The sequence below is a fragment of the Azospirillum thermophilum genome, from assembly GCF_003130795.1.
Classification (GTDB): domain Bacteria; phylum Pseudomonadota; class Alphaproteobacteria; order Azospirillales; family Azospirillaceae; genus Azospirillum; species Azospirillum thermophilum.
This window is the reverse complement of record NZ_CP029357.1, coordinates 615344-672413: the sequence shown is the minus strand read 5'-3', so window position 1 is coordinate 672413 and position 57070 is coordinate 615344. Positions and strand designations below refer to the sequence as shown.

Sequence of the window (57070 nt, the reverse complement as noted above, 5' to 3'; positions counted from 1 at the left end):
GACGCCCTGTCCGCCGGGCCGGGGGGACAGGATGTCCCCGGGACCGGTCGCGTCGAGGAACGGCAGCCCGCGATGCGCCTTGAGGTCGAAGGCCAGGTCCCGCCGCGCGCCCGGCCCGTCGCCGAACCAGCTTCCCTGCAGCCCGGCCCGCAGGACGGTGGTCCTGGCCGTGCTCTGCCGCGTGGAATGCCCCGGATCCCTGACGTCGTCGACGCTGATCCGGGAATTCTGGTAGGTCAGATCCGTCTCGGCGAACAGGCTGAAGCGCCGGCTCCTGACCACCGGATAGGTCAGCCCGATGCCGGTGGTGAACAGCATCCCGTCGTAGCCGACATAGCGCAGGAAATCGCCGGGGATGGAGCGGCCGGCCCCGAAGCTGCCGCGCAGCCGCAGGCCGGACGTTCCGATCGCGCGGTGCTGCCGTCGATCAGGCCGAAGACCTGCTCCCTGTTCAGCGTGTTGTAGGCGGTGAGGCCGATCTCATCGCCCTGGGTGATCAGGGATCGGAAGCGGACGCCCGCCGTGGCCTCCATCGGGCCGGTGAACTTGGAGGCGCGGTTGTCCAGGCTGGCCTGGTACTCCCGCTCGTCGACCGTGACGGAGGCGACGAGCTGCGTGCCGCCGACCTCGTCGCAGTCCGGCCGCAGGAAGACCTCCACCGATACGCCGGGGATGTCCTCGGCCAGCAGGATCTGCCGTTCGAGCGCAGCGGTGGTCAGCGACCCTTCGCTCTTCAACTGGTTGAGGTAGCTCTCTACGAGCGGAAAGTCGCTCACTCCCTTCAGCCGGCACCGCTCCGCCACGGCGGCGGACCGGCGATCACTGGCCGCCTTGTTGCCGGGAGACGGCAGCACGACGACGTCCCGCACCGTCGCGTTCACGATCGTCAGATGCAGGTCGGTCGCCTTTTCGTCCCCCGACCCGTCGCTGACCTCCTGTTCCGGTATCACGACGAGATTGAAGTCGTGCCCCTGCTCCCTCATGACCTGCTTGAGGATGTCGGAGAGCCTGAAGAGCTCCGCGACCGTCATGCAGGTGGAGCGCGCCGGCCCGGTCGCCTTTCTGCTCCGGCCAGGCGATGGCGGGAAAAGCCCGGGCGGGGCCCCCCCGGCAGCCGTTTCCGTCGCCGGCCTGCCCGGCGCGCCAGCGGCGCTCCACCTCGTCCCGGATGGCGGCGGACGGCGACCATGCCGGCTTCGTGCCGGGGACCGCGGAAGCGCCCATGACACCGATCACCACCCGGGAGACGTGCAGCCACGTCTTTGCGGCGTCATCGCCTTCGGAGATGGGGGTCCCCCGTCCGTCGGCGTCCTGCTGCGGCTTGATCCGCTCCAGCGTTGGTTGCCTGGTACCGGGATCGGTGAAGAGCAGAGGGGCCGGTGAAGAGACGGCGCCACCTCCGCACCGGCGCTGCCGACAGCGAGCCGGAGAGGACTGCGCAAAGGAGAACCCCGCGCAATAGGCAGGAGGATGACATTCGCATGCAAACCGATCCCGGCAGCCCCTGTCGCCAAGGTCATACGTAAAAAGACGCATGAGACTCTCCATGCACTCCACAGGAGAGTCAACGAAAATGAAAGTCTTCATCGGCATTGGAATAGTCTTCAGTTTCAACTATTGCCATCTGACTCGAGGTGATGCGTTATAATTCCTTGCATAGCCTGCGGCGGTATCGCCGCTTCTTTCATTCTTCGGCGGTATATAGAATTCTATCATTGCGTAATATTGTGGGCACCGAGCCATCGTCCACCAGCTAGAAGGCAGCAAAAGCTCCCGTCGACAGTGAGGTGAAGCGATAAAATCTTCCTGGATTTAGTCGTGATTTGTATCCAAATTTCGCAAGAATGCGCTCATGTCCATCTTTCGGACGCCAAGTTGACTGAGAGAGTTCAAAATACATACATAGTTATTCATCCAAAATTTTCCATCACAGGTTTTTGGCGGATCGCAGAAAAAACACCTGTGCTTCTTACCGGGCTGAGTATCATTGTGTGAAAGTTTCCCGTGAAGAGGCAATATGTTTTAGACGATGATCATTATGTACAGAATTCTATTTGCGCCGCCGGACTTCTTCATCGGTGTCGTGTTCGTATGCTTACAAGATCCGCATGACCGTTGACTGCTCTTTCCGATTTGGATACGGGTCCTGTCCACCTCTTATCGCCGACTGGGCCGCAGACAGGAGCACGGGCATGCGCAAGGCAACTCTGGCGGTCGTCACCGGGGCTGCGTTCCTCGTCATTTCCACCGCCACGCCGAAGGGCACGCCGGGGGCCACGGCTGTTCCCGCCACCGTCCCTTCCGCGACGGCGGAGGCGGAGGCGGCCGGAAAGCCGGCACCCCAGGCGGAGAAGCCGGTGGAGGTCAACGGCTTCCGGTCGGTCCGTTTCGGCATGACGGAGGAGGAGGTCCGGAAGACCGCCGCCAAGGATCTCGGCATCAAGCCGGAGGCGCTGAAGGCCGAGGACAATCCGCTGGAGCGGACGCGTGTCCTGACGGCCCGCGTCGCCGACCTTCTCCCCAAGACCGGCAGCGCCAGGGTCGCCTATACGTTCGGCCATTCCAGCAGGAAGCTGATCCAGGTGACCATCAAGTGGTCCAAGGCCCTGGATGCCTCGATCACGTCGGAACACCTGCTCGGCAATGCCGGGCTGCTTCGCGACTATTTCCTGCAGCAGGGGTTCAAGCCCGAAAACGTCGTGGTGAACCGCCCTGCGAACGGTGGCATCGTCGTGTTCCGCGGCCTGGACCCGCAGAATCGCATGGTGCTGCTCACCCTGGCCGCCGAGCCCCAGGCCGGTGCCGAAAAGCGGGACCCCGTCTGGTCGGAGCTGCAGATCGCCTATGTGGCGGACCCGGTGAAACCCGATGTCTACCGCATCCCGCCCGGGCAATTCTGAACGGGCCGCTTCGGCATCGCCGCGGGCGCGGCGATCGCCGGCCGCCGGAACCACGGCCGGCCCGTCCGGTTCTGGTGGGGGAAGCGGGTGGGGACGCATGGCATGGCATTGGAACTCGACTGCCTGATCGTGGGAGGTGGCCCCGCCGGACTGACCGCGGCCATCTATCTTGCGCGCTATCGCCGGACCGCGCTGGTGGTCGACGAGGGCAAGAGCCGCTGCTCGTGGATTCCCTCCTCGCACAACCATGCCGGATTTCCCGAGGGGATCCACGGGACGGACCTGCTCGACCGGATGCGCGACCAGGCCCGGCTTTACGGCGCCCGCATCGAGACCGGCTCGATCGCCTCGGTCCGCGAGGCCGGCGACCGCGCCGGGTTCGTGGCGAAGACCGCCGACGGGCGGGTGATCGACACGACGGCGGTCATCCTGGCGACCGGCGTCATCGACGACCAGCCGCGGCTTCCCGACCTCTATGACGCGGTTCAGCGCGGCCTCATCCGGGTCTGCCCGATCTGCGACGCCTACGAGGTGATCGACCGCCGCATCGCGGTGATCGGCCATGGCGCCCACGCCTTCCGCGAGGCGCAGTTCCTGCGCACCTACAGCGCCGACGTCACGCTGCTGACGCTCGGGCGCCGCATGGAACTGACGGAGGAGGAGAAGGCCGCGCTGCGCGACGACGGCATCACGCTGGAGGAGGAACCGGTCGAGGCGGTGGTGACCGAAGGCGGCCGGATCACCAAGGTCATCCTGCGCAGCCGGCGGGAGCTTGCCTTCGACACGCTCTACTCGGCGCTGGGGACGCTTGCCCGCTCGACGCTCGCCGGGCAGGTGGGGGCGGCGATGGACGGGGGCGGCCGGCTGATCGTCGACGGCCACCAGCAGACGTCCGTTCCCGGCTTCTATGCGGCGGGCGACGTCGTTTCCACGCTGAACCAGATTTCGGTCGCCATGGGAGAGGCGGCGAAGGCCGCGACCGCCGTCCACAACGGGCTGCGGCGGCGCACCGGCTGAGACGGGCAGGCCGAAACCGGCACCCCGTCAGATCATGCCGATCAGCAGAAGCGTCAGCGGAACAATGACGCGCAGCAGCAGCGCGGTTTCCAGAGGTGAGGAGGTCACGGCAGCCCTCGAGCCAGGATCGGTGGAGATGGTCAACTAATATATCAGAATTGGGACAGATCGGGATCACGGCGGACAGGGCATTCTGTCGCAGCCCTGCGCCGTCTTTCTTGCCGCAGTCTGCCGGTCGGCGGCCAAGCATACAAGATACATTCGGTAGACTGTGGCCGGTATGGAAAAGAAAAATGGCGGATGTCCGCGCGACATCCATTTCGTAACGCTGCTGAAAACATGTGAGAGCGCTACGATCTCATCATCTTGTCTGCATCATATTCAGCAACAGCGCTATGACGCACTGCAACATGACGATGCAAGCCATGCAGACTCGGCAGATCGGGGAAAGGATGACTGCTGGCATCATTGTCATCGCCGATGACAAGCGCGTCGCAGAAGACGCCCCGCCCATCGCACGACATATGAGGAGTTGGAGACAATGAACACCCGTCATTCGGTTGCCCGCGCCCTGATCGCCGGTGGTTTCGCCCTGGTGTCCCTGCTGGCCGTCGCCGCCAGCGCCGCGGTGACCGCCACCACCCCGGCCGCCGCGGTGACCATGGGCGAGGTGCTGAGCCCGGAGCTGTTCCAGTTCAACTGAGCGGACGCCGGCAGCGGGCCGGCCGGCCGGCGCGAGCTGAGCGCATGAAAAAACCCCCCGGACGGTGCCCGGGGGGTCTTCAGTCGGTGGCAAGAGATGGCGGTCAGTCGGCGCCGGCGATACTGGCGGAAACCGGGCCGGTGGCCGTGCCGCGGCGCTGGCCCAGGACCAGGGCGATGATCGCGAAGGCGGTCAGGTCGAACACCGTCAGGCAGGCGAACAGCGGCTCGTAGCCGATGGTGGTGGCGAGCTGGCCGATGATCAGCGAGAAGATCATGCCGCCGAGATAGCCGGCCATGCCGCCGAAGCCGGTCGCCGTGGCGACGTCCTGCTTCTCGAAGGTGTCGGTCACCAGGGCGTAGAGCAGGCTCGACAGCATCTGGTGGGCGAAGGCGCCGAGGGAGAACAGGAAGATCGCGGCGATCGGGCTGACGGCGAAGCTGATGAGCGCCGGGCCGACCATGCACACCGCGCCGACGCCGACGCCGGCGATGCGGGAGTTGACCAGCGACATCCTGAAGCGCTTGACGAAGAACGGCGACATGTAGCCGGACAGGATGCAGCCGAGGTCGCCGAACAGGAAGGGCAGCCAGGCGAACAGGGCGAACTGCTTGATGTCCATGCCCCGCGTGCTGACCATGTAGAGCGGGATCCAGAAGCTGAAGGTCTGCCAGGCCGGCTCGGTCAGGAAGCGGGCGGCGGCGATGCTCCAGAACTTGCCCTTGCCCAGCACGCGCTTCACCGACGGCTTGGGAAGCTCGACATGCTCCTGGCCGTCCAGGATGTACTGGTGCTCTTCCTTGGACAGGCGCGGATGGTTCTCCGGGTTGCGGTAGAGGGCGAACCACAGCAGCGACATGCCGACGCCCAGCAGGCCGGTGACGACGAAGGCGACGCGCCAGTCATAGGTCACCGACAGCCAGATGACGAAGGGCGGGGCGACCATGGCGCCGATCGAGCTGCCGGTGTTGAACCAGCCCGTGGCGATCGAGCGCTCCTTGGCGGGGAACCACAGGGTCGAGGTCTTGACGCCCGACGGCATGGCCGCCGCCTCGCTGACGCCCAGCAGGCCGCGGAAGAAGGCCATCGACTGCCAGCCGCCGGCCAGCGCGTGCATCGACGCGGCAAGGCCCCAGACCATGGCGAACATGGCGTAGCCGAGCTTCAGGCCGATCAGGTCGGTGATGTAGCCGGCGACCGGCTGCATCAGGCTGTAGCAGAGCTGGAACGCGCTGACGACGAAGGAATACTGCTCGGTAGAGAAGTGCAGCTGTTCCTTGAGCTGCGGAGCCAGAATGCCCAGCGTGTTGCGATCGATGTAGTTGACCACGGTGCCAAGCATCATCAGGGCAAGAATCTGCCACCGCAAGCCACGGATCTTTTTCATTTCATCCTCACTTTCCTGTCCTCGACAGGATGCCGATGCTCGCTTGCCGGCCGTCTTCATAAGGGTCGGAGCGCTGCGACGGTGTCTTTGCGCCCTCGATGGGGCGCCACGCCTCGCTGGCGGAGTTATATTAATATACTAGTGTACATCACAAGCGCTGTTTCCGGGCCGGCGCGGCCTTCGGCCAAAATGTCGCAGGGCGAGTGTGGATAATTCGCAGACGCGGCAGCACCAAGCGTTAAGTCCCTGAACAACTTGATATTGCGCTGCCGCATGACTGCCCGAGGCCCCGTGCCGGACCGCCAGGACCCGGCCCGCCGCGAAGGAGGGTGCGGCGGGATGTGCGTCATTTTGGCCCCGGCTCCGTCCGCGTGCCGATCCGCCCTTGCGGCCCATTCTAATATATTAGTATTCTTCCCCTGTCGGCCGGACCTGCCTCGGGCCGGCGGTTCTCTCCCTTGTGTCTGAAGGACGCTCCGAAATGACCTCGCTGAACCGAGAGCTGCTGACGGGTGGCGCGCTTGACGCCGCGCATACGCCCGGCGCCCCTGTCCTGCCGGTGACCGTGCTGCAGATCGGCGACGGCAACTTCCTGCGCGGCTTCGTCGACTGGATGATCGACATCGCCAACGGCCAGGGCCTGACCCGGGCCGGCGTCGCCGTCGTGCAGCCGCTCGACCGCGGCATCGCCGACCTGCTGCGCCGCCAGGACCATCTCTATACCGTCCTGCTGCGCGGGATCGAGGACGGCCGCGAGGTCGAGGCCCGCCGGGTGGTGAGCTGCGTGTCCGACGCGCTCAACCCCTATGCCGACTGGGCGCGGGTGATGTCGTACGCCACCTCCCCGGTGCTGCGCTTCGTCGTGTCCAACACCACCGAGGCCGGCATCGCCGACGTCGAGGAGGCCTACACCCCGCAGTCCTGCCAGGAGAGCTTCCCGGCGAAGGTCGCCGCGCTGCTGCACGCCCGCTATACAGCTCTCGGCGGCACGCCGGAGAGCGGACTCGTCTTCCTGCCCTGCGAACTGATCGAGGCCAACGGCGCCAACCTGAAGCGCATCGTGCTGGCCCATGCCAGGCGCTGGGGTCTGGAAGCCGGCTTCATCGCCTGGGTCGAGCGGCACAACCACTTCCTGAACACGCTGGTCGACCGCATCGTCCCCGGCTATCCGCGCGACGAGGCGGCGGCGCTGTTCGGGCGCTGGGGCTATGAGGACCAGCTCACCGTGGCCGGCGAGCCCTTCCATGTCTGGGTGATCGAGGGGCCGGCCGCGCTGGCCGAGGAGCTGCCGCTGCACAAGGCGGGGCTGAACGTGGTGTGGACGGACGACCTGCAGCCCTACCGCACCCGCAAGGTCCGCATCCTGAACGGCGCCCACACGGCCAGCGCGCTCGCCGCCTATGTGGCGGGGATCGACACCGTGAAGGGCATGATGGACGACCCGACCGTCGCGGCCTACCTGAACCAGGTGATGTTCCGCGAGATCGTGCCCTTCGTCCCGCTGCCCGAGGCCGAGCGCCAGCAGTATGCCGCGACCATCATGGAGCGCTTCGGCAACCCCTACATCCGGCACGAGCTGATCTCGATCGCGCTCAACTCGGTGTCGAAATGGCAGGTGCGGGTGCTGCCGAGCCTGAAGGACTGGGTCGCCGCCCATGGCGAGGCGCCGGCCGGGCTCAGCTTCTCGCTGGCCGCGCTGCTGCGCTTCTACCGCGGGACGATGGCGGACGGCGGCTGCACCGGCACGCGCGACGCCGGCAGCTATCCCATCCGCGACGATGCCGAGGTGATCGCGGCGCTGAGCGCCGCCTGGGCGGCCCACTCCGGCGACGCGGCCGGGCTGGTCGGAGCCGTCCTGGCCGACCAGCGCCTGTGGAAGGAAGACCTGACCCGCGTCCCGGGCTTGGCTCGCAGCGTTGCGGAGAGCCTCACAGCCATCGATGGCAAGGGTATGATGGGCGCCATGGCGGATCTGGTCGCCCGGTGACGGAACCGGCTGCCGGGCGCAGGGGACCCGGCAGTCGTGCGCGTGGTCCGGCGGCCGGGAGGCATGGGGACGGTCTTCCGGTTGCCGGACCGCAGTGCGGTCGAGGATAAGGGACGATGGCAACAGCACCGGCGAAGAAGCGGGTTCGGCGCGGGACCCAGAGGATCACGATGAGCGACGTGGCGGACGCTGCCGGCGTGTCCGCCAGCACCGTCTCGCTCTATCTGCGCCGGCCGGAGGCGGTGTCGCCCGAACTGGCGGAGCGGGTGGCCCGCACCATCGAGCAGATGGGCTATGTGCCCAACCTCGTCGCCGGCAGCCTGGCGGCGGCGCGCAGCCGGACCATCGGGGTCATCCTGCCCTCGATCCTCAACTCCTTCTTCGCCGAGACCTACAACACGCTGCAGGGGCTGTTCCGCCACGCCCAGTACCAGACCCTGCTGGGCGTCAGCGAGTTCAGCGAGGAGGAGGAGGAGACGCTGATCCGTGCCTTCCTCGCCTGGTCGCCGGCGGCGATGGTGGTGACCGGCTTCCACCACACCGAGCGGACGCGGGCGATGCTGAGCTCCTGCGGCGTGCCGGTGGTGGAGATGTGGGACATGCCGTCCGAGGACAAGCCGGCGGTCGCCATGAGCGTCGGCTTCTCGCATTTCGAGGTCGGCCGGATGCAGACCAGCCACCTCTACGACCAGGGCAGCCGCAAGGTCGCCTATATCGGGGCGGCGCTGCGGCAGGACATGCGGGTGCGCAGCCGCACCGACGGCTATGAGGACGAGGTGCGGCGCCGCGGCCTGCACGAGCCGATCGCCTTCACGGTGCCCGATGCGGCCTCCACCGGGGTCGGGCGCTGGCTGATCGACGAGATCCTGGCCGTCCACCCGGACATCGACGGGGTGGTCTGCTCCAACGACGCGCTGGCGCTGGGCGTGCTGTTCGAGGCGACGCGCCGGTCCCTGCGGGTGCCGGAGGATCTCGCCGTGGTCGGGTTCGGCGACCTGCCGTTCAGCGACTCCTGCCCGCCGCCGCTGACGACGGTCCGCCCGCCGCAGCGCGAGATCGGCCGCCTGACCGCGACGCAGATCCTGGCGAGCCTGTCGGGCACCCGGATCCCGCCGATCCACTACAATCTCGGCTGCGAACTGGTGGTGCGCGGCAGCACCCGCCCGGTGTCCGCTCAGTGATTGCGCGGGCCGGCCGGCGGCGCGTCCGGCGCGGCCTGCGGCAGGAAGGACAGCGCGGTGCGCAGGATGGCCTGGATGTCCGGGCTGTCGGCGTTGGGCAGGGCCTGCCCGACATTGCCGATGATGGTGCGCACCGTGTCCGACGGGACGCCGGCGGCGACCGCCAGGGCGGCCAGCGCCGCGTTGACCGCCGTCAGGGCGACGATCTGGCCCTGGAGCGAGTCCCGCGTGTCCTCGACGGCGGCGGCCAGCGCCTCGTGGCTGCGCCGTCCGGTGTTGGCGATGTCCTTGATCGCATTGGACATGGTCATCACGGCGTCGCGGACGGACTCGAACTCTTCGCGGGAAACGGGACGGGACGTGGGGTCGCTCAAGGACCGGCTCCTGGGTTGGGATGGGCAGGGCCCCTACTCCTACAACAGATGTCCGCCGCTTTGGGTGCGGCTTTCTCAGCGGGGCCGCCGTCACCCTGCCGGACCTATCCCCGCACGGCACCCCGGTAGGCCGCCGACAGGGCGGCGAGGGCGTCGCGGCCGCGGCCGTCCCGCACCCGGGTGTGCAGCAGGACCGGCAGGCGCGGCAGATCGGGCAGGCCGAGCCTGGAGCCGACGTCGACGGCGCCGAAGGGCAGCATCCGCGGCGCCAGGGCGGCGACGCCGAGCCCGGCCATCACCGCCGCGACGACCGCCGCGACCCCGCCGCCGACGAAGATCTCCATCCAGGGCACGCCCGCCCTGTCGAGAAGCTGCCCGGCCATCATGCGCACCCCGCAGGGTTCGGCGAGCGTGGCGAGCGGCAGCGGTTCGCCCGCGCGGTGCTGCCAGCCCGGCGCCGCGAACCAGCCGAACTTCTCTTCGGTGATGACCTCGCCGTCGCAGCGCCCGAGATGCTGGCGGACGATCACCGTGTCGAGTTCGCGCCGGTCGAAGGCCGGCAGCAGGTCGCCGGAGGACGCGATCCGGATCTCGATCAGCAGCTGCGGGTCCTGGGCGTTCATCCGCGCCACCAGGGCCGGCAGCTCCGGCCCCGCGACATGGTCGCTGATCCCGATGGTCAGGCGCTGGCGCGCGCCCGCGACCGCCGCCAGCGCGCGATCGTGGGCCTCCAGCAACTCGCGGGCCTGATCGACGAAGGCGGCGCCCCGCGCCGAAAGCTGCACATGGCGGGGCGTGCGCTCCACCAGCCGGCAGCCGAGCCTGTCTTCGAGCCGCTTCAGCTTCAGGCTCACCGCGGCCTGGGTGGTCCGCATGGCCTCGGCCGCCCGCGTGAAGCTGCCGAGCTCGGCGATCCGCAGGAAGGCCTGGACGGCATCCAGGTCGAGGGGACGCTCAGCCATTTCCAATCATTATCACTGATATTGAAACCGATAGCGTTCAAAAATAGCCGGTCGCCGCCTATTGTCGAGTCTCACCAACAGGGAAGGGACCGACGATGCCGCTCCTTCACATCTCGCTGCGTGCCGGAAAGCCGGAGGCGTACCGGCAGGCCATCTTCGACGGCGTCTATCTTGCGCTGCGGGAAACCTTCGACGTCCCGGAGGACGACCAGTTCATGACGATCACGGAGCATGACCCGGCGAATTTCCGCTACGGCGCGTCCTATCTCGGCGTCGCCAGGAGCGACGACCTGGTGTTCATCCAGATCACGGCGAACGACACCCGCAGCGTCGAGCAGAAGAAGGCGCTGTTCCGGCGCATCGCCGACCGGCTCGGCGAGAGCCCCGGCATCCGGCGGGAGGACGTGTTCATCAACCTCGTCGAGGTCGCCAGGGAGAACTGGTCGCTCGGCCTCGGCGTCGCGCAGTACGCGTGAGGGGCGGCGGGCCACGGCGGCCGGCCGCCACCTCGCAAGGCCTTACAGCACCAGGGCGGCGGCGGCCCAGACGGCCAGGGCGCCGACCGTCCCCTGCACCAGGGTTCCCAGCGTCTGCAGCCGGTAGCCGTCGCGCGTGGTCATGTTCGAGAACTGGGTGACCACCCAGAAGAAGCTGTCGTTGGCGTGCGAGACCACCATCGCCCCGGCGCCGATCGCCACGGTCACCAGCGCCTTGGCGGTGTCGCTGTCGAGCCCCAGCGCCGGCAGCAGCGGCGCCGTCAGGCCGGCGGTGGTGATGATCGCGACGGTGCTGCTGCCCTGCGCCGTCTTGATGCCGGCCGCCACCAGGAACGGCAGCCAGATCCCGAGGTTGGCGCTCGCCAGGCTCTCGCCGATGATCTTGGCGATGCCGGAGTTCTGCAGCACCTTGCCGAACGCGCCGCCGGCGCCGGTGATCGTGATGATGATCGCCGCGTCGATCACGGCCTGTCCCACCCAGCCGGAGGTGGACAGCATCTCCCGCGTCAGCCGCTTCGGCAGCATCAGCGCCAGCCCGACGCCGATCAGAAGCGCCACGACGGGCTGCCCGAGGAAGGACAGGACGGGCACGAGGCCGCCGGTGCCGAAGGGCTTGGCCGGCAGCTCGGCGATGGAGCGGAGCACGATCAGCAGGATGGGGACCGCGATCGGCACCAGCGCCTTGCCGGCCGACGGCGCATCCGCATCGGCCTGCGGCGCGTCGCGGGCGGGATCCTCGTCGGGACGGTAGGGATCGATCGGCACGCGCGCCGCGAACAGGATGGCGAACAGCCAGCCGGCGGCGGTAGCGACGGCGCCGATCGCCATGCCCCACAGGATGACGAGCCCGAGGTCGGCGCCGAGGATGCCGGCCGCGGCCACCGGCCCCGGGGTCGGCGGCACCATGGTGTGGGTGGCGTAGAGCCCGAGCGACAGCGCGATGGCGGTGGCGGCGAGGCTGATGCCGGCCCTGCGCGCCACGGCCTTGTTCAGCGACGACAGGATGACGAAGCCCGAATCGCAGAACACCGGGATGGAGACCAAGTAGCCCATCACGGACATGGCCAGCGGCGCGTTCCTCTCCCCGGTGATGCGCAGGATGCCGGCGGCGAGCCGGAAGGCGCCCCCGGACTTCTCCAGGAAGATGCCGATGATGGTCCCGGCGATGATGACGATGCCGATCGACCCGATGGTGCCGCCGAACCCCTCGTTCACCGATTTCACCACGTCGGCCAGCGGCATGCCGGACAGGATGCCGAAGCCGAACGCGGTGATGAGGAGCGCCAGGAAGGGGTGCAGGTTCAGCCGCGCGGTGGCGAGCACGATGAAGGCGATGGACAGCAGCAGAAGAAGGACCAGCAGCATGGTGCGCCTCCCAGGCAGCAAGGATGTCCAGGCGTATCATGCCGGTCGGGGCCTTGTCCCGTCTCCGGTGGGGGGCGGCCCGATGGGGCTTGCCGCCCTCGGAGATCCTCCCTTGTCGGAGAGTCCCGCCATCACCGCCCCGCGGGGGAGGCCTGCCCGCCCTTCGCGGCGGCCGGCGGGTCCTGCTCGATGATCCATGCCTGCCGGTCGAGGTCGAGATCGGCGAAGTGCGCGGCATCGAACACCGGCGCCGTGATGCCGGCGGCGACCTGCCGGTCATAGTCCCGCAGGATGCGCATTCCGACCCGGAACAGCATCGCCAGCGCCGCGAGGTTGACCAGCGCCAGCAGCCCCATGGTGAGGTCGGCGAAGGCGAAGACGGTGCTGAGGTCCTGCTGCGACCCCCACATGACGAGGATCAGCGTCAGCACGCGGTAGACGGTGAACAGGGTCCGGTTCTCGTTGCTGAAGAAGTTCAGGCTGTTCTCGCCCAGGTAGTAGTTGTAGATGATCGACGTGAAGGCGAAGAGCATCAGCGCGACGCTGACGAACGACCGCCCCCATTCGCCCACCACGCCGGCCAGCGCCGCCTGGGTCAGCGCGACGCCCTTCAGGTCCGATCCCGGCTGGTAGACGTCCGACAGCAGGATGATGAAGGCCGTGCACGAGCAGATGACGAGGGTGTCGATGAAGACGCTGAGCGCCTGCACCACGCCCTGCGCGCCGGGATGCTTCACGTAGGCGACCGCGGCGACGTTGGGTGCGCTGCCCAGCCCCGCCTCGTTGGAGAACAGGCCCCGCCGGACCCCCAGCGTGATGGCGGCCCCCATGGTGCCGCCCACCGCCGGCTCCAGCCCGAAGGCGCTCTTGACGATGAGCGCCAGCACGCCGGGCACGGCGCCGGCGTTCATGACGATCACCACCAGCGTCATCGCGATGTAGCCCACCGCCATGACGGGCACCACGATGTCGGCGACCTCGGCGATGCGCCTGACGCCGCCGAAGACGATCAGACCGACGACGGCGACCAGGACGATGCCGGTGACGAGCGGCGGCACGCCGAAGGCGTCCGCGACGGACGTCGCGGTGGTGTAGGACTGCAGCGCGGTGAAGCTGAAACCGAAGGTGACCAGCAGCAGCACCGAGAACAGCACGGCCAGCCAGCGCATCTTCAGCCCGCGCTCGATGTAGTAGGCCGGTCCGCCCCGGTAGGTGCCGTCCGGCTCGGCGATCTTGAAGAGCTGCGCCAGGGCGCATTCGAAGAAGCTGGTGGCCATGCCGATCAGGCCGATGATCCACATCCAGAAGACCGCCCCCGGCCCGCCCAGCCCGATCGCCACCGCGACGCCCGCGATGTTGCCGGCGCCCACCCGCCCGGCGACGCTGAGCATCAGGGCCTGGAAGGAGCTGAGGTGTCCCGGCTGGCGCCGGAACGCCTCGACCAGCGTGCCGAACATCCGCCCGAAATAGCGGAACTGCACGAACCGCGACGCCACCGTGAAGGCCAGCCCGATCGCAACCAGCACGATGGTCAGGACATGGTTCCACAGCAGGTCGTTCAGGACACCAAGCATGACGGTCACCCCCGGATTTTCGGCCGCGTGCGGCCGGATTGTGCTCGATAACGCGCCAGGGGCCCCGATGTGCCGGCAGGCGGCCGGAGCAGGAGCCGCACCGATGCCTTGGACGGCAGCAGGGAGCGGTGCCATAGTCGGTGTCCGCCACCGGTGAAGGAGCATGGCCGTGACGCTGGAACTCTGGATCGTCTACGCCCTCGCGGCGATCGGGCTGTCGCTGACGCCGGGGCCGAACGGCCTCCTGTCGCTGACCCACGGGGTCCGCTTCGGCTTCGCGCGGACCGTCTTCACGATCCTCGGCGGCGTTCTCGGCTTCATGGTGCTGATCGCCGCCTCGCTGGCCGGCATGGGCGCCCTGCTGGCTGCCTCGGAGACCGCCTTCACCATCGCCAAGTGGATCGGCGCCGCCTATCTCGTCTATCTCGGCATCCGGCTGTGGCGGTCGCCGGCCGCGACGGTCGAGGCCGGCGAGGACGGCCCGGCGGTGCGCCGGGACGGGCCGGCGCGGCTGTTCGCGCAGGGCTTCCTGGTCGCCGTGTCGAACCCCAAGGCGCTGATCTTCTTCGCCGCCTTCCTGCCGCAGTTCATGGTGCCGGGCGCCTCCTTCTGGCTGCAGCTCGGCGTGCTCGGCGGCACCTTCGCGGTGACGGAGCTGTGCTACGAGCTGGTGCTGGCCGGCATGGCGCAGCGCATCGCCCCCTGGCTGACGCGCCATGGCCGCTGGTTCAACCGGGTCACAGGCGGCACCTTCGTCGGCATCGGCGGCCTGATGGCGACGGCGAGCCGGGGCTGACGTCCGCCCGGATATCCGATAGCCTCGGGGGCCAAGGCCTGATAAACGCAACGGGTCGTGCGACGACGGGAGAGATGGACCGGCCGCAGCGCGGCGGGAATGACGGGCAATAGGGCGGGGAGGGTACCATGAGGGGGCTGATGCGATCGCGGACGGCTGTGGGCCGCACCGCCGTCGGGCAGCCGGCCGCCGCCCCGGTGCAGGCCGTTCCGGTCGGGGCCGCCCCGCAATCCCGTCCGTCCTCCGGGCCGGCATCCGCGACAGGGGCGGCAGAGGTCCGGCTCCAGGTCCGCAACGTCTACAAGATCTTCGCGAAGAATCCCCGGCCGGCGCTCGACCTGCTGAGGCAGGGGGCCGACAAGGCGGAGGTGCTGGAGAGGCTGGGGGTCAATGTCGGGGTGGTGGACGCCAGCTTCGACGTCCGGTCCGGCGAGGTCTTCGTCATCATGGGGCTGTCCGGCTCCGGCAAATCCACCATGATCCGCCTGCTGAACCGGCTGATCGAGCCGACCGCCGGCGCGATCGCGCTCGACGGCCGCGACCTGGTGGCGATGTCGCAGGCCGAACTGATCGAGGCGCGCCGGCGCGACATGGGCATGGTCTTCCAGTCCTTCGCGCTGCTCCCCCACCTGACGGCGCTGGACAACGCCGCCTTCGGGCTGGAGGTCGCCGGGGTGCCCAGGGCGAAGCGGCGCGCGGAGGCGATGTGTGCGCTGGAGCAGGTCGGGCTCGGCGCCTATGCCCACCGCTATCCCGGCGAGATGTCCGGCGGCATGCAGCAGCGCGTCGGCCTCGCCCGCGCGCTGGCCAACAATCCGACGATCATGCTGATGGACGAGGCGTTCTCCGCCCTCGACCCGCTGATCCGCACCGAGATGCAGGACGAGCTGCTGCGGCTGCAGCGCGAGCACAAGCGGACCATCGTCTTCATCTCCCACGACCTGGACGAGGCGATGCGCATCGGCGACCGCATCGCCATCATGGAGGGCGGGCGGATCGTGCAGGTCGGCACGCCTTACGACATCCTGTGCAATCCGGCCGACGACTACGTGCGGTCCTTCTTCCGCAATGTCGACGTGTCGAAGGTGCTGCGCGCCGGCGACGTGGCGCGGTTCGAGGCGGCCAGCGCCGTCATCCACCTGCCGGGCGACCTGTTCCCCGCCCTGCAGCAGTTGCGCGCCGGCGACCATGCCTATGGGTTCGTCCGCGACCAGGACGGCCGCTTCCAGGGGGTGGTGTCGCGCGAGTCGCTGGAGCGTGCGCTGCGGGCGCCGCAACCCCGCTTCCATCAGGCCTTTCTGCCGGGGGTGGCGCCGGTGGGCAGCTCGGTGCCCGTCCACCGGCTGCTGCGCATGGTCGCCGCCGCCGAATGGCCGGTGCCGGTGGTGGACGAGGACGGGCTGTTCCTGGGGGCGATCTCCCGGGCCCTGCTGTTGCAGACCCTGGACCGGGAGGGGTGAGGATGGGCGAGGATATCCGGATCGGCCGCTGGGTCGAGCAGCTCGTCACCTACATGCTCGACCATTTCCAGCCGGCGCTCGATGCCGTCGCCGCGGCGATCGACGGGTTCGGCGGCGCCATCGACTTCGTCCTGGCCGGGGCGCCGGCCTGGGTGCTGATCGCCGTGCTGACCGGCGCCGCGCTGTGGCGCGTCGGGTTCGGCTTCGGCGCCTTCACGCTGGGCGCCTGCCTGCTGATCCTGTCCATGGGGCTGTGGGAGGCCACCGCCTCCACGCTGGGGCTGGTCCTGGCCTCGACCCTGCTGAGCCTGATCGTCGGGCTGCCGCTCGGCGTCTGGATGGCGCGCAGCCGGGTGGTCGAGGGGACGGTGAAGGCGACGCTGGACTTCATGCAGACCATGCCCGCCTTCGTCTACCTGATCCCGGCGGTGATGTTCTTCGGGCTGGGCCGGGTGCCGGGCATCCTCGCCACCGTGATCTTCGCCATGCCGCCGGCGGTGCGGCTGACGGCGCTGGGCATCCAGCAGGTGCCGGCCGAGATCGTCGAGGCCGGCCGCGCTTTCGGCTGCACCGACCGGCAGCTCCTGCTCAAGGTGCAGTTGCCCAACGCCCTGCCGTCCATCATGGCCGGGGTGAACCAGACCATGATGATGGCCCTGTCGATGATCGTCATCGCCTCGATGATCGGGGCGGGCGGCCTGGGCAACGTGGTGCTGCAGGGCATCCAGCGCCTGGACATCGCGCTGGGTTTCGAGAGCGGGCTGGCCGTCGTCCTGCTGGCGATCATCCTCGACCGCATCACCCAGAGCTTCGGCCGCGCCGCGGCGCAGGCGCGCCCCGGTCGCTTCGCCGTCCTGCGGCGCATCTTCCCGACGCCGGCCCGCTGATCGGCCGGCCCGCTGCCGGCAACGGGAGGTCCGGGGTGCGGCGCCGCTGCCGGCGCCGCCGGATCACTTGCTGCCGGTGCCGCCGGATCACTTGATGCCGAGCTTGCCCTTCACCGCCGCCAGCCCGTCCTGGCCGTCGATGGTGGTGACGCCGTCGAGCCAGGCGGTCAGCGTCGCCGGGTTGGCCTTCAGCCAGGCCCGCGCCGCCTCCTCCGGCTTCTTGTTGCCGTTCAGGATGCCGTCCATCACGGCGTTTTCCATGTCCACCGTGAAGGACAGGTTCTTCAGGAAGCGGCCAACGTTGGGGCAGTCCTGCATGTAGCCCTTGCGCACGTTGGTGCTGACGGTGGCGCCGCCGAAGTCGGGGCCGAAATACTCGTCGCCGCCGTCGAGATAGGTCATCTCGACATGGCGGTTCATCGGGTGCGGCGCCCAGCCCAGGAAGACGATCCACTTCTTCGACCGGGTGGCGCGCTTCACCTCGCTCAGCATGCCGGCCTCGCTCGACTCGACCATCCTGAAGTCCTTCAGGCCGAAGGCGTTCTCCTTGATCATCTTGTCGATCAGCAGGTTGCCGTCGTTGCCGGCCTCGATCCCGTAGATCTTGCCGTCCAGCCTGTCCTTGAACTTCGCGATGTCGGCGAAGCTCTTCAGGCCGCCCTCGGCGGCGTAGGTCGGGACGGCGAGGGTGTATTTGGCGCCTTCAAGGTTGACGCGCGCCACCTCGACCGAGCCGTCCTCCAGCACCGGCTTCAGGAAGGTCTCCATCGTCGGCATCCAGTTGCCGAGGAAGACGTCCAGCGACCGGGTCTTCAGCCCGAGATAGACGACCGGCACCGAGGAGATGTTGGTGGTCGGCTTGTAGCCCAGCGCCTCCAGCGTCACCGAGGACAGCGCCGTGGTGGCGGCGATGTCGGTCCAGCCGACGTCGCCGAAGCGCACCGTCTTGCAGGAGGCGGGATCGGCCGCCTGGGCCGCCGGAGCTGAAAGGGCGGCGGCCAGGGCAATGCCCGCCACGAGAACTGCGCTGCGCGTCACCATCACCATGACCATAACCTCCACCTTCCTTCGTCCCGTCCGTCGCCTGTGCGTCGGCCATGCCGGGAACCGCCCGGCCGGGACGTCTTATGTCACAGTGACCGCCGCCGCCTCAAATCTTCCCGCTGCGGCGGATCCCCACCCCCGGCGGACGCGGCGGGAGGACCGGGGGCGGCGGGACCGGGGCGGCGCGTCCCGCTCGACCTGCCGGCGGCGGTCATGTAAGAACGGTTCACATGAACTGGAGCAATCGCGGCGGCGGCTCTCGCGGCTATCATCACGGCAATCTCAAGGAGGCCCTGCTTCGCGCGGCGCTGGAGCTGATCGCCCAGAAGGGGCCGGCCGGCTTCACCTTCGCCGAGGCCGCGCGGTCGGCCGGGGTCAGCCCGGCGGCGCCCTACCGCCATTACCGCGACCGCGAGGAGCTGATGGCCGACGTGGCGCGCGCCGGCTTCGAGCGGTTCGAGGCGGCGCTGCTCGCCGCCTGGGACGAGGGGCGGCCGGACCCGATGACGGCGCTCGACCGCATGGGCAAGGCCTATCTGCGGTTCGCCCGGACCGAGCCGGCCTATTACCTGACGATGTTCGAGGCGGGCATCCCGCTCGACGACAACCCGTCGCTGACCCAGGCCGGCGACCGCGCCTTCGCCGTGGTGCGCGCCGCCGCCGAGCGGCTGGTCGCCGACCTGCCGGCCAGGGGCCGCCCCCCCGCCCTGATGGTCGCCCTGCACATCTGGACGCTGGCGCACGGCATCGCCTCGCTGTTCGCCCGCGGCGACGGCTCCTGCCGGAAGCTGCCGATGTCGGCGGAGGATCTGCTGGAGGCCGGGACGCTGGTCTATCTGCGCGGCCTCGGCATTCCGGCCGATCCCGCGGCGCGGTAACGCGGCGCCGGTGCTGTTCCGCGGCAGCGGTTGACAGGCTTTCCCCCGTCTCCTACTGCTGGGGGACAGCCCCTGGGCGCCGGCGTTCATGCGCCGTCGCGCGCAACGCCGGACGGCCCCCGATGCAGCAAGACCCCAGCGCCCGCTCCGCCCTTCTTCCGGTGCTCGTGGCGCGGCTGCGCGGCCCGGCGGGGACCGGCGAGGATCTGAAGGCCATCACCGCCGCCTGCGAGGAGGCGCGCGCCGCCGGCCTCGGCGACGACCCGGCCTTGGTGGAGGCGCTGGACGCCGCGACCGCCGGCCTCGATCCCATCCTGCGGGAATCGGCCGTGGCGCTGGTCACCGGCGACCTCGGCCGCTATGTCCGTATCCTCGACATGGTCGGCAACGTGATGGATCTGGCGCCGCTGGAGGGCATCAACCAGATCTTCTGGTCGATGCAGCGCCAGATCTTCCTGATGCGCATGACCCCGGCGACGGTGCCGGACTTCACCCCGGCCCGCCTCTTCCCCTTCTACGAGCGCTTCGTCGGCGAGGTGGCGCGGCGCCACGGCCTGCGCCCCGCCGCGAGGGCCGCGGGGGCACCCGCCACCGGGCGCGTCGTGATGGTGACCAACCAGCTCCTGTCGTCGCAGCACCAGCCGACGCGCGACCTGCTGCGTCAGGCCAGCCTGCTGCAGGGGGAGTGCGGGCGCGAGGTGGTGATCCTCAACACCAACATGATGCCCGACCGCTATTACAGCCCCTTCGTTCCGCCCTTCGCCGCCGCGGTGGAGGAGCAGCTGACCGGCGAGCAGCTCATCGGGTTCGAGGGGCGGACCTTCCGCCTGCTGTCCTCCATCGAACCCGGTCTCACGGCGGCCAAGCTGCAGGGTTTCCTGTCGGCGGTCGAGGCGGTGGATCCGGACGTGGTGGTGGCGCTCGGCGGTTCCGTCCTGGTGGCCGACCTGCTGGCGCCGGCCCGCCCGCTGGTGTCGGTCGCCACCACGACGGGGGCGACGCTCTCGCTGGCCGACATCGTGCTGGATTACGGCGGCACCGTTCCGCCGGCGACGGAGGGGCGTCTTGCCAAGTCCTGGCGTCCCTTCCGGCTGGGGCTGTCGCTGCGCCGCGACGGCATCGCCGCCTCGCGCGCCGGGTTCGGCATCGCGGACGACGCCTTCGCCTGCATCGTGGTGAGCAACCGGTTGGACAGCGAGGTTTCGCCGGACTTCCTCGCCCTGCTGGAACGGCTGCTGGACGCCGTGCCGCGGGCGGAGCTGCTGTTCGCCGGCGTGGCGGAGAGCCTGCCCGGCCGCCTCGCCCGCTCGCGCCATGCCGCCCGGCTGCGCTGGCTCGGCTATGTCGAGCGGATGGACGCGCTGATGGGGGTCTGCGACCTCTATCTGAACCCGCGCCGCACCGGCGGCGGGGCCAGCGCTGCCCAGGCCCTGGCGGCCGGCATCCCGGCCCTGTCGCTGCCTGGCGGCGACGTGGCGAGCGTGGTCGGCCCGGCCTTCCTGCCGGAGGATGCCGAGGCCCTGCTGCAGCGCGCCGTGGCGCTGGCGGGGGACGCGGCCCTGATGGCCGGGGCGCGCGCCGCCGCCGCCGCCCGCTTCGCCGAACTGGCCGCGGAAGGCGGCGACGCCAGCCGCCTCGCCGCCTACCTCGACGAGGCCATCGCGCTGTTCGACGCCCGGCGCTGAGCCGTGCAGCCGATCAGGCCCCGGCCGGAGCCGCTGCACTGCCGGCGGCCGGGGTGCTTGCCGCTGTCGCCAGCCGAGCCTTGACCTCTTTATGAAAGGTCTGTCTGACGAAGGGGCGTTCCGCGTCGTCGAGCGGGGAGCCGAGCGTCTGCGCGGCAAGCTTCAGCAGTTGCCGGTCGAATTCCGGAGGAACCCCGCGGTTGTTGTTGGCGGCCCAGTAAGTTTCGATGCTCGCAAGATCGAGGGCACTCAATCCGCCGACGAACTGCAACGTGACGTGCTGGAGTATGGAGGCAGTGGGAGTGGCCGCGGCTCCGCCCGGCGTCGGCGGCGGTCGCACGGTGTGAGGGGCTGGAGCGGTTGCCGACGCGGGCTGCGGCATCGACAGGAACCTGCCGATTGTCGTGGCATCCCATTCCGTCGTCGTATCGGCTTCCTGAAGCAGGAGCGGACCTTGGGAGCCGCGGCTGGGATGGATGCCGAGCAGATGGACGCGGACCCCGAACGTCTGGGCCACCTGGACGCCGATGCGGATGTCTTCATCCCCGGAGAGCAGCACGGCATCGGACATGGCCCCGTTGCGGGCCAATTCGATCATGTCCGTGACGATCATGGCGTCGACGCCCTTCTGCTCGCCCGCCCCGTTCACATAACCGAGGCGGAGCTTCATGTCGGGGCTGTTCGCGATGCGGGTATGCTCGGCCGTTGGACCGCGAAAGGTCGGCGCGCCATCGTACCAGTAGATCCGGAGCAGCGGCAGACCGCATGTCTGTCTGACCACGTCGACGAGTTCGGCCCGCACGGCAGCTTCGTCGAGCACAAGGTCCGTCCGTTTCTGCTTCTGTCCTGATATTGCGGCCGAGCCCTGGGCGAAAAGGTAGCCGGCGTCAACGAAAACCGCAGCACGATCCATCATCCGCCTCCGAAACGAAGAAGGGCTCCCGCAGGAGCCCTTGCAGACCGCATCCCTCAGTCGAAAATCCGGGAAATCGCGGGCAGAACAGACCATAGGCGATGCACGCCCTTGTCGCAAGTCCTCCCAGTTCTCTCCCTTTTCACGCGCAACGTGACGGGCGCACCCGCCTGGAGGCAGGCGGAAACGAAGAAGGGCTCCCGCAGGAGCCCTTGTAGACCGCCGCCCCGGGAAATAGGGCAGGGCAGCGGGTTCACCATATTTAAGCCCGGCAAGCAGGCTTGGCAAGACGGATCTCGTGACGGTCACGGTCGCCAGCTACGGTCTCCGAAGACGCAATTTTCGCCCGGTGTCCTCTTGAAGGGGGTGACAGCCTCCCTATGTGAATGTTATTAACATTCACGCGAGGCCCCTCATGTCCCACGCAGCACGGTTTGACGAGTTCCGGCGTGCCGGATGGTGCGACCGCCCGCCCCGCGCCTTCCGCGGCGGATGGGTCGTCCTGGCGATCCTCGGTTTCATCGCGTGGTGGCCCATCGGGCTCGCGATCCTCGGTTACTCACTATGGAGCAGGAAGATGGGATGCTGGATGGGCGGCGGCCGCTGGCGGCACAAGATGGCCCGCATGGAAGAGCGCATGGAGCAGTTCTGCCGCGCCCGCAACGGCCACGTCATGGGCGGCGGCATGGGCGGCGGCACCAGCGGCAACCGCGCCTTCGATGAGTATCGCGCCGAGACGCTGCGCCGCCTGGAAGAGGAGGAGCGCGAGTTCCACGACTTCCTCGACCGGCTGCGCTTCGCCAAGGACAAGGCCGAGTTCGACCAGTTCATGGCCGAGCGGCGCAGCCGTCCCACCCCGCCGCAGTCCCCGCCGGACCCGCAGCAGGATCGGCCCGTCTGAGCGGGAAACACCGTCAGTCAGCAGCGCGGCCGGAGGGCGTCCCCTCCGGCCGCGTCGCGTTCCGGTCAGCCGGCCACCGCGCTGGACGAGTTGCGCCACAGGTTGATGTCGCTGTCGACCGCGTGCTTGTCGATCTCCGCCAGCTCTTCCGGAGCGAAGGCGGTGTTCTCCAGCGCGTCGAGCGAGTTGTCGAGCTGCTCGACGGTGCGGGCGCCGATCAGGGCGGAGGTGACGCGCGGGTCGCGCAGCACCCAGGCGATCGCCATCTGCGCCAGCGTCTGGCCGCGCCGCTTGGCGATGGCGTCCAGCGCCCGCACCCGCTCCAGGTTTTCCGGCGACAGGAAGTGCGCCCGCAAGGTGCCGCCCTTGGCGGCGCGGGCGTCGGTCGGCTGCCCGCCGAGATACTTGGACGTCAGCATGCCCTGCGCCAGCGGCGAGAAGGCGATGCAGCCGATGCCCAGATCCTCCAGCGTGTCGAGCAGCCCGCCCTCGATCCAGCGGTTCAGCATGGAGTAGGAGGGCTGGTGGATCAGGCAGGGCGTGCCGAGATCCTTGAGGATCGCCGCCGCCCGCCGCGTCATCTCCGGCGAATAGGAGGAGATGCCGACATAGAGCGCCTTGCCCTGCCGCACCGCGCGGTCGAGCGCGCCCATCGTCTCCTCCAGCGGGGTGTGCGGATCGACGCGGTGGGAATAGAAGATGTCGACATACTCCAGCCCCATGCGCTTCAGGCTCTGGTCCAGGCTGGCCGTCAGATACTTGCGCGAGCCCCAGCTTCCGTACGGGCCGGGCCACATGTCGTAGCCGGCCTTGGTGGAGATGATCATCTCGTCGCGGTGGGCGCGGAAATCGGCGGCGAGGACGCGGCCGAAATTCTCCTCCGCGGAACCGGGCGGCGGACCGTAGTTGTTGGCGAGGTCGAAGTGGGTGACGCCGCGGTCGAAGGCGCGCCGCAGCACGGCGCGGCCCGTCTCGAACACGTCGGTGCCGCCGAAATTCTGCCAGAGCCCCAGCGAGATGGCCGGCAGGTCGAGCCCGCTGCGCCCGCTGCGCCGGTAGCTCATGCGGTCATAGCGGCCCGCGTCGGGGCGGTAGAGCGATTGCATCCCATTCTCCTGGTTGCTGTGAGGGCCCGGGGGCCCGGGGGGAGCGGCCGGTGCGTCCGGTTATCTGATATATCAGGAGTTTCCCCTCCTCCTAATGCTCATTCGACAGGCGGAGCATTCCGGTCGGAGATGGGGACCGGCCGCGGTGCGATCAGCCCTACCGGCCCCGGTCCGACAGTCCCATAATGGGACTGAGGGAGGAGCCAACCATGGAATCCGCAAAAAGCGCGGCGAAGCGCAGCATCCACCCCGGCGCCGGCCGGCGCCACACGCGCGTCCAGCCGAAGGGACGGCAGGTCGATCCGCCGGCGCTGGAGGAGGTGCAGGCCCTGCTGGGCGACCGGCCGCGGCGGCGCGACCTGCTGATCGAGCATCTGCACCTGCTGCAGGACCGCTACCATGCGTTGCATGCCCGGCACCTCGCGGCGCTGGCGCAGGAGATGCGGCTCGCCCTGGTCGAGGTCTATGAGGTCGCCTCCTTCTACGCCCATTTCGACATCGTGATGGAGGGGGAGGAGGCGCCGCCGCCGGTCACCGTCCGGGTCTGCGACAGCCTGTCCTGCTGTCTGGCCGGCGCCGAATCCCTGCTGGAGGATCTGAAGGCGCGGCTCGAACCGGGGGTGCGGGTGGTGCGGGCACCCTGCATGGGCGCCTGCCACAACGCCCCGGCGGTGGCGATCGGCCACGGCCTGCACGAGCGGGCGACGGCCGGAAGCGTCGTCCGGGCGGTGGCCCGCGGCGAGACGCGGCCGGAGCTTTCCGCCTATACCGATTTCGAGGCCTACCGCCTGTCGGACGGCTACCGGCTGCTGGTCAACTGCCTGCAGGGGCGGGTGCCGGTGGAGAGCATCCTGCAGCGGCTGGAGTCGGCGCATCTGCGCGGGCTGGGTGGGGCGGGGTTCCCGACCGGCCGCAAATGGCGCTTCGTCCGGCACGAGCCGGGGCCGCGCCTGATGGCGGTGAACGGCGACGAGGGGGAGCCCGGCACCTTCAAGGACCGCCATTATCTGGAGACCGATCCGCACCGCTTCCTGGAGGGCATGCTGATCGCCGCCTGGGTGATCGAGGCGACGGACGTCTACATCTACCTTCGCGACGAATATCCGGCGGCGCGCGAGATCCTGCGCCGCGAGATCGCCAAGCTGGAGGAGGCCGGCTTCACCGAACACACCCGCGTCCATCTCCGCCGCGGCGCCGGCGCCTATATCTGCGGCGAGGAGTCGGCGATGCTGGAGAGCATCGAGGGCAAGCGGGGCCTGCCGCGGCACAAGCCGCCCTTTCCCTCGGTCGTCGGGCTGTTCGGCCGCCCGACCCTGATCAACAATGTCGAGACGCTGTTCTGGATCCGCGACATCCTGGAGAAGGGGCCGGACTGGTGGGGCGGCTTCGGGCGCAACGGGCGCACGGGGCTGCGCAGCTTCTCGGTTTCCGGCCGGGTGAGGGAGCCGGGGGTGAAGCTGGCCCCGACCGGCATCACCATCCGCGAGCTGATCGACGAGTATTGCGGCGGCATGGCCGACGGCCACCGCTTCAAGGCCTATCTGCCGGGCGGCGCGTCCGGCGGCATCCTGCCGGCCAGTTTGGGCGACCTGCCGCTCGATTTCGGGACGCTGGAGGCGCACGGCTGCTTCATCGGCTCGGCCGCCGTCGTCGTGCTGTCCGACCGCGACGACATGCGGGCGGTGGTGCGCAACCTGCTGGCCTTCTTCGAGGACGAGAGCTGCGGCCAATGCACTCCCTGCCGGGTCGGCACCGAGAAGGCGCTGGCGCTGATCGACCGGCCGGAGTGGGACGAGCCGCTGCTGGCCGATCTGGCGCGGCTGATGGGCTCCGCCTCCATCTGCGGGCTGGGGCAGGCGGCGCTGAACCCGCTGAAGAGCGTGCTGACCCATTTCCGCGACGATCTGCGCGAGGTGCTGCGCGAGGAGACCGGGCGATGAACGACCGTATCGTGTTCGAGCTGGACGAGAAGCCGGTCGAGGCGCTGCCGGGCGAGAGCATCTGGCAGGTGGCGACACGGCTGGGGATGGAGATCCCGCACCTCTGCCACGCCGACCAGCCGGGCTACCGCGCCGACGGCAACTGCCGCGCCTGCATGGTGGAGATCGAGGGCGAGCGGGCGCTGGCCGCCTCCTGCATCCGCCATCCGACCCCCGGCATGCGGGTGCGCACCGCCAGCGAGTCCGCCAGATTCGCCCGCCGGATGGTGTTCGAGCTGCTGGCGGGCGACCAGCCGGCGCGCGGGCGGGCGCACGACCCGGACTCGCGCTTCTGGCGCTGGGCCGACAGGGTCGGGGTGTCGGACAGCCGGTTTCCCGAGCGGGAGCAGGCGCCCGGCCCCGATTTCAGCCATCCGGCGATGGCGGTGCAGCTCGATGCCTGCATCCAGTGCACCCTGTGCGTCCGCGCCTGCCGCGAGGTGCAGGTCAACGACGTGATCGGCATGGCCCGCCGCGGCCATGACGAGCGGATCGTCTTCGACTTCGCCGACCCCATGGGGGAAAGCAGCTGCGTCGCCTGCGGCGAATGCGTGCAGGCCTGCCCGACCGGCGCCCTGCTGCCGAAGAGCGCGATGGACCTTGCCGCCGGCCGGCTGGCGGCGGAGCCGGAGCGGCAGGTGGACAGCGTCTGCCCCTATTGCGGAGTCGGCTGCCAGCTCACCTACAACATCAGGGACGGCCGCCTGCTGTCGGTGACCGGGCGGGACGGCCCGGCCAACCGCAACCGCCTGTGCGTCAAGGGCCGCTTCGGCTTCGACTACATCCACCACCCGCACCGGCTGACCCGGCCGCTGGTCCGTCGCGAGGGGGTGTCCAAGCGGGAGGTCGACATCGACCCGGCCAACCCCCTGACCCACTTCCGTGAGGCGGGCTGGGAGGAGGCGCTGGCGCTGGCCGCGGGCGGGCTGAAGGCCATCCGCGACGGCCATGGCGGATCGGCACTCGCCGGCTTCGGCTCGGCCAAGGGATCCAACGAGGAGGCCTACCTGTTCCAGAAGCTGGTGCGCACCGGCTTCGGCACCAACAACGTCGATCACTGCACGCGGCTGTGCCATGCCTCCTCGGTCGCGGCGCTGATCGAGGGGATCGGCTCCGGCGCGGTGACGGCCCCCTTCATGGCGGCCAAGGACGCCGAGGTGATCGTCGTCATCGGCTCCAACCCCACCGAGAACCACCCGGTCGCCGCCACCTTCTTCAAGAACGCGGTCAGGCAGGGGGCCAAGCTGGTGGTCATGGACCCGCGCGGGCAGGCGCTGAAGCGGCACGCCACTTACATGCTGCAGTTCACCCCCGGCCGCGACGTGGCGCTGCTGAACGCCCTGCTGAACGTCATCATCACCGACCGGCTGTACGACGCCGGCTATGTCGCCGCCCACACCCGCGACTTCGAGGAACTGCGGGACCACATCGCCCCCTACACGCCGGAGGCGATGGAGCCGCTGTGCGGCATTCCGGCGGCGGTGCTGCGCGAGGTGGCGTGGCTCTACGCCAAGTCGCGCGCCTCGATCATCTTCTGGGGCATGGGCGTGTCGCAGCACACCCACGGCACCGACAACGTCCGCTGCCTGATCGCGCTGGCGCTGGTCACCGGGCAGATCGGGCGGCCGGGCACCGGGCTGCATCCCCTGCGCGGCCAGAACAACGTGCAGGGCGCCTCCGACGCCGGGCTGATCCCGATGATGTATCCCGACTACCGCCCGGTGGAGGATGCGGCGGCCCGCGCCTTCTACGAGGATCTGTGGCAGACGCCGCTCGACCCCCGGCGCGGCCTGACGGTCGTGGAGATCATGGACGCCATCCATGCCGGCCGCATCCGCGGCATGTACATCATGGGCGAGAATCCGGCGATGTCCGACCCGGACGTCGAGCATGCGCGCGACGCGCTGGCGACGCTCGACCATCTGGTGGTGCAGGACCTGTTCCTGACCGAGACGGCGAAATATGCCGATGTCGTCCTGCCCGCCTCGGCCTGGCCGGAGAAGACCGGCACCGCGACCAACACCAACCGGCAGGTCCAACTCGGACGCCAGGCCCTGCCGCCGCCGGGCGACGCCCGGCAGGATTTGTGGATCCTCAACCAAATGGCCCGCGGGCTGGGGCTCGACTGGAGTTACGGGCATCCGCGCGAGGTGTTCGCCGAGATGACGCGGGCGATGCCCTCGCTCGACAACATCACCTGGGAGCGGCTGGAGCGCGAGGGCTCGGTCACCTATCCCAGCCTGTCGCCCGACGATCCGGGGCAGGAGATCGTCTTCCACGACGGCTTCCCCACCGCCACCGGCCGCGGCCGGCTGGTGCCCGCCGACGTCATTCCCCCGGCGGAGGAGCCGGATGCCGAGTTCCCCATGGTGCTGACGACCGGGCGGCAGCTCGAGCACTGGCACACCGGGACGATGACCCGCCGCGCGCAGGTGCTCGACGATCTGGAGCCGGAAGCGGTCGCCTATCTCAGCCCGGCCGACCTGCGGCGGCTGGGCAGCGGCCCCGGCGGCCGGGTGAGGGTGACGACCCGGCGCGGCTCGATCGAGCTGACGGCGCGCTCCGACCATGGCGTGCCCTCCGGCCTCGTCTTCATCCCCTTCTGCTATGCCGAGGCGGCGGCCAATGTGCTGACCAACCCGAAGCTCGACCCCTTCGGCAAGATCCCGGAGTTCAAGTTCGCCGCCGCGCGGGTGGAGGCGGTGGGGGAGGGGCGGCAATAGACAGGCCCGCCCCCGGCACCCCTTGTCGGCCGGCCGCATCGATGAGGGCGTGGCCACTGCCTCCGCGGCAACCCATCGGCCTCGCACTCTGTTCGTGGAACGGAAATTCCTTGTTGACGGCGGAAGGAAACGTATGTTCTATAATGAACAAGACGTTCCACCGCCTTCGAACGGAAGGCCCCGAAAAAGAAACCGGAACGATGGGAGGGAAACGGCCGGTCCGCCCTGACGGGGCAGGATCGGCGAACGGTTCCGCTCGACCGCCGTCCGTCCGGTGCCCGATTGCAGCGGAGCTTCATCATGCCAACCGAACGGTCTCTCGACGTCATCTCCATCGGCCGCTCCTCCGTCGACATCTACGGCGAACAGGTCGGCGGCCGGCTGGAGGACGTGCAGAGCTTCGCCAAATATGTCGGCGGCTGCCCGACCAACATCTCCGTCGGCACGGCCCGGCTCGGCCTGCGCTCGGCCCTGCTGACGCGGGTGGGCGACGAGCACATGGGCCGCTTCATCCGCGAACAGCTCGCGCGCGAGGGCGTCGACACCAGCCACGTCATCACCGATCCGGACCGGCTGACCGCGCTGGTCATCCTGGGGATCCGCGACCGCAAGACCTTCCCGCTGATCTTCTACCGGGAGAACTGCGCGGATATGGCGATCTGCGAGGCCGACGTCTCGGACGGCTTCATCGCCTCCGCCCGCGCCATCGTGGTCAGCGGCACCCACTTCTCCACCCCCACCACCGACGCCGCCATGCGCAAGGCGATGCGGCTGGCGCGGATGGCGGGGACCAAGGTGGTGTTCGACATCGACTACCGCCCGGTCCTGTGGAAGCTGACCGGCCACGGGCTGGGCGAGGAGCGTTTCGTCGCCGACCGCGGCGTGACAGCCCATCTGCAGACCATCCTGCCCTCCTGCGACCTGGTCGTCGGCACGGAGGAGGAATTCCACATCGCCGGCGGCACCACCGACACCGTCGCGGCGCTGCGCCGGGTGCGCGAACTGACGCGCGCCACGCTGGTGTGCAAGCGCGGTCCCATGGGCTGCGTCGTCTTCCCCGGCGACGTGCCGGACAGCCTGGATCTCGGCATCCGCGGCCCCGGCTTCCCGGTCGAGGTCTACAATGTGCTGGGGGCGGGCGACGCCTTCATGTCGGGCTTCCTGCGCGGCTGGCTGCGCGACCGCCCGCTGGAGGACTGCTGCGCCTACGCCAACGCCTGCGGCGCCTTCGCGGTGTCGCGCCACGGCTGTGCCCCGGCCATCCCGACCTGGACCGAGTTGACCCACTTCCTGGCCCACGGCAGCCCGACGCCGCGCCTGCGCGAGGACGCCGAGCTGTCGCACATCCACTGGGCAACCACCCGGCGCCGCGCGTGGCAGGAGGTGCTGGCCTTCGCCGTCGACCACCGCGCCCAGCTCGAGGCGATGGCCGAGCGCCACGGCGCCGGGCCGGAGCGCATCGCCGCCTTCAAGCGGCTGGCGCTGGCGGCGGCGCGCCGGGCCTGCGCCGGCCGCGACGGCTTCGGCATGCTGCTGGACGGCATCCACGGCCAGGATGCGCTGGAGGAGCTGACCGGCGCCGGCGCCTGGATCGGCCGGCCGATCGAGAGCCCCGGCTCGCGCCCCCTGCGCTTCGAGGGCGGGCTGGACCCGGCGGTCATCCTGCGCGAATGGCCGGCGGAGCATGTCGTGAAATGCCTCGTCTTCTACCACCCGGACGACGAGCCGGCGCTGCGCGACGAGCAGGAGCGTCAGGTGCTGACGCTGTTCGCCGCCACCCGCGCCACCGGCCATGAGCTTTTGCTGGAGATCATCCCCCCCAAGGGATCCGAGGCCGGCGAAGACACGGTGGCCCGCGCGCTCGCCCGCTTCTACGACCTCGGCGTCAAGCCGGACTGGTGGAAGCTGCCGGCGCCGGACAGCCAGGCGGCATGGAACAGGATTTCCACCGTCATCGCGGAGCGCGACCCGCTGTGCCACGGCGTCCTCATCCTCGGCCTCGACGCGCCGGAGGACACGCTGAAGGCCGGGCTCGCGCTGGCGGCCCGGCAGCCGGTCTGCAAGGGCTTCGCCATCGGCCGCACCCTGTTCGGCGGCGCGGCGGACCTCTGGCTCGCCGGCCGCATCGACGACGACGGCGCGGTGGCGGAGATGGCCGCCGCCTATGGCCGGATGATCGCCTTCTGGGACGAGCAGAGGGCGGCGGCCAAGCGCGCGGCGGCCTGAACCGGCGGGACGATCCTTCGCCGATCATGGGGCGTCCGGATCATCCGTTTGTGCCTCAACAAGTCCTTTACAGCCCCGTCTAGAACGAATATTCTACGTCGTAAAGAAAGACGGAAGAAACATACCGTCGGCCGGGATCCTCTCCCGGCCATTCCGGAGGAACGCGGGGCCGCCGGCCCCAACCAGGGAGTGTCGACCATGGCGACCGTGCGCCTTACCGTGGCCCAGGCAGTGGTCCGGTATCTCAGCGCCCAGCTCGTGGAACAGGACGGACGGCAGGTGCCGCTCTTCGCCGGGGTCTGGGCGATCTTCGGCCACGGCAACGTGGCGGGGCTGGGCGAGGCGCTCTACGCCGCCCGCGACACGCTGCCGACCTACCGCGCGCACAACGAGCAGGGCATGGCGCACGCCGCCATTGCCTATGCCAAGGCGCAGGGGCGGCGGCGGATGATGGCCTGCACCACCTCGGTCGGGCCGGGGGCCGTCAACATGGTGACCGCCGCGGCGCTCGCCCATGTCAACCGGTTGCCGGTGCTGTTCCTGCCCGGCGACACCTTCGCCACCCGCGCGCCGGATCCGGTGCTGCAGCAGGTCGAGGATTTCTACGACCCCACCGTCTCGGCCAACGACTGCTTCCGGCCGGTCTCCCGCTTCTGGGACCGCATCACCCGGCCCGAGCAGCTGATGCCCAGCCTGCGCCGCGCCCTGCAGGTGCTGACCGACCCGGCCGACTGCGGCCCGGTGACGCTGTGCCTGCCGCAGGACGTGCAGGCCGAGGCCCACGACTTCCCGCTGTCCTTCTTCGAGCCGACCCTGCGCCGGGTCCGCCGGCCGGAGCCCGACCGCGAGGATCTCGCGGCGGTGGCCGAGGCGCTGCGCCGGGCCGGAAAGCCGCTGATCGTCGCCGGCGGCGGCGTCCATTACAGCGGCGCCTGCGCCGACCTCGCCGCCTTCGCCGAACGGCACGGCATCCCGGTCGCCGAGACGCAGGCCGGCAAGGGGGCGCTGGCCTGGGACCATCCGTGCAACGTCGGCTCGATCGGCGTCACCGGCTCGTCCGCCGCCAATGCGCTGGCGGCCGAGGCCGACCTGGTGCTGGCGGTCGGCACCCGGCTCGCCGACTTCACCACCGCCTCCTGGACCGTGTTCGGCAACCCGCAGGCCCGCCTCGTCGGCCTCAACGTCGCCGCCTTCGACGCGGCCAAGGGCAACGCCCTGCCGCTGGTCGCCGATGCCGCCCGCGGCCTTGACGCACTCGGCGCCGCGCTCGGCGACTGGCGCTCGCCCACCGGATGGCAGGCCGTCGCCGTGGAGCGGACGGGCCAGTGGAACCGCGTGGTCGATGCCGCGACGGCCGATGCCGGGCTCGACCTGCCGACCGACGCCCAGGTGCTGGGTGCGGTCAACCGGGCGGCCGGCGAGGACGGCATCGTCGTCTGCGCCGCCGGCGGCCTGCCCGGCGAGCTGCACAAGCTGTGGCGCACCGCGCGCCCCGGCGGCTATCACCTGGAATACGGCTTCTCCTGCATGGGGTACGAGATCGCCGGCGGCCTCGGCGTGAAGATCGCGCAGCCCGACCGCGAGGTCTTCGTCATGGTCGGCGACGGCAGCTACCTGATGCTGAACTCCGAGCTCGCCGTCTCGGTGATGATGAAGCGCAAGCTGATCGTCGTTCTGCTCGACAACCGCGGCTTCGGCTGCATCAACCGGCTGCAGAACGCCTGCGGCGGCGCCCCCTTCAACAACCTGCTGCGCGACGCCCACCGCGAGGTGGAGGAGCTGCCCCAGGTCGATTTCGCCGCCCATCTCCGCGCACTGGGCGCCGAGACCGAAAAGGTGTCGGGCGTGGCGGCGCTGGCGGCGGCGCTGGAGCGCGCCAAGGCCTCCCCCCACACCTACGCCATCGTCATCGACACCGATCCGCTGCCCTCCACCAAGGAGGGCGGCGCCTGGTGGGACGTGCCGGTGCCCGAGACCTCCGGCCGGCCCGAGGTCGCGGCCGCGCGGGAACGGTACGTCGCCGCCAAGGCCCGCCAGCGCCGCTGATCGCCCGGCCTCCGTCCCTTCCGCCCGTCCCATCGCCCTCCGCGGGGCTTGCCGCGGACCGTCTCATTCCTGTGGGAGCTTACCGATCATGACCGTTCGTCTCGGCGTCAACCCGATCGCCTGGAGCAACGACGACATGCCCGAACTGGGCGGGGAGACGCCGCTGGAGGTGTGCCTCGCCGAAGGCAAGGCCGCCGGCTTCGACGGCTTCGAGCTCGGCAACAAATTTCCGCGCGACCCCGACGCGCTGCGCCCGATCCTGGAGCGCCACGGCCTCGCCCTCGTCTCCGGCTGGTACAGCGCCGGCCTGCTGGAGCGCACGGTGGAGGAGGAGATCGCCGCCGTGCAGCCGCACCTTCGCCTGCTGAAGGCGATGGGCTGCTCCGTCATGGTGGTGGCGGAGACGACGGGCTGCATCCACGGCTCGCGCGGCGTGCCGCTGTCGAAGCGGCCGACGCTCGCCCCCTCGCAGTGGGCCGAGTTCGGCCGCCGCATGACGGCCTTCGGCGATTACCTGCGCGAGCAGGGCACGCCGCTCGCCTACCACTACCACATGGGCACGGTGGTCGAGACGCCGGACGAGATCGACCGCTTCGCCGAGATGACCGGCGACAGCGTCGGCATCCTGCTCGACACCGGCCACCTGACCTTCGCCGGCGGCAACCCGATGGACGTCATCGGCAAGTGGGGGCACCGCATCAACCATGTCCATTGCAAGGACGTGCGCGCCGACGTCCTCCAGCGGGCCAGGCAGTCCGACAGCAGCTTCCTCGACGCGGTGATCGACGGCGTCTTCACCGTGCCGGGCGACGGCTGCGTCGATTTCCCGGCCGTGCTCCGGGGGCTGAAGACGGTCGGCTACGCCGGGCGGTGGCTGGTGATCGAGGCGGAGCAGGACCCCGCCAAGGCGCATCCGCTGACCTACGTCACCATGGGCCGCCGCCATCTCAGCGCCCTGGTGGCCGAGACCGGGCTCTGAAGCCAGAAAGATTCCGACATGACCGAGACCCTTCCGCATTTCATCGACGGCGCTCCCGTCCCCGGCATCAGCGGCCGCAGCGGCGACGTCTTCAACCCGGCGACCGGGCAGATCACCGCGCGCGTGCCGCTCGCCGGCGCCGGTGAGGTCGACAAGGCCGTCGCCGCCGCCCGCGCCGCCTTCCCCGGCTGGTCGCGCGCCACCCCGCTGCGCCGCGCCCGCGTGATGTTCGAGTTCAAGCGCCTGCTGGAGGCCAATGCCGGGCGGCTCGCCGCCGTCATCTCCGCCGAGCACGGCAAGGTCCATTCCGACGCGCTGGGCGAGGTCACCCGCGGGCTGGAGGTGGTGGAGTTCGCCTGCGGCGGCCCGCACCTGCTGAAGGGCGAGGTGACGGAGAATGTCGGCACCAGCGTGGACAGCCATTCGCTGCGCCAGCCGCTGGGCGTGGTCGCCGGCATCACGCCGTTCAACTTCCCGGCCATGGTGCCGATGTGGATGTTCCCCATCGCCATCGCCTGCGGCAACAGCTTCATCCTCAAGCCGTCGGAGCGCGTGCCGGGTGCGGCCCTGCTGCTGGCCGACCTGCTGAAGCAGGCGGGCCTGCCGGACGGCGTCTTCAACGTCGTCCACGGCGACAAGGTCGCGGTCGACGCGCTGCTCGGCCATCCGGACGTGAAGGCGGTCAGCTTCGTCGGCTCGACCCCCATCGCCCAGTACATCTATGCGACCGGTGCGGCCAACGGCAAGCGCGTGCAGGCGCTGGGCGGGGCGAAGAACCACATGGTCATCATGCCGGACGCCGACCTCGACCAGGCGGTGGACGCGCTGATGGGGGCCGCCTACGGCTCGGCCGGCGAGCGCTGCATGGCGATCTCCGTCGCCGTTCCGGTGACCGACGCGCTGGCCGATGCGCTGGTGGCGCGGCTGGCCGAGCGGGTGCGGGCGCTGAAGATCGGCCCCGGCACCGACCCGAACGCCGAGATGGGGCCGCTCGTCACCCGCCAGCACTGGCAGAAGGTGCGCGGCTACGTCGACCTCGGCGTCGCGGAGGGGGCGGAGCTGGTGGTGGACGGCCGCGAGGTCGCCCTGCCCACCGGGCCGAACGCCGAGGGCTTCTTCCTCGGCGGCTCGCTGTTCGACCGCGTGACGCCGGAGATGCGCATCTACAAGGAGGAGATCTTCGGTCCCGTCCTGTCGGTGGTCCGCGTTCCCGACTACCGCAGCGCGGTGGACCTCATCAACGCGCACGAGTTCGGCAACGGCACCGCCATCTTCACCCGCGACGGCGACACCGCCCGCGCCTTCGCGGCGGAGATCGAGGTCGGCATGGTCGGCGTCAACGTGCCGATCCCCGTGCCGATGGCCTTCCACAGCTTCGGCGGCTGGAAGCGCTCGCTGTTCGGCGACCACCACATGCACGGGCCGGAGGGGGTGCGCTTCTACACCCGCCTGAAGACCATCACCACCCGCTGGCCGACCGGCATCCGGGCCGGCGCCGACTTCATCATGCCGACCATGAAGTGACCGACGGCGGGGGCGGTGCCGCGCGAAGGGCGCCGCCCCCGACCCTCCAAGACCGATAAGGCACGTCGTTCAGGACACGTCCATCTTCAGGAGGAAACAATGTCCAGGAAACCGCTCGCGCTTGCCCTCGGTGCCATGCTGGCCGCCGGCACCGCCCTCACCTCGCTGACGGCGCTGGCCGCCGGCGAGAAGATCGTCGTCAGCTTCCAGAACATGTCCGAGCCCTTCGTCATCGCGATGAACCGGGCGCTGCAGGACGAGGCGAAGAAGCTGGACGTCAGCCTGATCGTGGTCGATGCCCAGAGCAACTCGCCCAAGCAGTCCGCCGACCTCGCCAACGCGGTGGTCCAGGGCGCCAAGGGCGTGATCGTCGCCCCCAACGACGCCAAGGCGCTGGCCCCGGCCATCGACGACGTGCAGGCGGAGAAGATCCCGGTCGTCACCGTCGACCGCCGGGTCGAAGGCACCGCCAGGCCGGTCGCCCATGTCGGCGCCGACAACGTGGCGGGCGGCCGGACCATGGCGGCCTATGTGCAGACGCTGTTCCCCAACGGCGCGCGCATCGTCCATCTCAGCGGCCAGCCGGGCAGCAGCTCGGCCATCGACCGCGCCAAGGGCTTCCGCGACGGCATCACGGCGGCCGGCGCCAAATACCAGATCATCGCCGACCAGACCGCCAACTGGCGCCGGGCCGAGGGGCTGACCGTCACCGAGGGCATCCTGACCGCCAATTCCGCCAACCCGCCGGACGTCGTCGTCGCCTCCAACGACGACATGGCGCTGGGCGCGCTGGAGGCGGTCCGCTCCGTCCTCGGCGCCAAGTCGAAGGTGCAGGTCATCGGCTTCGACGCGCTGCCGGAGACGCTGGACAAGGTGCGCAAGGGCGAGATCGCCGGCACCGTCGAGCAGAGCCCGAGCACCCAGATACGCACCGCGCTGAACACGCTGGTCGATCACATCCGCAAGGGCACCGAGCTGAAGAGCCTGGCGATCGAGCCGACGCTGATCACCAGGGACAACCTCGACAAGGCCGACCGCATCGCCGAGGTCAACTGAGCCGAGGCCGACTGAGGCCGGGCCGGCCTCAGACTCTTCAAGAATCCAGCAAATCCGAGGGAGCCGGTGATGGGTCAAGCGATTCTTCGGGCGGCCGACATCCGCAAGGCGTTTCCCGGCGTGGTCGCGCTCGACGGTGTCCGGATGGAGGTCGAGCCGGGCGAGGTCCATGCCCTGCTCGGCGAGAACGGCGCCGGGAAGTCCACCTTCCTGAAGATCCTGGCGGGCGCCCAGCCCTGCGACGGCGGCGAGCTGCTGTTCGCCGGCGAGCGGCTGGAGCCCGCCGAGACGCCGATCGACCGGCAGAACCGGGGGATCGTCACGATCTACCAGGAGTTCAACCTGCTGCCCGCCATGACGATCGCCGAGAACATGTATCTCGGCCGCGAGCCGTTGCGCGGCAACGGCCTGATCGACTGGCGGCGGATGTACCGCGATGCCCGCAAGGTGATCGACGAGCTGGGGCTGGGCCTCGACCCGCGCACGCCGGTGCGGGTGCTCAGCGTCGCCGAGCAGCAGATGGTGGAGATCTCCAAGGCGCTCACCATGAACGCCCGGCTGATCATCATGGACGAGCCGACCGCCGCCCTGTCGGGCAAGGAGGTCGACAAGCTCCATTCCATCATCCGCGACCTGAAGGCCAAGGGCATCGCGATCATCTACGTGACGCACCGGCTGGTGGAGGTGACGGCGGTCTGCGACCGCTTCACCGTCTTCCGCGACGGCCGCTATGTCGCGACGAGGCCGGTCGAGGGCGCCACCGTGGAGGACATGGTGCGCCTGATGGTCGGCCGCGACGTCGAGTTCCAGCGCCGCCGCGAGCGCTATGCCCGCGACCACGTCATGCTGGAGGTGCGCGGCGTGTCGCGCGCCGGCCGGCCCGGCGAGCCGCACGCCACCATCCTGCGCGACCTGTCGGTGCAGGTCCGGGCGGGGGAGATCGTCGGCTTCGCCGGTCTGGTCGGGGCCGGCCGCACCGAGCTCGCCCGCATCATCTTCGGGGCCGACGGCTGCGACAGCGGGCTGATCGCGGTGGACGGCAAGGCCGTGCCGCTGAAGTCGCCCGGCGACGCCCTCGCCGCCGGCATCGCGCTGGTGCCGGAGGACCGCAAGCAGCAGGGCTGCTTCCTGCCCCATTCCATCCGCCACAACCTGTCGCTGCCCAGCCTCAAGCGCCTGTCGAAGTGGAAGTTCTTCGTCGACGAGAAGGCGGAGCGGCAGCTCATCGAGGATTACCGCCGCAAGTTCGGCATCAAGATGGCGAACGACGAGGTCGCCATCGGCACGCTGTCGGGCGGCAACCAGCAGAAGGTCCTGCTCGCCCGCTGCATGGCGCTGAAGCCCAAGGTGCTGATCGTCGACGAGCCGACCCGCGGCATCGACGTCGGCGCCAAGGCCGAGGTGCATCAGGTGCTGTTCGAGATGGCGCGGGCGGGCGTCGCGGTGATCGTCATCTCCTCCGAACTGCCGGAGGTGATGGCGGTGGCCGACCGCATCGTCACCTTCCGCGAGGGCCGCATCACCGGCAGCCTGGACGCCGACGAGGCGACCGAGGAACGGCTGATGAGCCTGATGGCGCTGGGCGCCGGCCCCGGCGGCACGGTGCGGCATATCCATGCGGCTCACTGACATGAAGGACAAGACCATGACCACCGTCGCCCTTTCCAACGAGCCGCCCAACCAGCCGCGGAAGTTCGACGTCGTCCAGTTCCTGGAGAAATACGGCGTCCTTCTGTTCCTGATCCTGCTGTGCGCCGGCTTCGCGCTGCACAGCCCGATGTTCCTGTCGGTGCGCAACATCACCAACATCCTGACCGAGGTGTCGATCTACGGCATCGTCGCGGTCGGCATGACCTGCGTGATCCTGACCGGCGGCGTCGATCTCGCCGTCGGCTCCGTGCTGGCCTTCGCCGCCCTGGTCGGCGCCTGGGTGGTGACCGGCATCGGCATGCCGAACCTGGGCGGCATGGGCTTCCTGCTGGCGCTGCTGATCGCCTGCGCCGTCGGCACGCTGACCGGCTATGTCCACGGCAAGGTGATCACGCTGTTCAGCGTGCCGCCCTTCATCGTGACGCTCGGCGGCATGACCATCTGGCGCGGCGCCACGCTGGTGATGAACGACGGCGCGCCGGTCGCCGGCTTCGACGCCGGCTACCGCTGGTGGGGCCGCGGCGACGTGCTGGGCATCCCGGTGCCGGTTCTGGTGCTGTTCGCCGTGGCGGCGGCCTGCTACGTCGTGCTGCGCTACACCCGCTTCGGCCGCCAGATCTACGCGGTCGGCGGCAATCCGGAGGCGGCGCGCCTGTCCGGCATCAACGTCAACCGGGTGCTCGTCTCCGTCTACGTCATCGTCGGCTTCCTGGCCGGTCTCGCCGGTTTCCTGCTGTCGGCCCGGCTGGGTTCGGCGGAGGCCATCGCCGGCACCTCCTACGAGCTGCGCATCATCGCCTCGGTCGTCATCGGCGGCACCAGCCTGTTCGGCGGCATCGGCGGGGTGGGCGGCACGGTGATCGGCGCGCTGCTGATCGGCGTCCTGCTCAACGGCCTCGTGATGATGAACGTTTCGCCCTACTACCAGCAGATCGTGATGGGCGTCATCATCGTGCTGGCCGTCGCCTTCGACACCTACGCCAAGATGCGGCGGGGCAAGCGCTGACCGGTCGCAAGGAAACGGATCCCGTCATGAAGACACTCAACGTCGGGCTGGTCGGCAGCGGCTTCATGGGCCGCGCCCACGCCCAGGCCTTCCGCGCGGTGGGCGGCCTGTTCGACCTGCCGCTCGCCCCGGTCCTCGACATCCTCGCCGACCGGGACGAGGAGACCGCGCGCGCATCGGCCGCCGCGCTCGGCTTCCGCCGCCACACCGGCGACTGGCGCCGGCTGGTCGAGGACCCGGCGGTGGATGTGGTCGCCGTCACCACGCCGAACCGGCTGCACGCGCCGATCGCGCTCGCCGCCATCGCCGCCGGCAAGCATGTCTATTGCGAGAAGCCGCTGGCGACCACGCTGGCCGACGCCCGCGCCATGACCGCGGCGGCGGAAGCCCGCGGGGTGGTGACGCTGGTGGGGTTCAATTACCTGAAGAACCCGATGATCGCGCTCGCCCGCGAGATCGTGCAGGGCGGCGAGATCGGCGAGGTCACCGGCTTCCGCGGCATCCATGCCGAGGATTTCATGGCCGACCCCGACCAGCCCTACGGCTGGCGCTGCGAGCCGGACAATGCCGGCGGCGCGCTGGCCGACATCGGCAGCCACATCATCGCCATGGCCCGGCACCTCGCCGGCGAGATCACCGCCGTCTCCGGCCGGCTGCACACCGTCCACGGCAGCCGCCCGGCCGCTCCCGGTTCCACCGAACGCAAGTCCGTCACCGTCGACGATCAGGCCCATGCGCTGGTCGAGTTCGCCGGCGGCGCCACGGGAAGCCTGACCGCGAGCTGGATCGCGCAGGGCCGCAAGATGCAGCTCGCCTTCGAGCTGACCGGCACCCGCGGCTCCATCGCCTTCACGCAGGAGCGCTTCAACGAGCTGCGGCTCTACACCGCCGGCGGCCGGCGCGGGCGGGAGGGCTACACCCTGATCGCCGCCGGGCCGGAGCACGGCGATTATGGCGCCTTCTGCCCGGCGCCCGGCCACCAGATCGGCTTCAACGACCTGAAGGCCATCGAGGTCAAGGCGCTGGTCGAGGCCATCGCCGGCACGTCCGCCGCCGGTCCCGACTTCCGCGAAGCCTGCGAGGTGGAGCGGGTGGCGGAGGCCATCCACCGTTCGCACCGCGACCGCTGCTGGATCGACGTCCGGTCGGTCTGATCCCCGAAACCAAGAACCGCCTATCCAGGAGTTCCCCAATGGTTCGCTTCGCCGTCATCGGCTGTGGTCGCATCGGCCGCATGCATGCCCGCAACATCAAGGCCCATCCCCGCGCCGACGTGACGGTCGTCCAGGACGTCGCCACCACGGCGGCTGAGGAGACCGCGGCGGCGGTCGGCGCCCGCGTCGCCCGCACGGCCGAGGAGGTGCTGGCCGATCCGGCGGTGGACGCCCTGTTCATCGCCTCCTCGACCGACACCCATGTCGACCTGATCGCCGCCGGGGCGAAGGCCGGCAAGCCGGTGCTGTGCGAGAAGCCGATCGACCTGGACATGGGCCGGGTCGAGGCCTGCTGGGCGGAGATCGCGCCGCTGAACCCGCTGGTGATGATCGGCTTCAACCGCCGCTTCGACCCCTCCTTCAAGGCGGTGCGCGACCGCATCCAGGCCGGCGAGATCGGCCGGCTGGAGCAGGTGGTCATCACCAGCCGCGACCCGGCGCCGCCGCCGGCCGCCTACGTCAAGCGCTCCGGCGGGCTGTTCCGCGACATGACCATCCACGACTTCGACATGGCCCGCTATCTGGCCGGCGACATCGTCGAGGTGCAGGCGATGGGCGCCAACCTGATCGACCCGGCCATCGGGGCGGAGGGCGACATCGACGCCGCCATGATCGTGCTGCGGGCGGCCTCCGGCGCGCTCGTCCACATCAACAACAGCCGGCGCAGCGTCTACGGCTACGACCAGCGGGTGGAGGCCTTCGGCTCCGAGGGGATGCTGCAGGCCGGCAACCGCCGCGCCACCACGGTGGAAGCCTGGGGCGCCGCCCGTACCGCGGCGCAGGACCCCGTGCTGGACTTCTTCATCGAGCGCTACCGCGAAGCCTATCTCGCCGAGATCGACCATTTCGTCGATTGCGTCGAGACCGGCGCCACGCCGCTGTCGAGCTTCCGGGAAGGCCGCGAGGCCCAGCGTCTGGCGGAGGCCGCCATCCGCTCGCTGGAGACCGGCGCCATCGTGCGGGTGTCGGACGTGGCGGTGCGATAGGCGCGGCATCTGCCGTCCGGCCCGTCCATCCTGTCCGCCCCATCCTGTCCGGACAAAGACCGACATGGCCGTGCCCCGTCACGGCCATGCCGATTCCCGGGGGGCGGGGCGGCTGCCGGGCACAAGGGGCTTGGTCCCCGCGGCGGGAACATTTATTCTACCGGGCAACCCGCGCCGACATGCGCCCCACCGACAGGCCGACACCGATCCCATGGAGCCAGAGACCGACGCCCCGGCGAGCTTCACCGCTCTCCAGGCCGCCATCGCGCAGCGCCAGAACAGCCTCAGCCCGCGCCTGCGGCAGATCGCCGAGTTCGCGCTGTCCAATCCCAACGACATGGCGCTGCAGACCGTGGCGCAGATCGCGGAGCAGGCGGGCGTCCAGCCCTCCGCCCTGATCCGCTTCTCCAAGTCGCTGGGCTACGAGGGCTTCACGGAGATGCAGCGCGTCTTCCGCAGCCGCCTCACCGACAACATGCCCAACTACAAGGAGCGCATCCGCGCGCTGGCCGACGGCGGGCCGGGCCTGACCGACGCCGGCCGGGTGGTGGAGCATTTCATCGACGCCGGCATCAACGCGCTGCAGCACCTGCGGCAGGAACTGTCGGGCGCCGAGATCGAGCGGGCGCTCGATCTGCTGGAGCGGGCCGACCACATCTACGTCATGGGCCAGCGCCGCTCCTTTCCGGTGGCGGCCTATCTCGGCTACGCGCTGGGGCGGCTCGGCCGGCGCACCGTCCTGCTCGACGGGCTGGGCGGCATGCTGCGCCAGCAGGTGCAGGCCATCGGCGACCGCGACCTGCTGGTGGCGATCAGCTTCAAGCCCTATTCGGAGGACACGGTGGAGATCTGCCGGCTCGCCGCCGGCAACGGCGTCTCGGTGCTGGGGATCACCGACGGGACGCTGAGCCCGATCATGCCGCTCGCCGTCGTGACGCTGGCGGTGGAGGATGCGCAGGTGAAGGGCTTCCGCTCGCTCACCGCCACCATGTGCCTGGCGGTCAGCCTGATCGTGGCGCTCGGCCAGCGGCTCGACAAAGAAAAGGCCGGACGGTAGGGGGACCGTCCGGCCATCAGGTAACCTCTGCCAGGAGATAGCAAGAGGCAGACGCAACCGAGGAACCACGCAACACAGGCCACGTCGCGGAGGCCCGGACCTGGGTTGGGGCCGAAGTCGGGACCTGCGCGGCTGCCCCGGGGAAGGGCGCCGTCTCGCGCAGGACCGGCAACTTCGGGAGAAACCGGATCGTCCATCGCCGCCGATCGTCCGGGCCAAGGGACCATTCCGGTGGAAGGCCCCCGCCTGGGCGCCGCGAGCGGGCGGCGGGGCAGATCGATAGAACACGATCCTGGAATACGTTTCAAGAGGGAATTTGTATTCTATCCCTCCGTCGAACCATCGGTCCGCCCGCCCCTCATTCGGCCGGAACGACGGCGGATTCAGAAAATAAATTCTATGAATGACGTTGGATGGAATGTACAGTTCCGCCCAGAACCGGCCTCCGCCGGCCGGTCAGGCCGTGCGGAGGCGAAACGGGAAAACCGGGATGGAAAGGCTGACCATGAGCAAGCTGCTGCTGCGCAACCATGCGCCGGACGCCGCCGGGCGGGTCCACCATGTCACGCCGCAATCGGCGGGGTGGGAGCATGTCGGGTTCGATCTCTACCGGCTCGACCCCGGACAGACGGTTTCCGGCAGCGATCCGGGCCGCGAAAGCTGCCTCGTCTTCGTCTCCGGCAAGGGCGACGCCATGGCCGGGCGCGAGGAATGGTCCGGCCTCGGCGAGCGCACGTCCCCCTTCGAGGACAAGCGGCCCTACGCCATCTATGTCCCGCAGGGCGCCGGCTGGCAGGTGCGGGCGACCACCGCGCTGGAGCTGGCGGTCTGCACCGCCCCCGGCCATGGCGGCGGTCTGCCGGTCCGGCTGATCCGGCCGGAGGACGTCGCCGCCTCGGTCCGCGGCGCCGGCAGCAACACGCGCCATGTCTTCGACATCCTGCCGGAGACCAAGCCCGCCGACAGCCTGCTGGTGGTGGAGGTCGTCACGCCGCCCGGCAACTGGTCGAGCTACCCGCCGCACAAGCACGACCTCGACGACGGCACGGCGGAGACGCTACTGGAGGAGACCTACTATCACCGGATCGACCCGCCGCAGGGCTTCGCCTTCCAGCGCGTCTACACCGACGACCGCTCGCTGGACGAGGCGATGGCGGTGGAGGACGGCGACCTCGTGATGGTGCCGCGCGGCTACCATCCGGTCGGCGTCGCCCACGGCTACACCGGCTATTACCTGAACGTGATGGCCGGCCCGCGCCGCGCCTGGCATTTCAACACGGCGCCGGAACACCGCTGGCTGATGCGGGCCTCGTGACCCGGCCGCCGGCGGCGGGCAGGCTTGAGGGAACAGCGGTTGAGCCCGGCCGGCCGCCGTGGGAGAAGCTGGGGGAGAAGGAAAGTCCGGACCGCTGGACCGGCGCCGGACCTTCCCGAGCCGACCCTGTGCCCCCCTGTGCCGAGGACATGATGGAGCTTCTGCGCGTCGTCCACCCCGCGATCGACCTCGATCTGCGCTATGCGACGGCCAACAACATCACCGGCGAGCCGATCTACCGGACCGCCATCGCCTATCTGCATCCCGTGGCGCATGCCGCGCTGACGCATGCCGCCGACCTCGCCCGGGCGCAGGGGCTGCGGCTGCGGGTGTTCGACGCCTACCGCCCCGCCTTCGCGCAACGCAGGCTGTGGGCGGCGCTGCCCGACGCCACCTTCATCGCCGACCCGTCGCTGGGGTCCAACCACACCCGCGGCATCGCGGTCGACCTGACGCTCGCCGATGCCGAGGGGCGGGAACTGGACATGGGCACCGGCTTCGACGACATGTCGGAGCAGTCGTTCCACGGCCGCACCGACATTCCGGTGGAGGCCCAGGCCAACCGGCTGCGGCTCGCCGGGCTGATGGCGCTGTGCGGCTTCAACTTCAACCCGCACGAGTGGTGGCACTACGACCTGCCGAGCCCCACCGGCTATCCGCTGCTGGAAGGCTGCCACGCCGACAGCGAGATGGGGTGAACCCTGCGCGAGGGAGGGGCCGTCAGCCCGCCGGCTCCTCCCAGCTCAACACCGGCGTCTCGCGCCAGGCGAAGCGGCGGAGGTGGTCGTCCACCACCGCCTTCACCCGGTCCAGTCCCTGCGCGTCCGGCGCCTCGCAGCGCAGGTCCAGCGTGTCGTCGCCGGCCGTCATGTGGCAGACGCCCCAGGGGAAGTCGGCGCGGCCCCGCCGCCCGTCATACTCCACCGGGATCTTGTGGGCGAAGTGCTTGCAGAGCTGGACCAGATAGCGGCTGGCCAGCGCGGTGCCGACCCGGGCCTGCTGCACCGGCATGGCGTTTCCTCCCCTGTTGTCGTTGATGGCCGTCTTGTCGCTGATGGCTGTGGGGGCGCCGTCAGAACTTGACGGTCGAGGACAGGTAGAAGGTCCGTCCCTGCGACAGCACCGGCGTGATGACCGAGGTCTGCCCATAGGTGGAGCGGGCGGAATAGGCCTGGTCGAAGATGTTGTTCGCCTCCGCCCGCAGGGTCCAGTTGGCGAGGGAGGGCGCCGGCTGCCACTCGGCGGACAGGTTCGCGACCTGATATGCCCTCAGCGAGCCGAAGCCGGCGGCGCGCAACGCATCGTCCTTGATCTTGAAGGCGAACTCCGACGAGGCGCCCAGCGTCAGGCGCCAGTCCTCGACGGTGTAGCGGCCGGCCAGCGTCAGCATGTCGCCCACCGGGGCGCCGGTGTTGTAGTCGCTGGGCAGCACCATGCGGCCGCCATAGGTGACGTCGCTGTGCGCGTACTTGGCGTTGACGCCCGCGTTCGCCCACCGGTAGCCGGCCGACAGGTCGAAGCCCTGGCTCTTCAGGTCCTGGCCGTTGATCCGCCGCAGCGTGGTGTAGTTCATGTCCAGCGGGTTGTCGATCAGGGTGCGGAACAGCGCGCCCTCCATCGTCAGTCCGCCGTCGGCATAGCGCAGCCCGCCGCGCATGGTGTGGGCGGCGGTCGGTCGGAGGTCCGGCGAATAGCGGTAGTTGTTGGCATGGAACAGCGCCGTCTCCACCATCTCCAGCCCGCCCCAGACATAGGCGTAGCCCGCGAAGGCGGTGACGCCGCCGCCGACGTCGACTTCCGCCGAGATGTTGGGGCTGAGGCCGGTGTTGTCGAAGGTCTGGCCGTCCACCGCGCGGTAGCTCTGGTGGTCGATCCGCAGGCCGGTCGACAGGCGCAGCCGCTCCACCGGCGACAGCCGCGCCTGGACGAAGCCGCCGATGGTGGTGATGCGCTCGCTGGCGTCGGTCGGGAAGTGGAAGCGCTCCAGCGACACCTCGTCCCGGTTGAAGTCGACGCCGGCGGTCAGCCTGCCCGTGGGGATGGCGAAGCTGTTCCTGATCGTGCCGCCGATGCTCTCCACCTCGGCCTTGAAGTCGCCGTGGGGGGTGGGCAGCCGGTTCTCGTTCGGCCGGTCCAGCCCGTTCCTGTTGTAGTAGACGTTGATGTCGGGATCGAACAGGTCGGTCGGCTTGGTCGTCCTGTAGCCGGCCGTGGCGGTGGTGCGCGTCGCCCTGGTGTGGTTCAGCAGCCGGCCGGTGGCGTTGTTGATGAAGCCCATGTTGGGGCGCAGGCGGCGCGTCCCTTCGTCCTCCACCCGCTCGATCGAGGCATGGACGCGGTGCCCGTCGGCGGATTCATAGGCCAGCTTGCCGAGCCCGCTCATCAGGTCGGTGGCGGTGCCGGCCTCCTTGCGGCCGTGGCCGTTCTCGTAGTCCTTGCCGCGGGCGACGGTGCCGATGCCCAGCAGCTCGAACCCGTCCTTCACCCCATAGCCGGCGCCGGTGGTGCGGAAGGTCCTGGAGTTGGTGTCGTAGCCCAGGACGACGGTGCCGCCGGTCTCCCGGCCGGGCAGCAGCATGTCGCGGGCGTCCTTGGTCGTGAAGCGCACGGAGCCGCCCAGCGCCCCGAAGCCGGAATCGGCGGGCGACACGCCGGCCTGGACCTCCGCCGACTTCAGGAAGATGGGGTCGAGCGTCAGGTTGCCGTTGTGGTGCCAGACGTTGTTGCGTTGCGGCGCGCCGTCCACGGTCACGTTCAGCTTCGCCTGGTCCAGCCCGTGGACATAGAGCTTCTGCGACGCGGTGCTGCCGCTCGGCACGGTGACGGCGGGCTCGTCCCGGAACAGCTTCTGCAGGGTCAGCGGCTGCTCGCGGTCGATCTTCTCCTGCGGGATGGCGCCGGTCGTCTCGATGTCGCGGACGGCGGCGCCCTCCACCTGGACCGGCTGCAGGGTCAGGGCGCCCGGCTGCTGCTGCGCCTCGGCCCGGCCGGCCAGCGCCAGCGGCACCAGGATGGAGGTGGCGAGCAGCAGCGCCTTGCCCCCGGCGGCCCGCTGTCCCGGCCCGGTCGTCTCAGGAGTCCGCGGGTCTCGCCCGGCACCGCACGGCATGGTCATGGCTGGTCATCCTCTCCGGCCGGCGCCCGCTCTGGACGGCGGCTTCTCTGCTGTGTTAGCGATAATAAGAATTACTCGCAATTCTCGACGGCGACCGGGCCTTCGGCGTGGCCGGCCGCCACGACGCCGGTATAGCCCTTTTGGCGGAGGGGCGCCTTTGCCGGACGGTCGAAGATCTTTGCGGGCCGGTCGAAGACGGGGGAGTGACATGACCAAGCCAGACGACGGCGGCCGGGCCGACAGCCTTCCCGCCGCCTGCCTGACCTATCGCGACCTGATGGGCGTCCTGCGCCGCGGCGACGGCCCCGTGCCGGCGCTGACGGCGCCGGACCTCAAGCCGGAGGATCCCGTCCTGCATGGACGGTTCCGCCTGATGTCCATGCGCTGCGGCCTGTCGCTGCACGCCACCGACGCGACGGACGCCGTCGACCTGACGACGCACGCGGCCGCGAAGCCGGGGCTGACGGTCGCGCTGTTCCTGCGTGGCGACGCCGACATCTCGCTCGGCGACCGCCGCTTCCGCATAACGGCCGGCACGGGGCCGAAGGTGTTCCTGCTGGCGCGGGCGGAGCCGGACCTGTTCATCCGCCGCGGCATGCGCGGCAACCGGGTGCGCAAGCTGTCGATCAACGTGCCGCCCGACTGGCTGGCGGACGATCCGCTGGCCGCCGACCGCCGGCTGCGCCTTTTCGCCGAAACCCATGGGGCGAGCGCCGGCTGGGCGCCCTCGGCGGGCCAGATCCGGCTGGCGGAGCGGCTGACCGGCCCGACGCCCTACCGGCCGTCGCTGGAGGGGCTCTATCTGGAAAGCCACGCGCTGGAACTGGTGGCCGAGCTGCTGGCGGTGCTCTCCGGCGGGGCGGGCGATCCGTCCGGCGGCCGGACGCCCGGCGAACGGGACCTGGCCCGCATCCGGCGGGTGCGCGACTATCTCCACGCGCAGGACGGCGCCTGCCCCCGCCTGGAGGACATCGCCCGCCATGCCGGAATGAGCGTCAGCGTCCTGCAACGCCTGTTCCGGGCCGTCTACGGCACCACCGTCGCCGACTATCACCGCAGCCTGCGGATGGACCGGGCGCGCCGCCTGCTGGAGCGCGACGGCGTGACGGTGACGGAGGCCGCCTACGCCGCCGGCTACGACAACCCCGCCAACTTCTCCACCGCCTTCAAGCGGCGCTTCGGCCTGTCCCCGCGGGAGGCGCGCGCGGTGCGGGTGGTGGTTTAGGCGCGCCCCTCGTACCAGGGCCGGGTCGCCTTGACGATGCGGACGACCGACAGCATCACCGGCACCTCGACCAGCACGCCGACGACGGTGGCGAGCGCCGCACCGGACCCCAGCCCGAACAGGCTGATCGCCGCGGCCACCGCCAGCTCGAAGAAGTTGGATGCTCCGATCAGCGCCGCCGGCGCCGCGACGCACCAGGCGACGCCGAACCGCCGCGACAGCCAGTAGGCGAGGCCGGCGTTGAAGTAGACCTGGATCAGGATCGGCACCGCCAGCAGGCCGATCACCAGCGGCTGGGCCAGGATCCGCTCGCCCTGGAAGCCGAACAGCAGCACCAGCGTGGTCAGCAGCGCCACCAGCGACAGCGGCTGGAGCAGGCCGAGCGTCCGCTTCACCGCCGCCTCGCCGCCGCGGGCCAGCAGCGTGCGCCGCCAGAGCTGCGCCGCCACCACGGGGATGACGATGTAGAGCAGCACCGACAGCAGCAGCGTGCTCCACGGCACGGTGATCGAGGCGACGCCCAGCAGCAGCCCGACCAGCGGCGCGAAGGCGAAGACCATGATGACGTCGTTCAGCGCCACCTGGCTCAGCGTGTAATGCGGCTCGCCCTCGCACAGGTTGGACCAGACGAAGACCATGGCGGTGCAGGGGGCGGCGGCCAGCAGGATCAGCCCGGCGATGTAGGAGGGGATCTGGTCCTGCGGCAGCAGCGGGGCGAACAGGTGGCCGATGAACAGCGTGCCGAGCAGCGCCATCGAGAAGGGCTTGACCGCCCAGTTGATGAACAGCGTCACCCCGATGCCGCGCCAGTGCTCGCGCACCTGACCCAGCGCGCCGAGGTCGATCTTCAGCAGCATCGGCACGATCATCAGCCAGATCAGCACCGCCACCGGCAGGTTGACCTGTGCGACCTCCGCCGCCGCGATGACCTGGAACAGGCCCGGCATCAGGTGGCCGAGCGCGATGCCCGCCACGATGCACAGCGCCACCCAGACGCTGAGGTAGCGCTCGAAGCCGCCCATGGCCGGGCGGGCCGCCGGGGCGCCGTGGATATCGGCCGTCATGATGGACCGTCCTTGTTGGGGTCAGCGGGCGCCGACGGTATCGTCGGCCGCCATCTCGTCCAGCTTGCGCTTCAGCGACAGCCGGTCAAGCGAGCCGATCGGCAGGCTGGCGAAGGCCTGGATGCGCCGCTGGATCTGCCGGAAGACGCCGGCGGCGAAGGCCGCCTTCTCGGCGTCCGAGCCTTCGGCGCCCGACGGATCGGGGAAGCCCCAGTGCGCCGTCACCGGCTGGCCGGGCCACACGGGGCAGACCTCGCCCGCCGCGTCGTCGCAGACGGTGAAGACGAAATCCATGGGCGGGGCGTCCGCCGTCGCGAACTCGTCCCAGCTCTTGGACCGCAGATCCGCCGTCGCGAAGCCCGAGCGGTCCAGCAGGTCGCGCACGAAGGGGTTGATGCGGCCGGACGGCATGCTGCCGGCGCTGAAGGCGCGGAACCGCCCCTTGCCCTCGCGGTTCAGCAGGCACTCGGCCATGACGCTGCGCGCGCTGTTGTGCGTGCACAGGAACAGGACATTGTAGACTCGCTCCTCGGCCATCGCTCGCTCCTCAGGTCTTCATTTCGGGCGGTGTCGGTCATGGGCGGCCTCAGCCGCAGCAGGAGGTGGCGGAGTCCGCCTTCGGGGCGCAGCAGCCTGACCCGGCTGCCGGACCGGCGGCGGCCGTCGCCGCGGAAAAGTCGGGCTTCGGGCCGCAGCAGGCGCTCGCCTCGCCGGCTGTGGCCGGGCGGATCAGGGCGCTGTCGCCGTAGGTCGTGTTCTCGCCGGTGGTGAGGAAGGTCTCCCACGCGATGCCGGTCGGGTCGGAGATCCAGGACTTGGTCGAGCGGGCATAGCAGCAGGTCGTCTCCCCCTCGTCCAGCACCGGCCCTTCGGCCTGCCGCAGGCGGCCGTGGATCTCCGCCAGCTCGTCCTCGTCCTCCGCCTGGATGCCGAGATGCTCGATCCCCGGAGCGGCCCCCCGGGCGCTGATCGCGAAGTTGACCCGCGGGTCCTCCAGCATCCACTTGGCATAGTCGTCCTTCAGGACGGCCGGTTCCGCGGCGAAGAGCGTGGAATAGAAGCGGACGGATTGTCCGAGATCAGAAACCGCAACGTGGACATGCAGGCGCTTCATGGTCGTCTCCCTGGCTTGGAGCGGTCTCGCGGCCGGCCGGCGCGGGCGCCGGGGCGCAGATCGGGATGCAGGCGGCGGCGGCCGTCGGCTGTCCGCAGCAATTCTCGGACAGGAAGCCCAGCAGGCCGTTCATCCGGTCGTAATCGGCCGAATAGATCAGCGACCGGCTGACCCGGCGCTGCAGGATCAGCCCGGCGCTGCTGAGGGTGGAGAGGTGGAAGGAGAGTGTGGCCGGCGCGACGCCCAGCGCCTGCGCGATGGCGCCGGCCGCCACGCCGTCAGGCCCCGCCTGGACCAGCAGCCGGAAGATGTCCAGCCGCGTTTCCTGCGCCAGGGCGGCGAGTGCCGCCAGGACCTCCGCCTTCTCCATCGACCGCTGTTCCACGGGTGTCTCCGGCGCCGGCGGCCAGCCTGCCGGCTTCATATTTCGATGATCATCAAAATAATCTGCCGGGCCGGGGTGGTCAACGATATTTCGAGGATTGTCGAAATGACGGCGGACGGGTGCGCTATGCCGATCAACCATCTGGCGGCGGCCCGGCGGAGCCGGTATGAACTGCCGGGCGCCGGCGGTGTCCGCCGCGGCGGGAGGTGGCGGGGAACGAGTGAGGAAGGATACGGATGATGGCCGAGGGCGCTGATCTGTTCGACCGGCTGGTCGCGGAGTCGCGGGACGACTGGGCCGCCTATGTCGACCATTCCTTCGTGCGGCAGCTCGGCAACGGCACCCTGCCGGCGCGGGCCTTCCGCCACTATCTGGTGCAGGACTACCTGTTCCTGATCCACTTCGCCCGCGCCTATGCGCTGGCGGTCTACAAGGGGCAGTCGCTGGCCGACATGCAGGCGGCCTTCACCGGGCTGAAGGCGATCCTCGACGTCGAGATGGACCTGCATGTGCGGCTGTGCGGCGGCTGGGGGCTGGGGCCGGCCGACCTGGAGCGGGCGACCGAGGCCAAGGCGACCATGGCCTACACGCGCTATGTGCTGGAGACCGGGATGCGCGGCGACCTGCTGGACCTGCATGTGGCGCTCGCCCCCTGCGTGGTGGGCTATGCCGAGATCGCCCGCCGGCTCGCCGCCGATCCGCGGGCGGCGGCCGAGGACAACTCCTACCGTGCCTGGATCGCGGAGTATTCCGGGGAGGCCTACCAGCAGGTGGCGGCCGGCGCCCGCGCGACGCTCGACCGGCTGGCGGCGCGCAGCATGACGCAGCAGCGCTTCCCGCAGCTCGTCACGATCTTCCGCCAGGCCTGCCGCCTGGAGGCCGATTTCTGGCAGATGGGCCTGACCGGCGCCTTCTAGGCCACGGGCCTGCCGGCCGAAGGGAGGGTGGCGGACCGTCCTGCGGGGATGTCCCCGTCGAGGATGGCGCCGGCCGGTCCGCCGCCGCCCCTCGGACCGCGGGGGTCCCGGCTCAGGAAAGCCGGGTCAGGTCGGGGAACGGACGGACCGGGTCGCGGCCGTCCCAATCGATCGAGGCTCCGCGGATCAGATCGAACATCTTTCCCTTCGGGCCGGCGACCTCCGACAGTTCGATCACCGTGCCGGGATGGTATTCCGTGTCGAAGTAGACGAAGCGGCCCCGCTCGCCGACCTCGCCGCTCATCACCACCTTGAATCCCTGCCCGGTCAGGCGCTTCAGGTCGGCGTCGAAGCTCTCCGTCCAGTAGGCCACATGCTGGAGGCCCGTGTTGCCGGCCTTGAGGAAATCCCGGTACATGGACGGCACGTCGTTGCGGGTCTGGATCAGTTCCATCTGCAGCGGGCCGGAGTTGGCGAGCGCCACGGAGTTGTGCACCTCGTAGGGCTCCCCGCGGTAGGTGTAGTTCACGATGGGGACCCGTTCCTTGTAGAACCACGGGCCGATGCCGAGAACCCGGCTCCAGTAGTCCATGGCGGCCTCGATGTCCTTCACGACATAGCCGGCCTGCCGAATGTGACCGAAAAAGCGGCTCATGACGAACTCCTGCATGTGTATCGGTGGACCGGCATCGTCACTGGGGAACGAAGGCCGTGGAAATCCAGGGAATGGCGGCGACGACGACGAGGCCGATGAAGAGCGCCGCGACATAGCCGCCGATGTATTTCAGTCCCTCGTCGGGATGGACCTTGCTGATGGCGCAGGCGCCGTAGTAGCCGACCCCGAACGGCGGGGAGAACAGGCCGATGCCCATGGCGAAGATGACCACCATCGCGTAGTGGACCTCGTGCACGCCGGCGTCCCGGGCGATGGGGAACAGCAGCGGCCCGAACAGGACGATGGCGGGGATGCCCTCCAGCACGCTGCCCAGGATGATGAAGGCGACGATGGAGATGGCGAGGAAGCCATAGCTGCCGCCGGGGATGCCGGCCATCCAGCGGGCGAGGTCGCGGGAGAAACCGGACTGCGTCAGGCCCCAGGCCATGGCGGTGGCGCAGCCGACGATGAAGATGATGGCGCCGGTCAGGGTCGCCGTTTCGATCAGCATCGGTTTCAGGCGCGTCCAGTCGAACTGGCGGTAGACGAGGAGACCCATCACCGCCGAATAGGCGATGCCGATGGTCGACACCTCGGTCGCCGTGGCGACGCCTTCGACCACCGCGGCCCGGATCACGAAGGGCAGCAGGATGGCAGGCAGCGCGATGATGGCGAGCCGTCCGATCTCCATCCTGGACGGCCGGCCGACCTGGCTCAGATCCTCGTGGCGGTACCGCCACCAGACCACCGCCCACAGCGCGGCGCCCAGGACGAGGGCCGGAAGGAGCCCGCCGGAGAACAGCGCTGCGATCGACACGCCGGTGACCGAGCCGATGGTGATCAGGACGATGCTCGGCGGGATCGTCTCGGTCTGCGCGCCGGTGGCCGACAGCAGCGCCACGAGGTCGCCCGGAGGGGCTCCGCGCTTCTTCATCTCCGGGAACAGGATGGGGGCGATCGCCGCCATGTCGGCGACCTTGGATCCGGAGATGCCGGATACGAGGTACATCGCCCCGATCAGCACATAGGACAGCCCGCCGCGCACGTGCCCGAGCAGGGCGGCGAGGAACTGGATCATCGCCCGCGCCATGCCGGTCATTTCGATCAGCATGCCAAGGAAGATGAACAGGGGTACCGCCAGCAGGATCAGGTGCGACATGCCCTCGTCCAGCCGCCCGACCATCACCAGCAACGGCGTCTTGGTGGTCAGCGACAGATAGCCGAAGGTGGCCAGCGCGAAGGAGAAGGCGATGGGCACCCCGGCGAAGACGTTCACCGCCACCACGCCGACGAAGAAGATGACCAGGTTCACCTGCCCCAGCGGCTTGAACAGCGGCCCGGCCAGCCAGAACAGCCCCACCGCGGCGGCCGTCAGCGCCGTTGCCGACAAGGCGAGGCGCCACGATCCGAGATGGACGAGACGGAACAGCCCGACCACCAGCATCAGGAAGAGCCCGGTGGGCAGGGCGGCCGCCCGCCAGGCGTTGCTGATCTCCAGCGCCGGCGTGACGATGAACTGCTCCTCGATCGCGTAGTCCAGCGTCGGATACAGGATCAGCAGGAGGAAGGCGATGGGCGCCGTGACGGCCATCGCCTCCAGCAGTGGACGGGCACGGGCCCCGAAGAGGCCGAGCATTCCCGTCATGCGCATATGCGCGCTGCGCTGCAGCGCGACCACCGCCCCCAGCATGGACAGCCAGAGGAACAGGATGGAGGCGAGCTCGTCGGACCACACCAGCGGCGCGTGGAAGACATAGCGCGTCGTCACTCCGGCCAGGAGGACGATGATCTCGACGAGAACGAGCAGCGCCGCCACGCCCTCGACCACGGTCGCCAGACCGCGGTCGAGCCGGTCCGCGAGGAGCCTGGGCGAGAGTCCGTTCGGCTTCGCCGTCTCCACATCAAAGCTGGCAGTATGGTGGGACATGGCCGCACCCTCCTTCGCCCGATTGTCCATGGATGGTCCCGCTCCTCAGGCGAGCTTGCCGACGGCCCCCTCCAGGAGAGCCCAGGCATCCTCGCCGAAGCGGCCCTTCCACTCGGCGTAGAAGCCGGCGTCGCGCAGCTTCGCCCGGAAGCTGTCGGGGCTCGGCTGATTGAACGCCAGGCCCTTGCTTTGCAGATCGGTCTGGACGGACTGGTTGAGGGCCTTGATGTCCTCGCGCTGCTGCATGCCGGCATCGTTGATGGCGGCGGCGACGATCTTCTGCAGGTCGGCCGGCAGGCTCTTCCAGGCGCGGCCGTTGGCGATGAACCAGTAGCCGTCCCAGATGTGGTTGGACAGGGCGCAGTATTTCTGCACCTCGTAGAGCTTGGCGACCTGGATGATCGGCAGCGGGTTCTCCTGGGCGTCGACCACCCGCGTCTGGAGGGCGGAGTACACCTCGCTGAACTGCAGGCTTGCCGGGGAGGCCGACAGCGCCTTGAACATCGCGATGCTGAGCGGGCTGACCGGCACCCGGATCTTCAGGCCGTTCATGTCGCCGACGGACTCGATGGGCTTGCCGCTGCTGGTCATCTGGCGGAAGCCGTTGTCCCACATCTTTTCGAAGGCGTAGAGACCGACCTTGCCGATGGCGGTGCGCACCGCCTCGCCGAGCTTGCCGTCCATCGCCGACCACACCTGGGAATAATCGGCGAAGGCGAATCCCACGGCGTTGATCGCGGCGACCGGGACCAGCGTGGCGATCACCAGGGCGGACGGCGTGAAGAAGGTGATGCCGCCGTTGCGCACCTGCGACAGCATGTCGGTGTCGCCGCCGAGCTGGTTGTTCGGGAAAATCTGGATGTCGACCCGGCCGCCGCTTTCGCGCCGGATGCGCTCGGCCGCCTCGTGGGCGCGGATGTTCAGCGGATGGGTGAGCGGCAGGTTGTTGCCGTACTTGAACTCGAACTCGGCCGCGCGCGCGATGCGCGGCATTCCGAGGATGGCACCGGCCACGGGAGCGGTGGCGAGAGACTGGAGCACGGTGCGGCGCGAGAGCTGAAGCATGATTCTTCCCCTTGCGGCCCTGACGTATTTTGATGGACTATGATGGGCATAGCCGAAACGGTAATTCTCGCATTTCCGGCTGTCAAACGCGATTGATGATGGTTTTTGATGGTTTCCCGGAGGCCGCGATGACCGATGACCTGGAAGGGACGACAGCCGCTCAGAAGGCCGGCGTCCGCGGTCTGCCGCGGATCGCCGACATCGCCCGGCTGTCCGGCGTGTCGACGGCGACCGTCGACCGCGTGCTGAACCATCGGCCCGGCGTGCGCGCCGCCACGGTGCAGCGGGTCCTGAAGGCCGCTGCGGAGCTGGAGTATCTGCCCGAGGCGGCGCTGATCGACGCGATCACCCCGAAGCCGATCCGCGTGTCCTTCCTGCTGCCGGCCGGAACCAACCTGTTCCTGACCGGGCTGGGCCAGCTCATCCGCAGCTCGGAGGCGGCGCTCGCCGCCCTCGGGGTGAAGGCGCAGGTCGACTTCATCAAGAGCTTCAACCCGGAGCTCCTGGCGCGCGCCCTGCTCCAGGAATGCCGGAAGAAGGACGGCATCGCCTTCATGGCGCTGGAACATCCGGCCGTCCGCGAGGCGGTCAACGAACTGGCGGACCGGAACGTCCCGACGGTGACGCTGATCTCCGACATCCTCAACTGCCGCCGGGTCGCCTATGTCGGTCTCGACAACCGCTCGGCCGGGCGCACGGCGGGCTATCTGATCGCGCGCTTCATCGGGCCGCGTCCGGCCAAGGTCGCGATGATCGCCGGAAGCCTGAGCTACCGCACCCACGAGGAGCGCGAGCTGGGCTTCCTCCACTATTTGAACGAGACCTCCCCCGCGATCGAGGTGCTCGGCCTGCGGGAGGCGCACGACGACGAGGGCGAGAGCTACCGGCAGACGCGCGCCCTGCTCAGCCACCATCCGGATCTGGCGGGGATCTACAACATCGGCGGCGGCGCCCTGGGCGTCGCGAAGGCCCTCAAGGAGGTGCGGCGCGAGAGGGAGGTCGTCTTCGTCGGCCACGGCCTGACGTCGCAGACCCGGTCCCTGCTGATCGACGGGACGATGGATGCGGTGATCACCTCCGATCCCCGCCGGATCATGCTGACCTGCGCCTCCATCTTCGCAAACCTGCGGGCCGCCCGCCCGCCGCTGGACGGTACGGAGGCGCCGCGCTGCGAGGTCATCTTCCGGGAGAATCTGCCGCAGGTCTCCGCACCCGTGCCGCCCGTTCCGGCCGGGCCGATGCGGTGACGAACGGCGTCCGGTGATCTCTCGCCGGACGCCGCCCGGCTCAGGGCTTGGGCAGCCGCATCCGGCGGGCCAGCGCGATGGCCGCCTTCATGTTGTGGTGGTCGGCGACGCCCTGCCACGCGATGTCGAAGGCCGTCCCATGGTCAACCGACGTGCGCAGGATCGGCAGGCCGGCGGTGACGTTGACCGTCTCATGGCGGCCGATCAGCTTGGCCGGAATGTGGCCCTGGTCGTGGAACTGGGCGACGACGAGATCGTATCTGCCGTCCACCGCCTGCTGGAAGACGACGTCGCCGGGAACCGGTCCCGCGACCAGCAGGCCCTCGTCGCAGGCCGCCTTGACGGCCGGGCCGACATGGTCGTCGTCCTCGCTGCCGTAGAGCCCGCCTTCGCCGCAATGCGGGTTGAGGCCGGCCACCGCGATGCGCGGCCGCTCGACCCCGGCGGTCAGCATGTGGCGATGACCGGCGCGGATGGTCTCCAGGATCAGCGAGGTGCGGCACAGCTCGGCCGCCTTGGCGAGCGACACGTGGGTGGAGACGTGGATCACCGAAAGCTGCGGGCAGGACAGGATCGCGTAGGACTTCGCGACACCGGTGAAATGGGCGAGCAGCCCGGCGTGTCCGTTGTAGGGATGGCCGGCCGCCCGCAGCGCCGCCTTGTTGAGCGACGCCGTGACCAGCACGTCCGCGGCGCCGCTCCGTGCAAGCTCGACGCCCTTCCTGACGCAGCGATAGGCGGCCTCGCCGGCATCCGGCGACAGCACGCCGGGAAGAATGCGGTCGCGGTTGGGCGCCTCGACGGCGCACAGGCGCACCTCGCCGGGGCGGCAGGGTCCGTCGTCGGGAACGAAGGCGATGCCCGCCTTCACCAGCGCGTTCGCCCGCGCCATGAAGACCGGATCCCCGACGACCAGGGTGGTCGCCCGCTCGTCCGACGACATGTCGGCGATGGCCTTGCAAACCACCTCCGGTCCGA

The 57070-nt window shown here is 69.7% G+C and carries 49 protein-coding genes (1 of these 49 only partly in view); 29 read left to right on the top strand and 20 right to left on the bottom strand.

The window, feature by feature from the left end:
• Together DEW08_RS27795 and DEW08_RS27790 are read right to left on the bottom strand one after the other, a co-directional pair.
• A partial coding sequence (locus tag DEW08_RS27795; RefSeq protein ID WP_146214777.1) for a hypothetical protein occupies positions 1-318 on the bottom strand: 318 nt, incomplete at its 3' end.
• Complete coding sequence (locus DEW08_RS27790) at positions 291-1031, bottom strand: ShlB/FhaC/HecB family protein (RefSeq protein ID WP_109333411.1); 741 nt, start codon at positions 1029-1031, stop codon at positions 291-293. The genes DEW08_RS27795 and DEW08_RS27790, both read right to left, overlap by 28 nt.
• 1161 nt (positions 1032-2192) lie before the next feature.
• Between DEW08_RS27790 and DEW08_RS27785 the strand changes: the two genes are divergently transcribed.
• The 3 genes from DEW08_RS27785 (at position 2193) to DEW08_RS31410 (ending at position 4620) form a co-directional block, all read left to right on the top strand.
• Positions 2193-2900 carry a hypothetical protein gene (locus tag DEW08_RS27785; RefSeq protein ID WP_109333409.1) on the top strand — a complete coding sequence of 236 codons (708 nt, stop codon included), beginning with the start codon at positions 2193-2195 and terminating at the stop codon, positions 2898-2900.
• A gap of 102 nt (positions 2901-3002) precedes the next feature.
• Positions 3003-3917, top strand: a complete 915-nt coding sequence (locus DEW08_RS27780; RefSeq protein ID WP_109333407.1) for an NAD(P)/FAD-dependent oxidoreductase — start codon at positions 3003-3005, stop codon at positions 3915-3917.
• A 541-nt stretch (positions 3918-4458) separates the two neighbouring features.
• A complete protein-coding gene (locus DEW08_RS31410) occupies positions 4459-4620 on the top strand; it encodes a hypothetical protein (protein WP_168220533.1) in 162 nt (53 codons plus the stop codon).
• 103 nt (positions 4621-4723) lie between these two features.
• Here DEW08_RS31410 and DEW08_RS27775 read toward each other — a convergent pair whose 3' ends face one another.
• Complete coding sequence (locus tag DEW08_RS27775; RefSeq protein ID WP_109333405.1) at positions 4724-6007, bottom strand: MFS transporter; 1284 nt, start codon at positions 6005-6007, stop codon at positions 4724-4726.
• Positions 6008-6488: 481 nt separating this feature from the next.
• On the opposite strand from DEW08_RS27775, the gene DEW08_RS27770 reads away from it, so the two are divergent.
• Together DEW08_RS27770 and DEW08_RS27765 are read left to right on the top strand one after the other, a co-directional pair.
• Positions 6489-7994, top strand: coding sequence for a tagaturonate reductase (locus DEW08_RS27770; RefSeq protein WP_109333403.1), 1506 nt, complete (start codon positions 6489-6491; stop codon positions 7992-7994).
• Positions 7995-8164: 170 nt separating this feature from the next.
• Entirely contained in the window at positions 8165-9175 is a 1011-nt protein-coding gene (locus DEW08_RS27765) for a LacI family DNA-binding transcriptional regulator (protein WP_245987033.1), read from the top strand.
• Here DEW08_RS27765 and DEW08_RS27760 read toward each other — a convergent pair.
• Both DEW08_RS27760 and DEW08_RS27755 read right to left on the bottom strand, forming a co-directional pair.
• Positions 9169-9549, bottom strand: coding sequence for a hypothetical protein (locus tag DEW08_RS27760; RefSeq protein WP_109333399.1), 381 nt, complete (start codon positions 9547-9549; stop codon positions 9169-9171). The genes DEW08_RS27765 and DEW08_RS27760 overlap by 7 nt on opposite strands.
• A gap of 104 nt (positions 9550-9653) precedes the next feature.
• The gene (locus DEW08_RS27755) at positions 9654-10511 is read right to left on the bottom strand and encodes a LysR family transcriptional regulator (RefSeq protein ID WP_109333396.1); all 858 of its coding nucleotides are present in this window, start codon (positions 10509-10511) and stop codon (positions 9654-9656) included.
• Positions 10512-10606: 95 nt separating this feature from the next.
• Between DEW08_RS27755 and DEW08_RS27750 the strand changes: the two genes are divergently transcribed.
• Positions 10607-10987 (top strand): tautomerase family protein, encoded by a 381-nt coding sequence (locus DEW08_RS27750; RefSeq protein WP_109333394.1) that lies wholly within the window; start codon positions 10607-10609, stop codon positions 10985-10987.
• A 42-nt stretch (positions 10988-11029) separates the two neighbouring features.
• Here DEW08_RS27750 and DEW08_RS27745 read toward each other — a convergent pair whose 3' ends face one another.
• Both DEW08_RS27745 and DEW08_RS27740 read right to left on the bottom strand, forming a co-directional pair.
• Entirely contained in the window at positions 11030-12373 is a 1344-nt protein-coding gene (locus DEW08_RS27745; RefSeq protein WP_109333392.1) for a GntP family permease, read from the bottom strand.
• Positions 12374-12504: 131 nt separating this feature from the next.
• The gene (locus DEW08_RS27740) at positions 12505-13947 is read right to left on the bottom strand and encodes an alanine/glycine:cation symporter family protein (protein WP_109333530.1); all 1443 of its coding nucleotides are present in this window, start codon (positions 13945-13947) and stop codon (positions 12505-12507) included.
• A gap of 169 nt (positions 13948-14116) precedes the next feature.
• On the opposite strand from DEW08_RS27740, the gene DEW08_RS27735 reads away from it, so the two are divergent.
• From DEW08_RS27735 to DEW08_RS27725, 3 genes are all read left to right on the top strand, one after another.
• Positions 14117-14743 carry a LysE family translocator gene (locus DEW08_RS27735; protein WP_109333528.1) on the top strand — a complete coding sequence of 209 codons (627 nt, stop codon included), beginning with the start codon at positions 14117-14119 and terminating at the stop codon, positions 14741-14743.
• 140 nt (positions 14744-14883) lie between these two features.
• Positions 14884-16203: a glycine betaine/L-proline ABC transporter ATP-binding protein ProV gene (proV, locus tag DEW08_RS27730; RefSeq protein WP_245987032.1), complete on the top strand. Its 1320-nt coding sequence runs from the start codon at positions 14884-14886 to the stop codon at positions 16201-16203.
• Positions 16204-16205: 2 nt separating this feature from the next.
• Positions 16206-17090, top strand: a complete 885-nt coding sequence (locus DEW08_RS27725) for an ABC transporter permease (RefSeq protein ID WP_109333388.1) — start codon at positions 16206-16208, stop codon at positions 17088-17090.
• Positions 17091-17177: 87 nt separating this feature from the next.
• Here the strand turns inward: DEW08_RS27725 and DEW08_RS27720 are convergent, their stop codons facing one another.
• Entirely contained in the window at positions 17178-18143 is a 966-nt protein-coding gene (locus tag DEW08_RS27720; RefSeq protein WP_109333386.1) for a choline ABC transporter substrate-binding protein, read from the bottom strand.
• A gap of 221 nt (positions 18144-18364) precedes the next feature.
• Between DEW08_RS27720 and DEW08_RS27715 the strand changes: the two genes are divergently transcribed.
• Positions 18365-19012: a TetR/AcrR family transcriptional regulator gene (locus DEW08_RS27715; protein WP_109333384.1), complete on the top strand. Its 648-nt coding sequence runs from the start codon at positions 18365-18367 to the stop codon at positions 19010-19012.
• Positions 19013-19134: 122 nt separating this feature from the next.
• On the top strand, positions 19135-20697 hold the full coding sequence (locus DEW08_RS27710) for a glycosyltransferase (protein ID WP_109333382.1): 1563 nt from the start codon (positions 19135-19137) through the stop codon (positions 20695-20697).
• A gap of 13 nt (positions 20698-20710) precedes the next feature.
• Here the strand turns inward: DEW08_RS27710 and DEW08_RS27705 are convergent, their stop codons facing one another.
• Complete coding sequence (locus DEW08_RS27705; RefSeq protein WP_245987031.1) at positions 20711-21613, bottom strand: NYN domain-containing protein; 903 nt, start codon at positions 21611-21613, stop codon at positions 20711-20713.
• Positions 21614-22025: 412 nt separating this feature from the next.
• On the opposite strand from DEW08_RS27705, the gene DEW08_RS27700 reads away from it, so the two are divergent.
• Positions 22026-22511 carry a DUF2852 domain-containing protein gene (locus DEW08_RS27700; RefSeq protein ID WP_109333380.1) on the top strand — a complete coding sequence of 162 codons (486 nt, stop codon included), beginning with the start codon at positions 22026-22028 and terminating at the stop codon, positions 22509-22511.
• A gap of 65 nt (positions 22512-22576) precedes the next feature.
• Here the strand turns inward: DEW08_RS27700 and mgrA are convergent, their stop codons facing one another.
• Complete coding sequence (mgrA, locus tag DEW08_RS27695) at positions 22577-23617, bottom strand: L-glyceraldehyde 3-phosphate reductase (protein ID WP_109333378.1); 1041 nt, start codon at positions 23615-23617, stop codon at positions 22577-22579.
• Between the two features lie 209 nt (positions 23618-23826).
• On the opposite strand from mgrA, the gene DEW08_RS27690 reads away from it, so the two are divergent.
• The 14 genes from DEW08_RS27690 to ddpX all read left to right on the top strand — a co-directional run bounded on the left by DEW08_RS27690 (position 23827) and on the right by ddpX (position 44076).
• Entirely contained in the window at positions 23827-25557 is a 1731-nt protein-coding gene (locus tag DEW08_RS27690) for an NAD(P)H-dependent oxidoreductase subunit E (protein WP_109333376.1), read from the top strand.
• Positions 25554-28319: a formate dehydrogenase subunit alpha gene (fdhF, locus tag DEW08_RS27685; protein ID WP_109333373.1), complete on the top strand. Its 2766-nt coding sequence runs from the start codon at positions 25554-25556 to the stop codon at positions 28317-28319. The genes DEW08_RS27690 and fdhF overlap by 4 nt, the downstream gene beginning before the upstream one ends.
• A 300-nt stretch (positions 28320-28619) precedes the next feature.
• Complete coding sequence (locus DEW08_RS27680) at positions 28620-30545, top strand: bifunctional 5-dehydro-2-deoxygluconokinase/5-dehydro-2-deoxyphosphogluconate aldolase (RefSeq protein ID WP_109333371.1); 1926 nt, start codon at positions 28620-28622, stop codon at positions 30543-30545.
• A gap of 198 nt (positions 30546-30743) precedes the next feature.
• Entirely contained in the window at positions 30744-32591 is a 1848-nt protein-coding gene (gene iolD, locus DEW08_RS27675) for a 3D-(3,5/4)-trihydroxycyclohexane-1,2-dione acylhydrolase (decyclizing) (protein ID WP_109333368.1), read from the top strand.
• 88 nt (positions 32592-32679) lie between these two features.
• Entirely contained in the window at positions 32680-33570 is an 891-nt protein-coding gene (gene iolE, locus DEW08_RS27670; RefSeq protein ID WP_109333366.1) for a myo-inosose-2 dehydratase, read from the top strand.
• An 18-nt stretch (positions 33571-33588) separates the two neighbouring features.
• Positions 33589-35094 carry a CoA-acylating methylmalonate-semialdehyde dehydrogenase gene (locus tag DEW08_RS27665; protein ID WP_109333364.1) on the top strand — a complete coding sequence of 502 codons (1506 nt, stop codon included), beginning with the start codon at positions 33589-33591 and terminating at the stop codon, positions 35092-35094.
• Positions 35095-35193: 99 nt separating this feature from the next.
• Complete coding sequence (locus DEW08_RS27660; RefSeq protein WP_109333362.1) at positions 35194-36150, top strand: substrate-binding domain-containing protein; 957 nt, start codon at positions 35194-35196, stop codon at positions 36148-36150.
• Positions 36151-36219: 69 nt separating this feature from the next.
• Positions 36220-37779 carry a sugar ABC transporter ATP-binding protein gene (locus tag DEW08_RS27655; protein ID WP_109333360.1) on the top strand — a complete coding sequence of 520 codons (1560 nt, stop codon included), beginning with the start codon at positions 36220-36222 and terminating at the stop codon, positions 37777-37779.
• A 16-nt stretch (positions 37780-37795) separates the two neighbouring features.
• Positions 37796-38806: an ABC transporter permease gene (locus DEW08_RS27650; RefSeq protein ID WP_109333524.1), complete on the top strand. Its 1011-nt coding sequence runs from the start codon at positions 37796-37798 to the stop codon at positions 38804-38806.
• Between the two features lie 26 nt (positions 38807-38832).
• Positions 38833-39960 carry a Gfo/Idh/MocA family protein gene (locus tag DEW08_RS27645; protein WP_109333358.1) on the top strand — a complete coding sequence of 376 codons (1128 nt, stop codon included), beginning with the start codon at positions 38833-38835 and terminating at the stop codon, positions 39958-39960.
• Positions 39961-39998: 38 nt separating this feature from the next.
• The gene (iolG, locus tag DEW08_RS27640) at positions 39999-41006 is read left to right on the top strand and encodes an inositol 2-dehydrogenase (protein ID WP_109333356.1); all 1008 of its coding nucleotides are present in this window, start codon (positions 39999-40001) and stop codon (positions 41004-41006) included.
• Between the two features lie 211 nt (positions 41007-41217).
• Positions 41218-42063, top strand: coding sequence for a MurR/RpiR family transcriptional regulator (locus DEW08_RS27635; protein WP_109333354.1), 846 nt, complete (start codon positions 41218-41220; stop codon positions 42061-42063).
• A gap of 505 nt (positions 42064-42568) precedes the next feature.
• A complete protein-coding gene (gene iolB / locus DEW08_RS27630) occupies positions 42569-43378 on the top strand; it encodes a 5-deoxy-glucuronate isomerase (RefSeq protein WP_109333522.1) in 810 nt (269 codons plus the stop codon).
• A 149-nt stretch (positions 43379-43527) separates the two neighbouring features.
• On the top strand, positions 43528-44076 hold the full coding sequence (gene ddpX / locus DEW08_RS27625) for a D-alanyl-D-alanine dipeptidase (RefSeq protein WP_342760810.1): 549 nt from the start codon (positions 43528-43530) through the stop codon (positions 44074-44076).
• A 22-nt stretch (positions 44077-44098) separates the two neighbouring features.
• Here ddpX and DEW08_RS27620 read toward each other — a convergent pair whose 3' ends face one another.
• On the bottom strand, positions 44099-44389 hold the full coding sequence (locus DEW08_RS27620; RefSeq protein ID WP_109333352.1) for a DUF2218 domain-containing protein: 291 nt from the start codon (positions 44387-44389) through the stop codon (positions 44099-44101).
• Positions 44390-44450: 61 nt separating this feature from the next.
• Entirely contained in the window at positions 44451-46493 is a 2043-nt protein-coding gene (locus tag DEW08_RS27615; RefSeq protein WP_245987030.1) for a TonB-dependent receptor domain-containing protein, read from the bottom strand.
• 208 nt (positions 46494-46701) lie between these two features.
• Between DEW08_RS27615 and DEW08_RS27610 the strand changes: the two genes are divergently transcribed.
• Complete coding sequence (locus DEW08_RS27610) at positions 46702-47718, top strand: helix-turn-helix domain-containing protein (protein ID WP_109333350.1); 1017 nt, start codon at positions 46702-46704, stop codon at positions 47716-47718.
• On the opposite strand, the gene arsB is transcribed toward DEW08_RS27610, so the two are convergent.
• From arsB to DEW08_RS27590, 4 genes are all read right to left on the bottom strand, one after another.
• Entirely contained in the window at positions 47715-48740 is a 1026-nt protein-coding gene (gene arsB / locus DEW08_RS27605) for an ACR3 family arsenite efflux transporter (RefSeq protein ID WP_109333516.1), read from the bottom strand. The genes DEW08_RS27610 and arsB overlap by 4 nt on opposite strands.
• 63 nt (positions 48741-48803) lie before the next feature.
• Positions 48804-49319: an arsenate reductase ArsC gene (locus DEW08_RS27600; RefSeq protein ID WP_109333348.1), complete on the bottom strand. Its 516-nt coding sequence runs from the start codon at positions 49317-49319 to the stop codon at positions 48804-48806.
• A gap of 49 nt (positions 49320-49368) precedes the next feature.
• Positions 49369-49896: an ArsI/CadI family heavy metal resistance metalloenzyme gene (locus tag DEW08_RS27595; RefSeq protein WP_109333346.1), complete on the bottom strand. Its 528-nt coding sequence runs from the start codon at positions 49894-49896 to the stop codon at positions 49369-49371.
• Positions 49862-50266: an ArsR/SmtB family transcription factor gene (locus DEW08_RS27590; RefSeq protein WP_109333344.1), complete on the bottom strand. Its 405-nt coding sequence runs from the start codon at positions 50264-50266 to the stop codon at positions 49862-49864. The genes DEW08_RS27595 and DEW08_RS27590 overlap by 35 nt, the downstream gene beginning before the upstream one ends.
• A gap of 251 nt (positions 50267-50517) precedes the next feature.
• Between DEW08_RS27590 and tenA the strand changes: the two genes are divergently transcribed.
• Positions 50518-51198, top strand: coding sequence for a thiaminase II (gene tenA / locus DEW08_RS27585; protein ID WP_245987029.1), 681 nt, complete (start codon positions 50518-50520; stop codon positions 51196-51198).
• Between the two features lie 112 nt (positions 51199-51310).
• Here tenA and DEW08_RS27580 read toward each other — a convergent pair whose 3' ends face one another.
• Genes DEW08_RS27580 through DEW08_RS27570 form a run of 3 tightly spaced genes read right to left on the bottom strand, consistent with a single transcriptional unit; the run spans position 51311 to position 54845 of the window.
• On the bottom strand, positions 51311-51853 hold the full coding sequence (locus DEW08_RS27580) for a VOC family protein (RefSeq protein ID WP_109333512.1): 543 nt from the start codon (positions 51851-51853) through the stop codon (positions 51311-51313).
• A gap of 37 nt (positions 51854-51890) precedes the next feature.
• Positions 51891-53780 (bottom strand): TRAP transporter large permease, encoded by a 1890-nt coding sequence (locus tag DEW08_RS27575; RefSeq protein WP_109333341.1) that lies wholly within the window; start codon positions 53778-53780, stop codon positions 51891-51893.
• 45 nt (positions 53781-53825) lie between these two features.
• A complete protein-coding gene (locus DEW08_RS27570) occupies positions 53826-54845 on the bottom strand; it encodes a TRAP transporter substrate-binding protein (protein ID WP_109333339.1) in 1020 nt (339 codons plus the stop codon).
• A gap of 128 nt (positions 54846-54973) precedes the next feature.
• Here DEW08_RS27570 and DEW08_RS27565 point away from each other — a divergent pair, with 128 nt between their 5' ends.
• Positions 54974-56092, top strand: coding sequence for a LacI family DNA-binding transcriptional regulator (locus DEW08_RS27565; RefSeq protein ID WP_109333337.1), 1119 nt, complete (start codon positions 54974-54976; stop codon positions 56090-56092).
• A gap of 40 nt (positions 56093-56132) precedes the next feature.
• On the opposite strand, the gene pdxA is transcribed toward DEW08_RS27565, so the two are convergent.
• On the bottom strand, positions 56133-57070 hold the 3' portion of the coding sequence (gene pdxA / locus DEW08_RS27560; protein ID WP_245987028.1) for a 4-hydroxythreonine-4-phosphate dehydrogenase PdxA. The gene runs 40 nt beyond the window's last position; 938 of the gene's 978 nt are visible here — the last part of the coding sequence; the start codon falls outside the window, past its right edge; its stop codon occupies positions 56133-56135.

Excerpts from the sequence above, each read along its gene's own strand:
- DEW08_RS27755 (WP_109333396.1), bottom strand. The coding sequence starts at position 10,511 with ATGGCTGAGCGTCCCCTCGACCTGGATGCCGTCCAGGCCTTCCTGCGG.
- DEW08_RS27660 (WP_109333362.1), top strand. The coding sequence starts at position 35,194 with ATGTCCAGGAAACCGCTCGCGCTTGCCCTCGGTGCCATGCTGGCCGCC.
- DEW08_RS27635 (WP_109333354.1), top strand. The coding sequence starts at position 41,218 with ATGGAGCCAGAGACCGACGCCCCGGCGAGCTTCACCGCTCTCCAGGCC.
- DEW08_RS27775 (WP_109333405.1), bottom strand. The coding sequence starts at position 6,007 with ATGAAAAAGATCCGTGGCTTGCGGTGGCAGATTCTTGCCCTGATGATG.
- DEW08_RS27780 (WP_109333407.1), top strand. The coding sequence starts at position 3,003 with ATGGCATTGGAACTCGACTGCCTGATCGTGGGAGGTGGCCCCGCCGGA.
- DEW08_RS27740 (WP_109333530.1), bottom strand. The coding sequence starts at position 13,947 with ATGCTTGGTGTCCTGAACGACCTGCTGTGGAACCATGTCCTGACCATC.
- DEW08_RS27665 (WP_109333364.1), top strand. The coding sequence starts at position 33,589 with ATGACCGAGACCCTTCCGCATTTCATCGACGGCGCTCCCGTCCCCGGC.
- DEW08_RS27745 (WP_109333392.1), bottom strand. The coding sequence starts at position 12,373 with ATGCTGCTGGTCCTTCTTCTGCTGCTGTCCATCGCCTTCATCGTGCTC.
- DEW08_RS27610 (WP_109333350.1), top strand. The coding sequence starts at position 46,702 with ATGACCAAGCCAGACGACGGCGGCCGGGCCGACAGCCTTCCCGCCGCC.
- DEW08_RS27565 (WP_109333337.1), top strand. The coding sequence starts at position 54,974 with ATGACCGATGACCTGGAAGGGACGACAGCCGCTCAGAAGGCCGGCGTC.
- DEW08_RS31410 (WP_168220533.1), top strand. The coding sequence starts at position 4,459 with ATGAACACCCGTCATTCGGTTGCCCGCGCCCTGATCGCCGGTGGTTTC.
- DEW08_RS27600 (WP_109333348.1), bottom strand. The coding sequence starts at position 49,319 with ATGGCCGAGGAGCGAGTCTACAATGTCCTGTTCCTGTGCACGCACAAC.
- DEW08_RS27715 (WP_109333384.1), top strand. The coding sequence starts at position 18,365 with ATGAACTGGAGCAATCGCGGCGGCGGCTCTCGCGGCTATCATCACGGC.
- DEW08_RS27570 (WP_109333339.1), bottom strand. The coding sequence starts at position 54,845 with ATGCTTCAGCTCTCGCGCCGCACCGTGCTCCAGTCTCTCGCCACCGCT.
- DEW08_RS27765 (WP_245987033.1), top strand. The coding sequence starts at position 8,165 with ATGAGCGACGTGGCGGACGCTGCCGGCGTGTCCGCCAGCACCGTCTCG.
- DEW08_RS27615 (WP_245987030.1), bottom strand. The coding sequence starts at position 46,493 with ATGACCATGCCGTGCGGTGCCGGGCGAGACCCGCGGACTCCTGAGACG.
- iolB (WP_109333522.1), top strand. The coding sequence starts at position 42,569 with ATGAGCAAGCTGCTGCTGCGCAACCATGCGCCGGACGCCGCCGGGCGG.
- DEW08_RS27650 (WP_109333524.1), top strand. The coding sequence starts at position 37,796 with ATGACCACCGTCGCCCTTTCCAACGAGCCGCCCAACCAGCCGCGGAAG.
- arsB (WP_109333516.1), bottom strand. The coding sequence starts at position 48,740 with ATGGGCGGCTTCGAGCGCTACCTCAGCGTCTGGGTGGCGCTGTGCATC.
- iolE (WP_109333366.1), top strand. The coding sequence starts at position 32,680 with ATGACCGTTCGTCTCGGCGTCAACCCGATCGCCTGGAGCAACGACGAC.
- DEW08_RS27705 (WP_245987031.1), bottom strand. The coding sequence starts at position 21,613 with ATGATGGATCGTGCTGCGGTTTTCGTTGACGCCGGCTACCTTTTCGCC.
- DEW08_RS27580 (WP_109333512.1), bottom strand. The coding sequence starts at position 51,853 with ATGAGCCGCTTTTTCGGTCACATTCGGCAGGCCGGCTATGTCGTGAAG.
- DEW08_RS27590 (WP_109333344.1), bottom strand. The coding sequence starts at position 50,266 with ATGGAGAAGGCGGAGGTCCTGGCGGCACTCGCCGCCCTGGCGCAGGAA.
- fdhF (WP_109333373.1), top strand. The coding sequence starts at position 25,554 with ATGAACGACCGTATCGTGTTCGAGCTGGACGAGAAGCCGGTCGAGGCG.
- ddpX (WP_342760810.1), top strand. The coding sequence starts at position 43,528 with ATGATGGAGCTTCTGCGCGTCGTCCACCCCGCGATCGACCTCGATCTG.
- mgrA (WP_109333378.1), bottom strand. The coding sequence starts at position 23,617 with ATGCAATCGCTCTACCGCCCCGACGCGGGCCGCTATGACCGCATGAGC.
- DEW08_RS27655 (WP_109333360.1), top strand. The coding sequence starts at position 36,220 with ATGGGTCAAGCGATTCTTCGGGCGGCCGACATCCGCAAGGCGTTTCCC.
- DEW08_RS27700 (WP_109333380.1), top strand. The coding sequence starts at position 22,026 with ATGTCCCACGCAGCACGGTTTGACGAGTTCCGGCGTGCCGGATGGTGC.
- iolG (WP_109333356.1), top strand. The coding sequence starts at position 39,999 with ATGGTTCGCTTCGCCGTCATCGGCTGTGGTCGCATCGGCCGCATGCAT.
- DEW08_RS27710 (WP_109333382.1), top strand. The coding sequence starts at position 19,135 with ATGCAGCAAGACCCCAGCGCCCGCTCCGCCCTTCTTCCGGTGCTCGTG.
- DEW08_RS27750 (WP_109333394.1), top strand. The coding sequence starts at position 10,607 with ATGCCGCTCCTTCACATCTCGCTGCGTGCCGGAAAGCCGGAGGCGTAC.
- DEW08_RS27790 (WP_109333411.1), bottom strand. The coding sequence starts at position 1,031 with ATGACGGTCGCGGAGCTCTTCAGGCTCTCCGACATCCTCAAGCAGGTC.
- DEW08_RS27680 (WP_109333371.1), top strand. The coding sequence starts at position 28,620 with ATGCCAACCGAACGGTCTCTCGACGTCATCTCCATCGGCCGCTCCTCC.
- proV (WP_245987032.1), top strand. The coding sequence starts at position 14,884 with ATGCGATCGCGGACGGCTGTGGGCCGCACCGCCGTCGGGCAGCCGGCC.
- DEW08_RS27575 (WP_109333341.1), bottom strand. The coding sequence starts at position 53,780 with ATGTCCCACCATACTGCCAGCTTTGATGTGGAGACGGCGAAGCCGAAC.
- DEW08_RS27595 (WP_109333346.1), bottom strand. The coding sequence starts at position 49,896 with ATGAAGCGCCTGCATGTCCACGTTGCGGTTTCTGATCTCGGACAATCC.
- DEW08_RS27720 (WP_109333386.1), bottom strand. The coding sequence starts at position 18,143 with ATGGTCATGGTGATGGTGACGCGCAGCGCAGTTCTCGTGGCGGGCATT.
- DEW08_RS27645 (WP_109333358.1), top strand. The coding sequence starts at position 38,833 with ATGAAGACACTCAACGTCGGGCTGGTCGGCAGCGGCTTCATGGGCCGC.
- DEW08_RS27620 (WP_109333352.1), bottom strand. The coding sequence starts at position 44,389 with ATGCCGGTGCAGCAGGCCCGGGTCGGCACCGCGCTGGCCAGCCGCTAT.
- DEW08_RS27785 (WP_109333409.1), top strand. The coding sequence starts at position 2,193 with ATGCGCAAGGCAACTCTGGCGGTCGTCACCGGGGCTGCGTTCCTCGTC.
- DEW08_RS27770 (WP_109333403.1), top strand. The coding sequence starts at position 6,489 with ATGACCTCGCTGAACCGAGAGCTGCTGACGGGTGGCGCGCTTGACGCC.
- DEW08_RS27690 (WP_109333376.1), top strand. The coding sequence starts at position 23,827 with ATGGAATCCGCAAAAAGCGCGGCGAAGCGCAGCATCCACCCCGGCGCC.
- iolD (WP_109333368.1), top strand. The coding sequence starts at position 30,744 with ATGGCGACCGTGCGCCTTACCGTGGCCCAGGCAGTGGTCCGGTATCTC.
- tenA (WP_245987029.1), top strand. The coding sequence starts at position 50,518 with ATGATGGCCGAGGGCGCTGATCTGTTCGACCGGCTGGTCGCGGAGTCG.
- DEW08_RS27725 (WP_109333388.1), top strand. The coding sequence starts at position 16,206 with ATGGGCGAGGATATCCGGATCGGCCGCTGGGTCGAGCAGCTCGTCACC.